We start from the raw sequence: 56,028 nt of genomic DNA on the forward strand, positions 1-56,028 counted from the left end.
GACTTCGTCGACGCCGTGGGCATGCTGCGGGTCATCGCCACCCTCACCCTGGTCCCGCAGCTCCCCGAACTGCTGGAGTACCTCCGGCCCGCGGTCGACCACTGGCGGACGACGCCCTTTGCCGCCGGCCCGGAGGACTGACCGCGTCGTCAGCGTCGGTACACCTGCACCCCGGCCACCTCGTAGGAGAGCTCGGAGACGTGCTCCTCCGGAGCCGGGTGGTAGTGCCCGGCGCACACCGAGAGGTTGACGATGAGGTACGCGCGCCAGCGCCACCCCACCCCGCGCCGGTCGGCGTGGGCGCGCTCCCCGTTCACCCACCACACCACCGACCGGGGACCGAACTCCACCGTCAGGTCGATCCAGCGGCCCGGTCCGATCGAGGGGGCGCGGTGGTAGTGGTGCCCCCCGCGCACCCTGTTCGACAACTCCAGCAGGTCCGGGTTGTCGGGGTGGTACTCGAAGACGTCGATCTCCTGGTCCCCGTCCCGCCAGGTCCAGATGGCCGGCCAGGCGCCCGCCCCGACCGGCAGTCGCACCCGGGCCGTCAGGACGTCCCCGGTCCGGAGCGCGAACCCCTCCGCACTGCCCTCGGTGGTCAGCAGGCCCGCGTTCCACAGGCCGTCGTGGCGGCGCGTCGCCCGGAAGGTGCCGGTGCGGGCGTACGAGGGGTCCGCCACCAGGTGGTCCAGCTTGTCGTCGCCCGGATTGATCGGGCCGCCCCCGGGATACGCCCAGGTGCGGCCCGCCACCCACTGGGCGGTGGAGGTGAAGTCGGCGGTGAAGACCGGGGTGCCGGTCGTCCGGGGCGCGCGGGCGGCGGGGGGCGGTCGCAGTCGGCCGTACAGCCGGGCGAAGGCGTCGATGAGCACGTCACTCCTCTCCGGAACGGGTGCTTCCGGGAGGTTCTGCCCGAGCTCCGGCCACCCATGCGCAGTGCGGTGACGTTTCGCCTGCAATTCATCACATGGAGTGACGATACGGTGAACGGAGTGGTGGACGGGGTGCGGGGGATCAGCTCACCGCGAGCAGGACCGCCAACAGCACGGCACCCGCCGCCGAGGGGGCCATCACCTCGTACGCCCAGCGCACCACCGGGCGCCCCTGCGCGGACGCGGCGCCCCCGCGCCGCTCCGCCAGCTCCCTCAGGTCCTCCACCACCTGGTCGGAGGGCGAACGGACCTGCGAGGCGGTGAGGCTGGTACGGCCCGAGGGATCGTCCATCGCCGCCCTGCTCTGCTGCCGGGCCGCCTTCTTGCGGGCCCGTAGCGACACCGGCACCGCCCAGAGCTGGTACTTCACCCCGGCGTCGTCGAAGACCTCGTTGGAGTAGCCCGCCCGCAGGTTTCCGACGCTCGCCCAGGGCAGGACGATCGTCCGGAACGGATTGCGGATGCGCAGCCGGTCCTCGTTCACGAAGACCGCGGGCCGCAGCGTGTACGCCACCACCAGCGGAGCCAGGAACAACAGGGCCGCGAGCGCCAGCCAGGGGGCGGTGCCCGCCCCGCGCACCACGGCGTCCACCCCGAGCCAGCCCCCCAGCACGAGCAGCAGCACACCGCTCGCGATGCCGGCGGAGGAACGGAAGACCCGGTCCTTGTAGGGCGGCTCCTCCTGGTTCCCCGCGGCGGACGACGCGGGAGTGGGGCGATCGGGACTCGTCATACGAACGATTCTGCCCCACCTGGCCGGAACCGGGCGTCGGCACCCGGGGCCGTCCGGCGCAGGGCGCCGTCCGCACGGGTCACCAGCCGGTGTGGACGAAGGGCTCCACCCGGGCCTCCAGCCAGAGCAGGCACCCCCAGGCCAGCACGGAGAGCGCGGCCAGCGCCGCCGTCAGGGCGGCGGCGAGGGAGGCCGCCGCGGGCCAGGGCTCCGCCCGGCGGTCCAGGGCCGCCCGGGCCAGCCACCAGACGGTGAGGGTGAGCGCCGGCACCCCGAACAGCATCAGCGGCAGCTCCCCGTACACCAGGCTGAGGTCCCGCTCGCCCTCGAAGGCGCCGTGGATCCCGGGTCCCGCACCGTGCAGCCACACGGCCAGCCCGACCGCGCCCGCCACCACCGCCACCAGACATCCGGCGACGGCACCGGACGGGTCGTCCGGAGGGTCCTCGACCTCGGCCCCGGCACCGTCGTAGGAGTAGTGGTCTTTCTGCCCGTTCTGCTCGTGCTCCCGCATGCTCCCGATGACGCCTGGGCCCCGCGAGGAGTTCCTGAACCGCCGAGCCTCCTCCGGCTCGGGCCGGCAAGCTCCGCGCTGACCTGCGGATGCGTGCTCCGCCCCGTCGTACGTCCCCGTGGGCGGCGGGACCGCCCACGGGAACGGGTTCAGATCCCGGCCGCCCGCGCCAGGTCGCGCTTGAGCTCCGCCAGCAGCGCGTCCGCTTCGGCGCGGGCCCGCGGCAGGTCCGCGGAGGAGGCCACCGGCACCACGGCCTCCAGGTAGCACTTCAGCTTCGGCTCGGTGCCGCTGGGGCGCACGATCACCCGGGCGCCGTCCAGGGCGTAGCGCAGTCCGTCGGTCGGGGGCAGCGCCCCGGTGCCGTGGGCCAGGTCCTCGGCCCGGAGCACCGCCCGGCCCGCCAAGGCCGTCGGCGGCTGGGCGCGCAGGGTGCGCATCGCGTCCGCGATCACCGTCAGGTCGGCCACCCGGACGGAGAGCTGGTCGGTGGCGTGCACCCCGTGCTCCACCGCGAGGTCGTCCAGCAGGTCGAGCAGGGTCCGGCCGCGCTCCTTCAGCTCCGAGGCCAACTCGGTGATCAGCAGCGCCGCGGTGATGCCGTCCTTGTCCCGCACGCCCTCCGGGTCGACGCAGTAGCCGAGCGCCTCCTCGTAGCCGTACCGCAGGCCGTCCACCCGGGCGATCCACTTGAAGCCGGTCAGCGTCTCCTCGTGGCCGAGGCCCGCCGCGGCGGCGATCCGCCCCAGCAGCGAGGACGAGACGATCGACTCGGCGAACACCCCGCGCACGCCCCGGCGCACCAGGTGCGCCGCGAGCAGGGCGCCCACCTCGTCGCCGCGCAGCATGCGCCAGCGCTCGCCCGCCGGGTCCTCGGGCACGGCCACCGCGCAGCGGTCCGCGTCCGGGTCGTTGGCGATCACCAGGTCCGGCCGGACGGCCCGGGCCGTCCGGAAGGCCAGGTCCATCGCGCCGGGTTCCTCCGGGTTGGGGAAGGCGACGGTGGGGAACTCCGGGTCCGGCTCGGCCTGTTCGACCACCAGCACCGGGGCGGGGAAGCCGGCCCGGGCGAACGCGGCCAGCGCCACGTCCTTGCCCACCCCGTGCATCGCCGTGTAGACGGTCCGGGCGGTGCGCGCCGAGTCGGGGGCGAGCACCGCGTCGGTCCGGGCCAGGTACGCCGCCACGACCTCGTCGCCCAGGGTCGTCCAGCCCTCCTCCGGGCGCGGCACCCCGGCGAGCGGGCCCACCGCCGCGATCCGTTCGGCGATGCCGGTGTCCGCCGGCGGCACGATCTGGGAGCCGTCGCCCAGGTAGACCTTGTAGCCGTTGTCCCGGGGCGGGTTGTGGCTCGCCGTCACCTCGACGCCGGCGACCGCCCCGAGGTGCCGGATCGCGTACGCCAGCACCGGGGTGGGCAGCGGGCGGGGCAGTACCGCGGCCCGCAGGCCGGCGCCGACCAGCACCGCGGCGGTGTCGCGCGCGAAGTCCGCGGACTTGTGGCGGGCGTCGTAGCCGATGACGACCAGACCGTCCGGGTGGCCCTCGTCCTTCAGGTACGCGGCCAGGCCCGCGGCGGCCCGGATCACCACGGCCCGGTTCATCCGCATCGGGCCCGCCCCCAGCTCGCCGCGGAGCCCCGCGGTGCCGAACTGGAGGGTGCCGGCGAAGCGGTCGGCCAACTCGGCGCCCGCCTCCGCCGCCCCGGGCCCCTCCAGCCGGGCCAGCAGGTCGGTCAGCTCCGCCCGGGTCTGCGGGTCCGGGTCCTCGGCCAGCCAGGTACGGGCACGGGTGGTCAGCTCGGCGTCCTGCACGGTTCTGCCTCTCGGGGGTGTGTCCGGGTGGGCGGTGCCCACGCTGTCAGATGCGGCCCAGCACCCGGGTGAGCAGGGCGCCCATCCGCGCGGCGGAGTCCCGGCCGGCCTGGAGCACCTCCTCGTGGTTGAGGGGCTCGCCGGTCATCCCGGCGGCGAGGTTGGTCACCAGCGAGATCCCGAGCACCTCGGCGCCCGCCTCGCGGGCGGCGATCGCCTCCAGCACGGTGGACATGCCGACCAGGTCGGCGCCGATGGTGCGGGCCATCCGGATCTCGGCGGGCGTCTCGTAGTGCGGACCGGTGACCTGGAGGTAGACGCCCTCCTCCAGCGTGGGGTCGATCTCCTTGCACAGGGCGCGCAGCCGCGGCGAGTAGAGGTCCGTGAGGTCCACGAAGTTCGCCCCGACGATCGGGGAGGTGGCCGTGAGGTTGATGTGGTCGCTGATCAGCACCGGCTGACCGGGACGCATGCCCTCGCGCAGACCGCCGCACCCGTTGGTCAGCACGATCGTCCCGCAGCCCGCGGCGGCCGCGGTGCGGACCGCATGCGCGACGGGGGCGACGCCGTGGCCCTCGTAGTAGTGCGTCCGGCCCAGGAACACCAGGGCGCGCTTCTCGCCGATACGGTACGAGCGGACCCGTCCGCCGTGGCCCGCGACCGCGGGCGGCGGGAAGCCGGGGAGGTCCGTCACCGGGAACTCGTGCTCGGGCTCGCCCAGGGCGTCGACCGCCGGGGCCCAGCCGGAACCCATGACGAGGGCCACGTCGTGGGTGTCCGAACCGGTCAGCTTGCGCAGGCGGGCGGCAGCGGTCTCCGCAGCGGAGTACGGGTCGCCCTGGATGTCGTCCGGAAGAAGAGATGCGTTCACGCCGCTGAGCGTAGCCCGGATTCGCCTACGCGCGTAGACCTGTGTCCCGCCACGTCCCGATCGTTGCCTTGTTGTTGCTGGCCCGCGGCACCCGGCGTCCCGCCCAGGGAGGAGCGCCCCGACGCACCCGCAGGGTCGGGGCCGGCCGGTGCGCCCCGAGCCCTCGGGGGCGCGGTGTCGCCCGCCGTCCCGCGGGGACGGGGCGGCCCGGTGCCCCTCGGTCGGGGGGTGCCGGGAACCGTGCGGGGACCCGCCGTCAGCAGGGTCGCTTGCGGAGCTCCATCACGTAGTCGTGGGGCGCCCCCGCCGACTCCGCGGCGTCCGCGAGCTCGCCGAGGTAGCGGGCGGACGGCAGTCCGCCCTCGTACCCGTTGAGCACGTACACCCAGGCGGGTTCCTCCGCGTCCAGGGTGTGCACCCGCACCCGCATCCGGCGGTAGATGTCGAGCCCGACGCCCTCCCACCGGTCCATGGAGTCCTCGTCCATGGGGGCGATGTCGTACAGGGCGACGAAGACCTGGGAGCGGGGGGCCTCGACGATGGTCGCGAGGGCGCCCTCCCACCCCATGTGCTCGCCCCCGAAGGTCAGCCGCCAGCCGTTGAGCCATCCGGTGGCGCGCAGCGGCGAGTGCGGTGCGCGGCGCGTCATGAGCCGCGCGTCGAGATTGCCGGCGTACGCGGCGTAGAGCGACATGAGGTCGAGGGTACGGCAGGTGCGCCCGCTGCCCCTCCCGTATCGGAGGGGCCCCTCTGAAGAGGGAGGGTGGGAAAAACGGGCCCCGGGGGGCGCATGTTTTGAAGCGTGCGGGACAATGGGGTACGTGACTCGGATCGTGATCATCGGTGGTGGACCCGGCGGCTATGAAGCGGCGCTGGTCGCCGCGCAGCTCGGCGCGGAGGTGACCGTCGTGGACTGCGACGGTCTGGGCGGGGCGTCGGTGCTGACCGACTGCGTGCCGTCGAAGACGTTGATCGCGACCGCCGAGGTGATGACCACCTTCGACTCGTCGTACGAGGAACTGGGGATCATCGTCGCCGACGACACCCCCCACGTGGACTCGCCGGCGCGCGTGGTCGGCGTGGACCTCGGCAAGGTCAACCGACGGGTGAAGCGGCTGGCGCTCGCGCAGTCGCACGACATCACCGCCTCCGTCACCCGGGCCGGTGCCCGGGTGCTGCGCGGCCGGGGCCGGCTGGAGGGCCAGCAGGCGCTGGACGGCAGCCGGACCGTCGTGGTGACCGCCGCCGACGGCACCGAGGAGCGGCTGACCGCGGACGCCGTGCTGATCGCGACCGGCGGGCACCCCCGGGAGCTGCCCGACGCCCAGCCGGACGGTGAGCGCATCCTCAACTGGACGCAGGTCTACGACCTCGCCGAGCTGCCCGCGGAGCTGATCGTGGTCGGTTCCGGCGTCACCGGCGCCGAGTTCGCCGGCGCCTACCAGGCGCTCGGCTCCCGGGTCACCCTGGTCTCCAGCCGGGACCGGGTGCTGCCCGGCGAGGACCCCGACGCCGCGGCCGTCCTGGAGGACGTGTTCCGCCGGCGCGGCATGAACGTGATGGCCCGCTCCCGCGCCGAGTCCGCCAAGCGGGTCGGCGACCGGGTCGAGGTCACCCTGTCGGACGGCCGGGTCATCAGCGGCACGCACTGCCTGATGGCGGTCGGCGCGATCCCCAACTCCAGCGGGATGGGCCTGGAGGAGGCGGGCGTCCGGGTCAAGGACTCCGGGCACATCTGGACGGACCGGGTGTCCCGCACCTCGGCGCCCGGCGTCTACGCGGCCGGCGACGTGACCGGCGTGTTCGCGCTGGCCTCCGTCGCGGCCATGCAGGGGCGCATCGCGATGTACCACTTCCTGGGCGACGCGGTGAACCCGTTGAACCTGAAGACCGTCTCCTCCAACGTCTTCACCGACCCTGAGATCGCCACCGTCGGCTTCACCCAGGCCGACGTGGACGCGGGCAAGATCGACGCCCGGGTGGTGAAGCTGCCGCTGCTGCGCAACGCCCGCGCCAAGATGCAGGGCATCCGGGACGGCTTCGTGAAGATCTTCTGCCGTCCGGGCACCGGGATCGTCGTCGGCGGCGTCGTGGTCTCGCCGCGCGCCTCGGAGCTGATCCACCCGATCTCGCTCGCCGTGGACAACAACCTGACGGTGGAGCAGATCGCCAACGCGTTCACCGTGTACCCCTCGCTGTCGGGTTCGCTCGCCGAGGTCGCGCGTCAGCTTCACACCCGCAAGTCCGAGGGCGAGGGCTGACGCCCGGACCGGACCCGGGGGCGACCCGGGTCCGGGGTGGTCGGTGAAGTGCGCCCCGTGCGCCGGGGGCGCTATACCACCGAGTGTCGTTCGCTGCGAACAACTTCCGCTCTTCAGTGCAAACCGCTGAAAGGAGATGGTCGTTGGGGTTACTGTCAGTTTCGTGTTCGCTGCAGAACGTCGTCAGTTGATTCTCGAAATGGTGCGCGCCAACGGAGCCGTGTCGCTCCGTGAGCTCGCCCGTGTCGTCCAGACCTCCGAAGTGACCGTCCGGCGGGACGTACGGGCACTGGAGGCAGAAGGACTCCTCGACCGTCGCCACGGAGGCGCGGTCCTCCCGGGCGGGTTCACCCGGGAGTCCGGCTTCCCTCAGAAGTCCCACCTCGCGACCGCGGAGAAGACGGCGATCGCCGATCTCGCGGCCGGTCTCGTCGAGGAGGGCGAGGCCATCGTGGTGGGCGCCGGGACCACCACCCAGGAGCTCGCCCGCCGGCTCGCCCGCGTCCCGGGCCTGACGGTGGTGACCAACTCGCTGCTGGTGGCCCAGGCGCTCGCGCACGCCAACCGGGTCGAAGTGGTCATGACCGGGGGCACCCTGCGCGGTTCCAACTACGCCCTGGTGGGCAGCGGCGCCGAGCAGTCGCTCCAGGGGCTGCGGGTCTCCCGGGCCTTCCTGTCCGGGAACGGGCTGACCGCCGAGCGGGGCCTGTCCACCTCCAACATGCTGTCGGCCAGCGTCGACCGGGCCCTGGTGCAGTCCGCCGCGGAGGTGGTGGTCCTCGCCGACCACACCAAGCTCGGCGCCGACACCATGTTCCAGACGGTGCCCACCGAGGTGGTCACCCGGCTGGTCACCGACGATCCCCCCGCGCACGCCGACCGGGCCGCCACCGAGCTCCAGGCGCTCGCCGACCGCGGGGTGCAGATCAGCGTGGCGGGCGGCCAGGGACAGGGCGCCGCCGACTCGGCCCCGCCGGGCCGCCAGCCCCGCCGGGACGTGGCCCTGCCGGGGCCCCGCCGGGGCCCGCAGCTGCGCAGCGCCGCGGGGCTCGGCGAGGGCGCGCCGGGCGAGCGGGGCGCCCCCGGGCGCGTCGCCGACCTGCGGCGCCGCTGACCCCGTGCGGCATCCGGACCGCGGCGGACGGTCCGTCAGGCCCGGATGCCGTGCAGGGTCAGGCTCAACAACCGGTCCGCGAGGTGCGGGTCGTCGGGGGTCTCCTCGGCGGCCAGCGCGATCGCGTTGGTCAGCTGCATCAGGTCGGACACCGACACGTCCGCACGGACCGCACCGGCCTGCTGGGCGCGCGCCAGCAGGTCCGCGCCCGCCTCCCGCATCGGGGTGCTGCACCGGGCCAGGGCCGAGCTGTCGTCGTTGCAGGCGGTCATCAGGGCGCGGGACAGCCCCCGGTACTCCCCGGCGTGGGTGATGATCGCGCGGAGCCAGGCGACCAGCGCCGTGCAGGGCTGCGGATCGTCCGACAGGGCTCGGGAACGGGCCAGCAGGTCGTCCCGGGCGTCCTCGAACACCGCGCTCATCAGGGCGTGCCGGTTGGGGAAGTGGCGGTACAGGGTGCCGATGCCGACCCCGGCCCGGCGCGCCACGTCCTCCAGCGAGGCCCCCGTGCCGTGCTCGGCGAAGGCGGTGCGGGCCGCGCCCAGCAGCCGCTCGTAGTTGCGACGGGCGTCCGAGCGCATGGCCCGCGGCTCGGGCCGCCCGGCCAGGGCGACCGGGCCGCTCGCCGTCGCCGCCGGGTCCACCGTGCCGTCCGGGTCGCCGTTCCCACCGCTCATCGCCGTTCCTCCTGCCTCCCCGCGGCCCTCCAGCATGCCACTTCGGCCCGGGTGGTCGCGGAGGGGGCGCGGAAGCGCACCACGCCGTGGCGGGCCGCCCCCGACCGGGGGCGGCCCGCCACGGCGATCGTCACCGGCTCGGCGTCAGTCCTTGATCTCGCAGATGACGGCGCCGGAGGTGAGGGCGGCGCCCACCTCGGCGGTGAGGCCCTTCACGGTGCCCGAGCGGTGGGCGTTGAGGGGCTGCTCCATCTTCATCGCTTCGAGGACGACGACCAGGTCGCCCTCCTTGACCTCCTGGCCCTCCTCGACGGCGACCTTCACGATGGTGCCCTGCATGGGCGAGGCCAGGGCGTCGCCGGAGGCGGCCGGCCCCGACTTCTTCACCGCGCGCCGCTTCGGCTTGGCGCCGGCGGCGAGCCCGGTGCGGGCCAGAGACATGCCCAGCGACACCGGCAGGGACACCTCCAGCCGCTTGCCGCCGACCTCGACCACCACGGTCTCCCGGCCGGACTCCGACTCCTCGGCGTCCGCCTCGGCACCGGTCGGGGCGAACGCGGGGATGTCGTTGACGAACTCGGACTCGATCCACCGGGTGTAGATCCGGAACGGGCTCGCGGTGAACGCCTCGTCGGCGACGACCTTGCGGTGGAACGGGATCGCCGTGGCCATCCCCTCCACCCGGAACTCCTCCAGCGCCCGCGCCGCCCGCTGCAACGCCTGCTCCCGGGTCGCGCCGGTGACGATCAGCTTGGCCAGCAGCGAGTCCCACGCCGGGCCGATCACGCTGCCGCTCTCCACCCCGGCGTCCAGGCGCACGCCCGGGCCGGTCGGCGGGGCGAACAGGGTGACGGTGCCGGGGGCGGGCAGGAAGCCCCGACCCGGGTCCTCGCCGTTGATCCGGAACTCGAAGGAGTGGCCCCGCACCGGCGGGTCGTCGTAGCCGAGCTCCTCGCCGTCCGCGATGCGGAACATCTCCCGCACCAGGTCGATGCCGGTGACCTCCTCGGTCACCGGGTGCTCCACCTGGAGACGGGTGTTCACCTCCAGGAACGAGATGGTGCCGTCCGTGCCGACCAGGAACTCCACGGTGCCCGCACCCACGTACCCGGCTTCCTTGAGGATCGCCTTCGACGCCGCGTAGAGCTGGGCGTTCTGCTCGTCGGAGAGGAACGGCGCCGGGGCCTCCTCCACCAGCTTCTGGTGGCGGCGCTGGAGGGAGCAGTCACGGGTGGACACCACGACGACGTTGCCGTGTTGGTCGGCCAGGCACTGGGTCTCCACGTGCCGCGGCTTGTCCAGGTAGCGCTCCACGAAGCACTCGCCGCGACCGAACGCGGCCACCGCCTCGCGCACCGCCGAGTCGTACAGCTCCGGCACCTCGTCCAGGGTCCGGGCGACCTTCAGCCCGCGCCCGCCGCCGCCGAAGGCGGCCTTGATCGCGATGGGGAGCCCGTGCTCCTGGGCGAACGCCACGACCTCCTCCGCGCCCGACACCGGGTCGGGCGTGCCGGCGACCAGCGGGGCGCCCGCACGCTGCGCGATGTGCCGGGCCGCGACCTTGTCGCCCAGGTCCCGGATCGCCTGCGGCGGCGGACCGATCCAGGTCAGCCCCGCGTCGATCACCGCCTGCGCGAACTCCGCGTTCTCCGACAGGAACCCGTACCCGGGGTGCACCGCGTCGGCGCCCGAGTCCGCGGCGGCCTTCAGCACCTTCGCGATGTCCAGGTAACTGGTGGCCGGGGTGTCCCCGCCGAGGGCGAACGCCTCGTCCGCCACCCGCACGTGCACCGCGTCGCGGTCGGGCTCCGCGTAGACCGCGACACTCGCGATCCCCGCGTCCCGGCACGCCCGGGCCACCCGAACCGCGATCTCGCCCCGATTGGCGATGAGCACCTTCCGCACGATCGCTCCCTCCTTGCAGTCTTCGCCGGCGGCCGGGTCCCGGCCCACCCGGTCCGGCACCCCCGCCCGGCACCCACGGCCCCGGGACGGTCACGGGTCACCGCGCCGATCACTTCGCATCTCTTCCCGGAACACGCCGAGTTTAGGGACAGCCGACACGGCACCACGACCCGTTCACCTTGGTGAGCTTCCCCACACGGAGGGTGAGAAGGGGTCGGGCGCGCGGTGAAAGCCCATGTCACGAACGCCGCGCGGAAATCCTCTTGGGAACCCTAGCCCGGTTGTGTGGCCGAGGTCTCTATGAGAGGGCACTGCGCGGGATCGCGAATCTTTGTGGAATCCCTACGAATGGCCCAACGGCGAGGAGGCGCGCCGAGGCATCCGCCCCCGTCCCCCCGGGACCCGTCACCGCGCCCGCGGCGCCCACAGGTCGGTGATGCCCACCCCGAGGTCGGCGAGGAGACGCCGCAGCAGGGGGAGCGAAATGCCGATGACGTTGCCGTGGTCGCCGTCGATGCCGTCGACGAACGGGGCCGACAGCCCGTCCAGGGTGAAGGCGCCGGCCACGTGCAGGGGCTCCCCGGAGGCGACGTAGGCGGCGATCTCGGCGTCCGTCGGCTCGCCGAAGCGGACCACCGTGGAGGCGGTCGCCGCGGCGTGCCGGCCGGTGCGGGTGTCGTACACGCAGTGGCCGGTCTGGAGGGTGCCGGCCCGACCCCGCATCGCCTTCCAGCGGGCGGTGGCCTCCTCCGCGTCGGCGGGCTTGCCGAGCGGCTGACCGTCCAGGTCGAGCACCGAGTCGCACCCCACCACCAGGGCCCCGCGGCGGACGACCTCCGGGCGGGCGGCCACCACCGACGCCTTGGCCACGGCCAGCGCCAGGGCCAGTTCGGCGGGGGTGGGGGCGGTCACGGCATCCTCGTCGACCCCGCTGACCAGCACCTCGGGGTCGAGTCCCGCCTGTCGCAGGAGTCCGAGACGGGCGGGGGACTGGGAGGCCAGGACGAGGTGGCGGGCTGCACTCATGCGCCCAGCGTAGAACCCGCCCCGCAGGTCAGCGCAGGCCGAGCCCCACCATCGCCAGCACCATGGCGAGGGCGAGGACCAGCCCGGCTCTGCGCAGCATGCCCTGCATGGCGCGCATCTCCTCGGGCGGTTCGTCACGGGGGTCGGACCACAGCATGCCCCGATGGTCGCCCACCGGGGCCGGTGCGCGCCTGAGTACGGGTACCTACGGGCCGTCCCGCTCAGCCCGGTCGGTAGGTACGGGTCCAGGCGTCCGGGCCCGGCGCGGGGCGCCGGGTCCGGAGCAGGCGGGCCGGACGGGACCAGCCGTCCGGCACGACCGGCCGTTCCCCGGACGCCGCCGCTGACGCGGCGGCCCGGGCCCGGACCACCGCCAGGGCGGCGGCCAGCTCCTCCGGGGTGGGATTGCCCTTCACTACCTTGATCACGACGACTCCTCGGGGCCGGGGCGGCGACGGTGCCTACAGGGGGATGTTCCCGTGCTTCTTCGGCGGCAGGTCCTCCCGCTTGGTGCGCAGGTGGCGCAGGGCCCGCACCAGGTGGCGGCGGGTGTGCGAGGGCGTCACGACCGCGTCGACGTAGCCGCGCTCGGCGGCCGTGTACGGGTTCAGCAGGGTGTCCTCGTACTCCTGGACGAGCTGCTGCCGGACCTCCTCGCGGTCCCCTTCGGGGGTCTGGGCGAGGGTCCTGCGGTGCAGGACGTTGACCGCGCCCTGGGCGCCCATCACCGCGATCTGCGCGGTCGGCCAGGCCAGGTTCAGGTCCGCCCCCAGGTGCTTGGAGCCCATCACGTCGTACGCCCCGCCGAACGCCTTGCGGGTGATGACCGTGACCAGGGGGACCGTCGCCTCCGCGTAGGCGTAGATCAGTTTGGCGCCCCGGCGGATGATCCCCTCGTGCTCCTGGCCGACGCCCGGCAGGAACCCGGGCACGTCCACGAAGGTGAGCACGGGGAGGTTGAAGGCGTCGCAGGTGCGGACGAAGCGGGCCGCCTTCTCGGAGGCGTCGATGTCCAGGCAGCCCGCGAACTGCATCGGCTGGTTGGCGACGACGCCCACCGGCCGGCCCTCGATCCGGCCGAAGCCGGTGAGGATGTTCGGCGCGAACAGGGCCTGCGTCTCCAGGAACTCCCCGTCGTCGAGCAGGTGCTCCACCACCCGGTGCATGTCGTAGGGCTGGTTGGCGCTGTCCGGGATCAGCGCGTCCAGTTCGAGGTCCTCGGCGGTGGGCTCCAGGTCCGCCTCCTCGGGGAAGGCGGGCGGCTCGCTCAGGTTGTTCGACGGCAGGTAGGACAGCAGCGACTTGACGTACTCGACGGCGTCCTTCTCGTCGCCGGCCAAGTGGTGGGCCACCCCGGAGACCGCGTTGTGGGTGCGGGCCCCGCCCAGCTCCTCGAAGCCCACGTCCTCGCCGGTCACCGTCTTGATGACGTCGGGCCCGGTGATGAACATGTGCGAGGTCTGGTCGACCATCACCGTGAAGTCGGTGATCGCCGGCGAGTACACGGCCCCGCCCGCACAGGGCCCGACGACCAGCGAGATCTGCGGGATCACCCCGGATGCGTGGGTGTTGCGGCGGAAGATCTCCCCGTACATCCCGAGCGCCATCACGCCCTCCTGGATGCGGGCGCCGCCCGAGTCGTTGATCCCGACGACCGGACAGCCCGTCTTCAGCGCGAAGTCCATCACCTTGACGATCTTCTGCCCGTAGACCTCGCCGAGCGCCCCGCCGAAGACCGTGAAGTCCTGCGAGAACACCGCGACCGGACGGCCGTCGACGGTGCCGTAGCCGGTGACCACGCCGTCGCCGTAGGGACGGTTGTCCGCCAGCCCGAACGCGGTGGAGCGGTGCCGGGCGAACTCGTCCAACTCCGTGAACGAACCCTCGTCCAACAGCAGCCCGATCCGTTCACGGGCCGTCAGCTTCCCCTTGGCGTGCTGCTTCTCGACCGCCCGCGCCGATCCCGCGTGGGTGGCCTCGTCGATCCTGCGGTGCAGATCGGCGATCTTGCCCGCGGTGGTGTGGACGTCGATCGGGGGCGTGGTGGGCGTGGTACGGGGCTCTTCCGGCGTGGACATCGGGTACGGCTCCCTGCGGAGGATGACGGCGGCCGGGCACACCGTCGTCGCGTGGGGCCGCGTCGGCGCGGAGGCCGCCGGATGGGTGACCGGGGCTACTTTTCTCGTAGCGTAGTGGGACGGATACCGTTCGGCAGTGCGGTGTTTGCCACACCTAGGGTGGGTTGCATGACACCCCCGGATGCCCCTGACAATCGCTGGTCCGACCTGGAACGCCCGCCGCTGAACGCGCCGGCGCTGCGCCGTGCCCTGGTGCGCCCCGGCTCGCTGTGGACCTCCCTGGAGGTGGTCCGCGAGACCGGGTCCACCAACTCCGACCTGGCCGCGCGGGCGGCCGGCCCCGACGCCCCGGGCGAGGGCGCCGTGCTGGTGGCCGAGGCGCAGCACGCGGCCCGCGGCCGGCTGGACCGCCGCTGGACCGCGCCCCCCCGCTCGGGCCTGTTCGTCTCCGTGTACCTGGTCCCCGGGCCCGGCGTGCCGCAGGAACGGTGGGGGTGGGTGCCGCTGCTCGCCGGGGTCGCCGTCGCGACCGGGCTGTCCCGGGCGGCCGGGGTGGACACCGCCCTCAAGTGGCCCAACGACCTGCTGGTGACCGTCGACGGCGAGGAACGCAAGGCGGGCGGCATCCTCGCCGAGCGCGCGGGCGAGGGCATCGTCCTCGGCATCGGCCTGAACGTCAGCCTGCGGGCCGGGGAACTGCCGGTGCCGACCGCCGGTTCGCTGGCCCTCGCGGGCGCCGTCACCACCGACCGGGACCCGCTGCTGCGGGCGCTGCTGCGCTCCCTGGAGCAGTGGTACGGGGACTGGCGCGCCGCGGGCGGCGACCCGGTGGCCTCCGGGGTGCAGGAGACCTACGCGGCCGGGTGCGCGACCCTGGGCCGCCGGGTGCGGGCCCTGCTGCCCGGCGAGCGGGAGGTGACCGGCGAGGCGGTCGCCCTGGACGGGGACGGCCGCTTGGTCATCGCCTCCGACGACGGCGGACGGCAGCCCGTCGGGGCCGGCGACATCGTCCACCTGCGTCCGGCGGAGGCCGGCTGAGGGAGGGCCGTGCTGCGGCGACGGAGGGGTTCCGGGCGCTTCGCGGGACCGGACCGTCCGGTCGGGAGTGAGCCACGGCACAGCTGTCGTACTGTGTCTGTCTGGGTGCTCCCTCAGCGCCCTGACCGCGCGGCAGATCGGGCGGCAGATCGGAAGGCAGCAGGTGTGACCGTCGACGACACGGGTGCCGGTGCGGGGCGGGGCGGCGCCCCCGACCCGGGCTCCGACGACTCCGGCCCGGTACCCGCGCCGGCCCGGTCGGGCGACTCCGGTCGCGGCCCCGGTTCCGGCACCGCGGAGAGCACCGACGGAGACGGCGACGACCCCCTCGCCCTCCGGCTGGAACAGCTGATCCTGGGCGCGGAACGCCGCTACACCCCCTTCCAGGCGGCCCGGAGCGCCGGCGTCTCGATGGAACTCGCGTCCCGCTTCTGGCGCGCCATGGGCTTCGCCGACATCGGCCAGGCCAAGGCGCTCACCGAGGCCGACGTGCTGGCCCTGCGGCGGCTGGCCGGTCTGGTCGAGGCGGGCCTGCTCAGCGAGCCGATGGCCATCCAGGTCGCCCGGTCCACCGGGCAGACCACCGCCCGGCTCGCCGAGTGGCAGATCGACTCCTTCCTGGAGGGCCTCACCGAGCCGCCCGAGCCGGGCATGACCCGGACCGAGGTCACCTACCCGCTGATGGAACTGCTGCTCCCGGAGCTGGAGGAGTTCCTGGTCTACGTGTGGCGGCGGCAGCTCGCCGCGGCCACCGGGCGGGTGGTGCAGGCCGCCGACGACGAGGAGATGGTGGACCGCCGCCTCGCCGTCGGCTTCGCCGACCTGGTGGGCTTCACCCGGCTCACCCGGCGGATGGAGGAGGAGGAACTCGGCGAACTCGTCGAGGCGTTCGAGACCACCGCGGCCGACCTGGTGGCCGCGCGCGGCGGTCGACTGATCAAGACCCTGGGCGACGAGGTCCTCTACGCGACGGACGACGCGGGCATCGCCGCCGACATCGCCCTGCGGCTCATCGAGACCATGGCCGACGACGAGACGATGCCCGAACTGCGCGTCGGCATCGCCTTCGGCACCGTCACCACCCGGATGGGCGACGTCTTCGGCACCACCGTCAACCTCGCCAGCCGGCTCACCTCGATAGCCCCGAGGGACGCCGTCCTGGTGGACGGGGCGTTCGCCGAGGAGCTGACCCGCACCGGGCTCGCGCCGGCGCAGGACGCGGCGGTGGACCCCGCGCCGCCGGAGTCGCCCGCGCCGCGCTTCGTGCTCCAGCCGATGTGGCAGCGGCCGGTGCGCGGCCTCGGCGTGGTCGAACCCTGGCTGCTCACCCGGCCCTGACCGCTCGCCCCGTTCCGCCGCGGCCCGCCTCCTGGAATGATCCGCTCGGGTAACGACCGTTAACGAGCAGGGAGGTGCGTCGTGGACGCAGGCACGGACGCCGACGAGGGGGCAGTGCGGTTCGGGGACGGGGTGGCGGTGCTCCGGCACGGCCCGGTCGCCGAACTGCGGCTGGACCGTCCGCAGGCGATGAACGCGGTCTCCACCGAACTGGCCAGGGGCCTGGCCGCCGCCTGCACCGCCCTGGGCTCCGACCCCGGGGTGCGCGCGGTGGTCGTCACCTCCAGCCACCCGCGGGCGTTCTGCGTGGGCGCCGACCTCAAGGAGCGCAACTCCTTCACCGACCGGGACCTGCGGCGCCAGCGCCCGGTCGGCCGCGCCGCGTACACCGCGGTGCTGGACCTCCCGGTGCCGGCCGTCGCCGCGGTGCACGGCTACGCCCTGGGCGGCGGGTTCGAGATCGCCCTGTCCTGCGACCTCATCGTGGCCGACCCCACGGCCGTCGTCGGGCTCCCGGAGGTCACCGTCGGGGTGATCCCGGGCGGCGGCGGCACCCAACTGCTGCCGCGCCGGGTGGGCGCCGCCCGGGCCGCCGAGCTGATCTTCACCGGACGCCGGGTGCCCGCCGTGGAGGCCCAGGCGCTGGGGCTGGTGGACCTCCTGGTCGAGGAGGGCGGGGACCGGACCGAGGCGCTGGCGCTCGCCGGGCGGATCGCCGCCAACTCACCGGTGGGGCTGCGCGCCGCCAAGCGCGCCCTGCGCCTCGGGCACGGCCTCGACCTGCGCGCCGGGCTCGAAGTGGAGGACGCGGCCTGGTCGACGGTGGCCTTCTCCGGGGACCGGGCGGAGGGCATCGCCGCCTTCAACGAGAAGCGCGCCCCGAACTGGCCCGGCGAGTAGGCGCGCGGGGAGCGGGTCCGGGGCGCGCCCCGGACCCGGGCGCGGCCGGGTGCCCCTGCGAACCCCCGGTGGATCCACCCAATGCCTCAAAACATGCCAAACGTCCCTAACCTGGTGTGATGGGTGGTGAAGAAGTGCGGCTACGAGGCGTGGTGGAGTTGGCCCAGGGCATGGCGGCGGCCCGTACCCCCCGGGACTCCTGGTGGGCGGCGGCGGACGGCGCCCGGCGGGCCCTCGTCGGGGACTTCGCCGCCCTCTCGGTCTGGGAACGGGACCACGGCCGCCTCAGAGTGCTCGTCAACGCCGGACGGCTGGCGCCGGGGGAGGAGGAGTTCCCCGCCCTGGAGGCGTACCCGGTGCACGAGTTCCCCGAGATCACCGAGTTCCTGCACGGGCGGTGGGCCGGCGGCGGGGAGCCGCACGCCTGGGTGGAGACCGCCGACGGCCCGGCCTTCCCCGCCGCCGGCAACTACCACCAGCGGGTCGCCGCGCTGCGCCGCCGGGGCCGGGGCTGCTGCGTGGTCGCCCCGCTGGTGCTGCACGGCCGGGCCTGGGGCGAGTTGTACGTGGCACGCCTCGCGGGCGGCCCGGACTTCGTCCAGGCGGACGCGGACTTCGCCACCGTGCTCGCGGCCGTGGTCGCGGCGGGCCTCGCCCAGACCGAGCGCCTGGAGGAGGCCCGCCGACTGGCGTTCACCGACTCCCTCACCGGGCTCGCCAACCGGCGGGCGGTGGACGCCGGACTCGACGACGCGATCGACCGGCACCGCGCCGAGGGCGTGGTGGTGAGCCTGGTGGTGTGCGACCTGAACGGGCTGAAGCGGGTCAACGACACCCAGGGGCACGCGGTCGGGGACCGACTGCTGGAACGCTTCGGCTCGGTGCTGTCGGTGTGCGGGGCGATGCTGCCGTCCGCCGACACGCTGGCCGCCCGGCTCGGCGGGGACGAGTTCTGCCTGCTGACGGTCGGCACGCCGGCGGACGAGGTGGTGCGGGTCGCCGACGAACTGTGCCGCCGGGCCGCCGGGCTCGGGGACGGGGTGGCCTGCGGGGTGGCCTCCACCGGTGACCCCATCGGCGAGGTGCGCTCCGCCCGCCGGCTGTTCCGGTTGGCCGACGCCGCCCAGTACCGGGCCAAGGCGGCCAGGTCGCCGGGGCCCGTGGTGGCCGGTCGGGCGGGTCCCGACGACCCGGTGCTCCGGCTCGCCGACGCCGCCGGCCCGCCCGCCGGCGAGCCCGCCCCGCCGGTCGGCGAGCGCCGCCGCTTCCGCCGGTGGCGGGAGCGGCAGGGATAGCCCGATCGTCGGGTGTGGCGCGGATCACGCGCGGCGGGCGATGAGCTCCGGGAGCGGGACGGGTCCACCCCTCGACAGCACCGACCCGCAGCAGCGCGGCGCCCGGTGACCCCAGAGGAAGGCAGGACCACCGTGACCGCAGCCGTGAAGGGCCCGGCGAGCTACTTCCCGTCCATCGAGAAGACCTACGGCCGTCCGGTCGCCGAGTGGCTGGAGCTGATCCGTTCCTCGCCGCTGACCAAGCACATGGAGCTGGTCGCCTGGTTGAAGGCCGAGCACGGGCTCGGCCACGGGCACGCCAATGCGCTGGTCGCCCACGTGCGCGCGACGGACGCCTCCTGACGCGAGGGTCCGGGGCCGGCGACGACCCGGGCCACCCCGCCGTGTGACGGCGGGTCAGGGCCCGGGGGCGGACGGGAGGCGGACGCCCGATCTGATGACAAGCTTCAATTCACTGCGTACGCTCCTGAATATGGATATGCACACTGTGGTGCTGGGCGCGTCCGGGACCACCGCGGCCGAAGTGCTCGCCGTGGCCCGCCACGACGCCCGCGTCCAACTCTCCGAGGAAGCGGAGAGCGCGCTCGCCGCCGCCCGCGCCGTCATCGACGCCCTGGCCGCCGGCACCGACCCGGTGTACGGGGTCTCCACCGGCTTCGGAGCCCTCGCCACCCGCCCCATCGGCCCCCACCTGCGCGCCCGGCTGCAACGCAACATCGTCCGCTCGCACGCCGCCGGCATCGGGCCCCGCGTCGAACGCGAGGTCGTGCGCGCCCTGATGTTCCTGCGGCTGAAGACCCTCTGCTCCGGGCGCACCGGGGTCCGCCCCGAGGTGGCCCACGCCCTGGCCGACCTGCTGAACGCGGGCATCACCCCCGTCGTCCACGAACACGGCTCGCTCGGCTGCTCCGGCGACCTCGCCCCGCTCAGCCACTGCGCCCTGGCGCTGATGGGGGAGGGCGACGCCGAGGGCCCCGACGGAACCGTCCGCCCCGCCGCCGACCTGCTCGCCGCGCACCGGCTGCACCCCGTCGAACTGCGCGAGAAGGAGGGGCTCGCCCTCCTCAACGGCACCGACGGCATGCTCGGCATGCTGCTGATGGCCCTCGCCGACCTCGACCGCCTCTACACCAGCGCCGACATCACCGCCGCGCTCAGCCTGGAGGCCCTGCTCGGCAGCGCCAGGGTACTGGCCCCGGAACTGCACGCCATCCGGCCGCACCCCGGCCAGGGCGCCGCCGCCGCCAACATGCGGGCCGTGCTGCGCGGTTCGGGACTCACCGGCCACCACCAGGACGAGGCCCCGCGGGTCCAGGACGCCTACTCCGTCCGCTGCGCCCCGCAGGTCGCCGGCGCCGGCCGGGACACCCTCGCCCACGCCCGACTGGTCGCGGAGCGCGAACTCGCCGCCGCCGTCGACAACCCGGTGGTCCTGCCGGACGGTCGGGTCGAGTCCAACGGCAACTTCCACGGAGCCCCGGTCGGCTACGTGCTCGACTTCCTCGCCATCGCCGTCGCCGACCTCGCCTCCATCGCGGAACGCCGCACCGACCGCCTCCTGGACCGCAGCCGTTCGCACGGCCTGCCGGCGTTCCTCGCCGAGGACCCGGGCGTCGACTCCGGACTCATGATCGCCCAGTACACCCAGGCCGCCCTGGTCGCCGAGTTGAAGCGGTTGGCCGTACCGGCGTCCGCCGACTCGATCCCCTCCTCCGCCATGCAGGAGGACCACGTCTCGCTCGGCTGGTCCGCCGCCCGTAAGTTGCGCACCGCCGTCGACCACCTCACCCGGGTGCTCGCCGTCGAGGCGTACGCGGCCACCCGCGCCCTGGAACTGCGCGCCGGCATGGTCCCGGCCGAGGCGTCCCGCGCAGTGATCGCGGCGGCCCGGGCCGCCGGGATCGAAGGGCCCGGCCCGGACCGGTTCCTCGCCCCCGACCTGGCCGCTGCCGACGCCTTCGTCCGCGGGGGCGCCCTGGTGCGCGCCGCCGAATCGGTGACCGGGCCGCTCGCCTGAGGGTCCGTCAGGAAGGGTCGGGGCCGAAGGCCGCGGCAGCCCGCCGCAGGGCCGCCCCGGCCCCGCCCACCACCGGGTCGCCGTGCCCGAAGACCGCGGTCGGCACGTCCAGCGCGGCCATCCGGTGCAGCGAGGCGATCGCCCGGACCCGGTCGGTGTTGAAGACGCCCAGCGCCGGCCCGCCCACGTTGTGCACGGTGTCCCCGGTGAACAGCACCCCGGGTCCCGGCAGGTGCAGCGCGACGGAGCCGTCCGTGTGCCCGGGCACGGACACCACCCGCGCCCCGCCCCCGAAGTCGAGCACCTCGCCGTCGTCGACCTCGCGGTCCACCCGGCACGGCGGCGCCGGGGGCAGGGCCGGCACCGCCGCCCGGATCGGCACCTCGAAGTCCTCCAGCACGAACGGCGCCCCCACCGCCTCGCCCCGGATCACCGGGGCGTCCGACGGATGGGCGAGGACCTCCGCCCCGTACCGTTCGGCCAACTCGGCCGCCGAACCGGTGTGGTCCTCGTGCCAGTGCGTCAGCACGATCCGGCGCAGCACGCCGACCCCGTCCAACACCTGCGCGATCGCGGCCCCGTGCCCCACCGGCCCGGTGTCCACCAGGGTCAGGTCACGGCCGTCCCGCCACAGGTAAGCGGCTCCCACCGGAAACCGCAGCATGCGCAAGCCGGGCACCACCTCGATGACGTCCATGAGCCCAGCGTGCGCGACCGCGGACACCGGCGCACAGCGCGTTCGCTGAGGGCACAGCCCTCCGTGCGCCCCTCAGCCCTCGGTGCGCCCCCGCCGCATCGAGTAGGCCACGAAACCCGCGCCCACGCACAGGAAGGCGGCGCCCCCGTAGACGTAGGGGGTGGTGTCGAAGCTGCCGGTGTCGGCCAGACGGGCGCCGGAGTCGGAGGTCCGCACCGACTGCTCGCTGACCGTCGTCACCACCGCGGACGCCGGCTCCGAGCCCTCGGCTCTGATCGCCGCAGGGGCGATCGTCCGGGGCGCGCCGAGAGAATCGGCGCTGGTCGCGTTGGCGGAAGGGATGAACCACAGGGCGCCGAGGAGGGTTCCGGCGGCGGTTGCGGTCAGCAACGAGCGGCGGGCGGCGGACACGGAAAATCGATCCCCTTGTGACACGGGCGAATTGGCCGGATGGACCGATGCTAGTGAACGCCGCGGGTCGCAGGAAAGTCGCGGGGTGCGCCGGCCGTACGCTCCCGAGCATGACCATCTCTGAAACATCCCGTCACACCCGATATGTGCGCCTGCGCACCGATCTGCTGCTGGAGGTGCGCGACGGGGACGCGCTGACCGGCGGCGCGCTGCGGCAGATCGCCCGGGACGAGCACGTCGACCCCGCGGAGCGGGCCCAGTCCGAACTCGCCGTGAAGCAGGACACAGCCGAGGCGCTCGCCTACCTCATCGACCCGTACGACCTGGTCAAGGACGTGCCTGGGGTCGACCTCGCCCGCGCATCCTGGAGCAGCGAGGCGTTCGCCGAGGGCGCCGGAGGCCGCCGTGGCGACGATCCGTACGACGAACTCGACCCCGAGGGAAGCGACTGGTTCGAGGACGACGATGATGAGGAGGGTGAGGACGCGGGCGGCGCCCTCCGCTGACCCGTCCCGATCCGTCCGTCCGTGAGGGCGCGGCGGATCCGGGTCCGGCCGTGCGGCCGGACGGCCGGGGCTCCGGACGGCGTGCCGCCGCCGGGGCCTCGCCGCCTTTCCGGGGCGCCGCCCCGGGGCGCGCGATCCCGTCGCGTGCCACGCGTCGGAGGTCGGAGGGGGCACCCCCGGACCGCCGGTGACGTTGGACGTGGTGTGTCCCACACCTGTGCCGCGCAAGGAACCGCGGAACGCGATCAGGGCGTTCTACCGGCACAGGGCTGCCGTGTGTGCGGGGAAATCGGTGACGACGGAGAGGCGTGTGATGAGGGACAGTAGGCGGCGTCGGGGACTCAAGGCTGCTTCCGCGCTGCTGGGCGGGGTGCTGGTGCTCTCTGCGTGCAGCGACGGGGGATCGGACGCGGGCGAGGACCCGGGAGCGGGGGGCAAGCCGCAGGCCCAGGTGGACAAGGCCGCGGCCGAGAAGACCTCCGAAGCGAAGATCGCCATCACGCCGAAGGACGGCTCCGACAACGCCAGCATCAACAACGCCGCGAAGGTCTCGGTGACCGACGGCACCCTCACCAAGGTCACCATGACCACCACGGACGGCAAGGCCGTGGCCGGCCAGATATCCGCGGACAAGAAGAGCTGGAAGCCGGACGCCCAACTCGAACGGGCCACCGCCTACAAGGTCGCCGTCACCGCCGCGGACGGGGACGGCCGCCCCGCCCACGAGAACGCCTCGTTCACCACCGTGTCGCCGACCAACAGCTTCATCGGCAACTTCACCCCGGAGGACGGCTCCACGGTCGGCGTCGGCATGCCCGTCTCGCTGAACTTCGACAAGGAGATCACCGACCGCAAGGCCGTCCAACAGGCCGTCACCGTCAGCAGCAGCAGCGGTGAGGAGGTCGTCGGCCACTGGTTCAACTCCAAGCGCCTCGACTTCCGCCCCGAGAAGTACTGGACGGAGAACTCGACGGTCACCCTGAAGCTCGCCCTCGACGGGGTGGAGGGCTCGGACGGCGTCTACGGCGTCCAGCAGAAGACCGTCACCTTCAAGGTCGGCCGCAACCAGGTCTCCGTCGTCGACGCCAAGACCAAGCAGATGAAGGTCACCCAGGACGGCAAGGTCGTCCGGACCATCCCGATCTCCGCCGGCGCGCCCACCACCAAGACCTACGAGGGTCAGATGGTGATCTCCGAGAAGTTCAAGGAGACCCGGATGAACGGAGCCACGGTCGGCTTCACCGACGACGACGGCAAGGGCGAGTACGACATCGCGGACGTGCCGCACGCCATGCGCCTGTCCACCTCCGGCACCTTCATCCACGGCAACTACTGGGGCGCCAAGTCCATCTTCGGCAGCGTCAACACCAGCCACGGCTGCATAGGTCTCGCCGACACCAAGGGCGCCGGCGACTCCGGCACCCCCGGCGCCTGGTTCTTCACCAACTCGCTCCTCGGTGACGTCGTGGTCGTCAAGAACACCGGCGACAAGACCATCCAGCCCGACAACGGCCTCAACGGCTGGAACATGGACTGGGCCCAGTGGAAGGCCGGTTCGGCGGTCTGACCCACCGCCGCCCCCAGCGGCAGGGCCGCCGCGTCCTCGACCGGACGCGGCGGCCCTGTTCTCCGTTCCGGCCCCGGCCCGGCCGATGACCCCCGAGGTCATCGACCCCGGGCGCGGCCCGCACCAGGATCGGAGGACCGAACCGCCGAACGAGGAGAGACGGGGCCATGACCACGTACGCCATCTGCCACCTCCAGCCCCGCGCGACCGGCCCCACCCCGCAGGAGGTCGCCGACTACATCGAGCGCATCCAGGCCACCATGGACCCCTTCGGCGGTCACTTCCTCGTCCACGGGGTGGAGCCCGAGGTGGTCGAGGGCCCCTGGCCCGGCGCCCTGGTGATGATCGGCTTCCCCGACCGCGCAGCAGCCCGCGCCTGGTACGCCTCCCCCGCCTACCAGCAGATCCTCCCGCTGCGCCTCGCCCACTTCACCTGCCGCACCGTCCTGGTGGACGGAGTCCCGCCCGGCTACGACGCGACCGCCACCGCCCGCGCGATCCGGTCGGGGGCGAGCGGGGACGGAGCCTGAACGGGCTTCCACAGGGCCCGGCCGCACTCTGCGGGGCCCGCCGGATCCTCCGTCGCCGCAGGCGTGTCTGCACCAGCATGCCGTGCTCACCGCCGCCGACCGGCTTCGGCTGCACCGCCCGTCACACGGACAGTTGACCGTCGAGTATGTGAAGCACCGGTCGGCTGCTGGGATCGAGGGGCGGGCTCGACGACGCTGTTCACCGCGATCACAGCAGGCACAGACCAGTAGGCTGGGGCGATCAGCCACGGCCACGAGCCCGTACGATTCTGGAGATCACATGTTGACTCGGCTGGAGGTCAGCGGATTCAAGAATCTCATAGACCTTTCGGTGGATCTCGGGCCGTTCACGTGCATCGCCGGCGTGAATGGTACGGGAAAATCCAATGTCTTCGACGCGATCCAGTTCCTGAGTCTCCTGGCTGATCAATCTATGATGGATGCCGCCCAGCAGGTCCGTGGGGTCCACGGGGAGCGCCTGGGAGACCCGAGGGACCTCTTCTGGAACGGGCATGCCAACGGCGTGCACACCATGCGGTTCGCGGCGGAGATGATCGTGCCGGCGAGCGTGGAGGACGATTTCGGCCGACAGGCGAATCCCACGACCACGTTTCTGCGATACGAGTTGGAACTCGGCTACGAACCTCCCGTGGGGATTGAGCGTATTGGCCGCCTCGCCCTGCGATCCGAGAGCCTCCGGCATATCAAACAGGGGGACGCTCACGCGCACCTTCGGTTTCCGCACAGTGTGAAGAACTTTCGCTCGCACGTGGTCACTGGCAGACGATCGGGACAGGCCTTCATCTCCACTGCGGAGGGGCACGATGGCGACCCGATCGTCAGCATCCATCAGGACGGTGGCAGTCGAGGGCAGCCAAAGCCAGCGGCGGCGTCGCGCGCCCCGGCAACGGTGGTCTCCACGGTCACGAGCAGCGACGATCCGACCATTCTCGCCGCTCGCCGGGAAATGCAGACCTGGCGTCGGTTGGCCTTGGAACCTTCTGCCCTGCGCACGGCCGACTCGTACACTTCTCCCAGGAACCTCATGCCGGACGGCTTGCACCTGCCCGCAACGTTGTTCCGCATCGCTTTCGGGTCGGGCGAGGACGGGCACGCCGACCAGGTGTATGCCCGAGTGGCTGGACGTCTGGCCGATCTGAGCGGAGTCAACGTGCGGAGGCTGGAGGTGCTTCAGGACGACGTCCGCCAGCTCTTCACCGTGCAACTTGAGGAGGCTGACGGCATGGTGCTGCCGGCCCGCAGCCTGTCGGAGGGCACTCTGCGGTTCCTCGCCCTGTGCGTACTTCTTGAGGACCCAGAGGTTCAAGGGCTGTTGTGCATGGAGGAGCCGGAGAACGGGATCCATCCGGCGAACCTTGAGGCAATGGTGCAACTCGTACGTGACCTCGCTGTTGACGCGTCGAGCAGGCCCGACAGCGACAACCCCTTCCGGCAGATCCTGGTCAACACCCACTCGCCTGGCGTGGTGCAGCTTGTGCCCAAGGAGGACCTGCTGTTTGCGGACTCGGTCGTGGTGCGCGCGCACGGCGGGGCGATGACGCGGAGTCTGCGGCTCCGGCCCCTGAAAGAGACCTGGCGAGCCAAACACGGCGACAGCGCCGAGGTGGTCACCGTAGCCGACATTCTTCCCTATCTGACCGCTCCGGTCGGAGCTCAGCTGTCCCTGCCCTGGGGGATGGCGTGAGCATGCGACTTCTGTACGTCAGTGAAGGAAGTAGTGACCAGGGGTTGCGCCCGCACATCGAGTGCATCGCGGCCGAGGCAGGTCGTCGCATTGTGCTCACCACACCACAATTCGCACGGCTGTCTGGCCGTGTTGGACACTCCGTGGTGGACAAGCTGCGAGCCGCGCGTGATCTCGATGGCTCCTACGACGTGGTCCTTGTGCACCGCGACGCGGACAATCAGGGAGCTGACCTTCGACATTCCGAGATCTCGTCAGCTGTCGCTGCGGTATGGCAGGATATGCCGTATGTTCCGGTAATTCCGATTAAATCCCTCGAAGCGTGGTTGCTCGTCGACGAACAGCTGATCCGTCTGATCGCCGGGAATCCGTGCGGAAAGGTGGATCTGAAGCTCCCCAAGGGAAGGGCCGTCGAGCGCGTCGCCGACCCCAAGCAACTTTTGAAAGAAACGCTCGCGATAGCGAGTGGGCTCAAGGGGCGGAAGCTCGAGATCTTTCAGAAACGGTTCGCGCAGAACCGGCATCGGCTGTTGGAGCTGATGGATCCTGCGGGACCGGTGAGCGAGGTTCCCTCATGGAATGCGTTCGTGAACAGTTTGCGAGCTGTGTTTCAGACGCCGGAGAGTTCGAGAGACTCCTGACTTCGTCTGGGCACGGGGTGACGGAACGGACGACCGCATGCCCACCCTCGTGCCCCCTTACCCCTCCGCCGGAGCCACCCCCACCGGGCAGGACACGCCGGTCCCGCCGATGCCGCAGTAGCCGTTCGGGTTCTTGTCCAGGTACTGCTGGTGCGGCCCCTCGGCGGGGTAGAAGGTGCGGCCTTCGGCCGGGAGGACCTCGGTGGTGATCGTGCCGAGGCCGGCGGCGGTCAGGACCTGCTGGTAGGCGTCGCGCGAGCGCTCCGCCGCGGCGGCCTGGGCCGGGTCGTGGACGTAGACGGCGGAGCGGTACTGGGTGCCGACGTCGTTGCCCTGGCGGAAGCCCTGGGTGGGGTCGTGGGACTCCCAGAACAGCTTGAGCAGCGACTCGTAGGAGACCCGCTCCGGGTCGTACACCACCCGGACCGCCTCGGTGTGGCCGGTCAGGCCCGAGCAGACCTCCTCGTACGTGGGGTGCTCGGTGTAGCCGCCCTGGTAGCCGACGAGGGTCGTCCAGACGCCCTCCGTCCGCCAGAACGTGCGCTCCGCGCCCCAGAAGCAGCCCAGGCCGAAGTCGGCGACCCGCAGTCCCTCCGGGTAGGGGCCGAGCAAGGGGGTGTCGAGGACGCTGTGCCGCTCGGGCACGCCGAAGGCGGGCTCGGGGCGCCCCCTCAGGGCCTGCTCCGGCGTCGGCAGCTGCGGGGTGCGGCGGTGCAGGAACATGCTCTCCCTGTCTCCTTCGGAGTCTTCGGCGCAGGACGTCACGGGCCCGGCGGACACGGCCGCGCGCTGCGGCCCGGTGTGCCGCGCACGCGACACGTCTCCCGGAACAACGAACGACCGCGTCCCCGCATTCCCCGTCGCGCGCCCGGCCCGGGCGCACGACGGACGGGTCAGCGGGGGAGCGTGGCGGGGCTGCCGCCGTTCGCCTCGTAGCCGGCGACCGCCAGCGCCCGGTAGACGGCGTAGTCGGCCGCCGGGTCGGCCGACATGGTCCAGGGCAGGGCGCCCACGTGCCCGTCCACCCGCACCAGCTGGGCCATGGCCTCGCCCCAGCGCTCCGCCTGCACCAGGAAGAACACCAGCAGGTGCCGGACGTGCGCCGTCATCGGGTCGTCCGGGCGGGCGGAGTGGACGGCGTAGAGGGCGCCCTCGACGGCGTCGCGGACCACTGCGGTGTTGTGGAAGTCGCTGACCAGGGTGATCTCGGACATGTGCTCGTAGACCGCGAAGAGCGGCAGCGCCGACAGCAGCGAGCCCTGCGGGGCGCGGGCCGCCGCGGCCTCGGCGAAGGAGTACGCCAGCTCCCGCGAACCGTGCCACTTCTCGCACCAGTAGTGCAGCGCGGCGAGGTGCGCCCCCATGTGCGCCGGAGCGCGGTCCAGGATCTTCAGCCACAGCTGCTCGAACTCGGTGCGCGGGTAGCCCAGGCCACGGGCGATCGCCAGCTCCACGACGTACGGGATCGGGTCCCCGGGGGCCAGCAGGGCGGCCTGCCCGCACGCGGCCCGAGCCTCCTCCAGGATGATCCGGAACTCGTCCGTCCCGGGCGTCGAGGTGCGGAACGCCTGCTGCACCAGGAACTCCGCCTGCACCGCGGCGCCGCCCGCGTCCTTCGGCGCCTCGGTGCGCCAGGAGCGCAGCCACTGGGCGCCCGCACCGGCGCCGCCGGTGCCGCCCGGCTGCTGCTGGAGCTCCAGGGAGGCGGCGCCGGCGAACGCCTGGACCCGCTGCCAGCGCCGCTCGCCCTCCGCCCCGGTGCCCGCCAGGAGCTGGGAGGCGGCCCGCCAGTTCTGGGTGCCGCGCACCACGTCCAGCACGTCCACCAGGTCCGGGTCCGGGCCGGGCATCCGGACGTCGAGTTGTTCCTGCAACAGGAAGTCGTACGCGGCCGGGTCCGCGGCGTCGGGCGCGTCCGGGCTCACCAGCCGTATGCCGTCCCGTCTGCCGCGCAGGTACGGCCGCAACACCGTCGCCAGCACCGTCCCCAGCAGGACCAGCGCCATCAGGAACCAGAGAATCTCCATGCGGACAAGCGAACCAGACCGCCCGGAGAATTGGCGAACCCGTCACACAACGGACCTGCCCGGGCATCCCCGCCCGGTCCCCGTCGCACTACGCTCGGTGCCATGAACGACTCGCACCCGACGCACTCCTTCGAAACCGTCGCGATCCACGCGGGCAACACCGCCGACCCGCTGACCGGCGCCGTGGTCCCCCCGATCCACCAGGTGTCCACGTTCAAACAGGACGGGGTGGGCGGTCTGCGGGGCGGCTACGAGTACAGCCGCAGCGCCAATCCGACCCGCACCGCGCTGGAGGAGAACCTCGCGGCCCTGGAGGGCGGGGTCCGCGGCCTCGCGTTCGCCTCCGGGCTCGCCGCCGAGGACTGCCTGCTGCGCACCCTGCTGGCCCCGGGCGACCACGTGGTGATCCCGGACGACGCGTACGGCGGCACCTTCCGGCTCTTCGCGAAGGTCGCGGCGCGCTGGGGCGTGGAGTTCTCGGTCGCGCACACCTCCGACCCGCAGGCGGTGCGGGCCGCGCTGACCCCGAGGACCCGGGCGATCTGGGTGGAGACCCCCTCCAACCCGCTGCTCGGCATCACCGACGTGCCGGCCCTCGCCGAGGTGGCCCGGGAGGCGGGGGTGCGGCTCGTGGTCGACAACACCTTCGCCACGCCCTACCTCCAGCAGCCGCTGGCGCTGGGCGCCGACGTGGTCGTGCACTCGCTGACCAAGTACATGGGCGGCCACTCCGACGTGGTCGGCGGCGCCCTGGTCACCGGGGACGCCACGCTGGCCGAGGAGTTGGCCTACCACCAGAACGCCATGGGCGCGATCGCCGGGCCCTTCGACTCGTGGCTGGTGCTGCGGGGCATCAAGACCCTCGCCGTGCGCATGGACCGGCACAGCGACAACGCCGGCCGGATCGCGGAGGCGCTGACCCGGCACCCGCGGGTCACCGAGGTGCTGTACCCGGGGCTGCCCGGGCACCCGGGCCACGAGGTCGCCGCCAAGCAGATGAAGCGGTTCGGCGGCATGGTGTCGTTCCGGGTGGCGGGCGGCGAGGAGGCGGCCGTCGCGGTCTGCGACCGGGCGAAGCTGTTCACCCTGGGCGAGTCGCTGGGCGGGGTGGAGTCGCTGATCGAGCACCCGGGCCGGATGACGCACGCCTCGGCGGCCGGTTCGGCGCTGGAGGTGCCCGCGGACCTGGTGCGGCTGTCGGTCGGCATCGAGAACGTGGACGACCTGCTCGCCGACCTCCAGCAGGCGCTGGGCTGACGGGCTCCCGCCGCCCGCCCCACCGGTGGGCGGCGGCCCGTTCCCCCCGTCGGGGGCGAAGGTGCGGGCGTGACGGGCGGGTCGGCGCTCCCCTAGGGGGAGGGCGGACGGTGCCCGGGTTCCGTCCTCGGACCTCCGGGTCCAGTCGGCGTCGGCTCCGGAGGCGTGTGGCGGGAACCCGGGGCGTACGGACGGTGGTTGCCGTCCGCGGTCCTCGTCCGCGGGGTGGTTCAGGACCCGTCGGCGGCGGTCTCGACGGTCGGTGCCGGTGCGGACATCCGCGCGGAGAGCGCGGTGTTGAAACGGGTGAGCAGCGTGCAGAAGTGCTCACGGTCGGCGGGTTCCCAGTCCTCGGTCAACTGGGCCATCAACTCCCGGCGGGAGGACCGCACCTCGCCGAGCCGGGCCTGCCCCCGCGGGGACAGTTGGAGGACCACCGCGCGGCCGTCCTCCGGGTGCGAGGTGCGTTTGACGAGTCCGGTGTCGACGAGGGGGGCGACCTGACGCGTCACGGTCGAGGAGTCGATGCCCATGCTGGCGGCAAGGGCCTTGACCCCCATCGGTCCCTCCTTGTCGAGGCGGTTGAGCAGCAGGTACGCGGCGCGGTCCATGGAGTTGCGCACCTGCCCGACGCCGCCGAGTCGGGTCTGCTCCGCGCGGCGGGCGAAGAGTGCCACTTCGTGCTGGAGGGCGTCGAGAAGACCGGTGTCGCCGGAGGTCATCATGTCCATCGACATTTCTGGTGTTGTGGGCATGGCCGAAGGCTCACTTCATGCGTGCGGGAAGAATTGGGGGACAGAGTACGCGCCCCCACGGGCCTCCGTACGGGCGCTGGACAAACCCGCCGCGCCCCGCGTCGCGCCCGGTGTGAGCTGCGAGACTTGGCCCATGAACTACCCCACGACTGACTCGTTTCTCCCGGTGGAACCGCCCGTCACGCTGGACGATGTGCGCGGTGCGCGGAAGATGCTGCACGGGGTGGTGCGGATGACCCCGATAGAGGGCAGCCGTCATCTGTCGTCGCTGGTGGGGACGCCGGTCCACCTCAAGTGCGAGAACCTCCAGCGCACCGGTTCGTTCAAGCTCCGCGGCGCCTACGTGCGGATCGCCGGGCTGTTGCCGGAGGAACGCGCGGCGGGCGTGGTCACCGCGAGCGCGGGGAACCACGCCCAGGGCGTCGCGCACGCGTCCACGCTGCTCGGGGTCCGCTCGACCGTGTTCATGCCGGTGGGCGCACCGCTCCCTAAGATCGCCGCGACCCGCGAGTACGGCGCGGAGGTGAGGCTGGACGGTCAGGTCGTCGACGAGACGCTGGCCGCTGCGGAGGAGTACGCCCGGCGCACGGGTGCGGTGTTCATCCACCCCTTCGACCACCGCGATGTGGTCGCCGGTCAGGGCACGGTCGGCCTGGAGGTGCTCGAACAGTGCCCCGAGGTGGGGACCGTCGTCGTGGGCATGGGCGGCGGCGGCCTCGCGGCGGGCGTCGCGGTGGCGGTGAAGGCGCTGCGGCCGGACGTGCGGATCGTCGGGGTGCAGGCCGCGGGCGCGGCTGCCTACGGGCCCTCCTTGGCGGCGGGCCGGCCGGTGTCGGTCGCGCCGCTGGCCACCATGGCCGACGGGATCAAGGTGGGGCGGCCGGGGGAGGTGCCGTTCCGGATCGTCGCGGAGCTGGTGGACGAGGTGCGGACGGTGTCCGAGGACGAGCTGTCCAGTGCGCTGCTGCTGTGCCTGGAGCGGGCGAAGATGGTGGTGGAGCCGGCGGGCGCGTCGCCGGTGGCGGCCCTGTTGGCGGACCCGGCCGCCTTCGAGGGCCCGGTGGTGGCGGTGCTGTCCGGGGGCAATGTGGACCCGGTGCTGTTGCAGCGCATCCTGCGGCACGGGATGGCCGCCGCGGGCCGGTACCTCGCGGTCCGGCTGCGGCTGACCGACCGCCCGGGGGCCTTGGCCACGCTGCTGGGCGTGCTCTCCGTGGTGGACGCGAACGTGCTGGACGTCAGCCACGTGCGCACCGACCCGCGGCTCGGGCTCACCGAGGCGGAGGTCGAGCTGCACCTGGAGACCAAGGGCGGCGAGCACTGCGAGGAGGTGCGCGCGGCGCTGCGCGCGGCGGGTTACACGATCATCGGCTGAGCGGGGTGCGTGCGGGGGCGGGCCCGGGGTCGGGTCCGCCCCCGCCGACGTGCGCGGGCCCGCGCCGGAGTGCGCCGGCGGTGCACGGAAATCCGCTTGAGGAAACGCGATACGTCGCGTTATGGTGCGTGCCTTCGACCGCGTGCGTGCCGGCTCGCAGGGTAGGGGGCGAGCCGCCGCGCCACACCTCCTTTTCCGAGCTCGGCGAGAAGAGCGGGCGCAAGTGGAGGAACACGGGCAACTCGAACAAATTATGCTTTTGGTTTCACGAGGCCGCCCATCGACGAACGACGTCGTCCGCGAGGGGCGACCGGAACACTGGGAGTGACCACATGCCAAGCGCCATCTACGCCGAGGGTCTGGTGAAGACCTTCGGCGACGTCAGGGCGCTGGACGGTGTCGACCTGGACGTCCCCGAAGGCACCGTCCTCGGCCTGCTCGGCCCGAACGGCGCGGGGAAGACCACCACCGTCCGCTGCCTGACGACACTGCTCCGCCCCGACAGCGGCCGTGCGGTCGTCGCGGGCGTCGACGTCCTCAAGCACCCCAACGACGTCCGCCGGTCGATAGGACTCTCCGGCCAGTTCGCCGCCGTCGACGAACTCCTCACCGGCCGCGAGAACCTCCAGATGGTCGGCCAGCTCTACCAGCTCGGCGCCAAGGCCGCCAAGGCCCGCGCCGGCGAACTGCTCGACCGCTTCGGCCTCGCGGACGCCGCCGACCGCACCGCGAAGACCTACTCCGGAGGCATGCGCCGCCGGCTCGACCTCGCCGCCGCGCTCGTCGTCTCGCCGCCCGTGATGTTCATGGACGAACCCACGACCGGACTCGACCCCCGCAACCGCCAGGCCCTGTGGGAGGTCATCCAGGAACTCGTGACGGGCGGGACGACGCTCCTGCTCACCACCCAGTACCTGGAGGAGGCCGACCACCTCGCGCACGACATCGCCGTCGTCGACCACGGCCGGGTCATCGCCCGCGGCACCTCCGACCAGCTCAAGGCCCGCACCGGCGGCGAGCGGGTGGAGGTCGTCATCCATGAGCGCGACCGCATTGCCGACGCCACCGCGGTGCTCGCCGCCCTCGGCCACGGCGAGGTCACCAGCGACCAGCACACCCGCAAGCTCACCGTGCCCGTGTCGGGCGGCGCCAAGCTGCTGGCCGAGGTGATCCGGGAACTCGACGTCCGCGGCGTGGAGATCGACGACATCGGACTGCGCCGCCCCACCCTCGACGACGTGTTCCTCTCGCTGACCGGCCACCGCGCCGAGGCGGCCGGGAACGGCGAGGACGACACCGCCCCCGGCGGGACCGAGAAGGCGGAGCGGACCGGGAAGACCACCGCCCGGCACGACGAGGAGGCACAGCAGTGAGCGCCGCGACCGAGCCGGTCAGGACCGCCGCACCGAAGGGGCCCGGCGGCATCACCCAGTCCGTCCGGGACTCCCTGGTCATCGCCCGCCGCAACCTGATCCGGATGACCCGCATCCCGGAGATGGTCATCTTCGGCCTGCTACAACCGATCATGTTCGTGGTGCTGTTCTCGTACGTGTTCGGCGGCTCCATGAACATCGGCGGCTCCACGGACCCCGGCGACTACCGCGAGTTCCTGATGGCCGGCATCTTCGCCCAGGCCGTCACCTTCGCCACCGCCGGCTCGGGCGCCGGCATCGCCGACGACATGCACAAGGGCCTCGTCGACCGCTTCCGGTCCCTGCCGATGGCCCACGGCGCGGTCCTCACCGGGCGCACCCTCGCCGACCTGGTGCAGACCGCCCTGACGCTGTTCGTCCTGGCGATCGTCGCCCTGCTCATCGGCTGGCGCACCCACACCAGCGTCCCCGAGGTCCTCGCCGGCTTCGGCCTGCTGCTCCTGCTCGGGTACGCGTTCACCTGGATCGGCGCCACCATCGGCCTGTCCGTCCGCAGCCCGGAGGCGGCCACCTCCGGCGGGCTCATCTGGCTCTTCCCGGTCACCTTCGTCTCCACGGCGTTCGTGGACAGCTCCCAGATGACCCCGTGGCTCCAGCACATCGCCGACTGGAACCCGTTCAGCGCGACCGTGCAGGCGTGCCGCGAACTCTTCGGCAACCCCGGCGTGGTCGACTCCACGGCCTGGCCCATGCAGCACCCCGCCTGGGCCTCGCTGCTCTGGTCCCTGCTGATCATCGTGGTCTTCCGCACCCTGGCCGTCCGCAAGTACCGCAACGCCGCGGGCTGAGCACCCTCCGCGGCTCCGTGCCCGCCGCCCGGCTCACCGCCGGGCGGCGGGCACGGTCACGTCCGACGGCCCCACGAGCCGGCACCCCTCCAGCCGCACGATGAGCTGCGCGGCGCGGGTCCAGCGGATGAGGGGATCGTCGTAGGTGACTCCGCCGTCCCGGTCCACCTGGGGGAAAGGGACTCCCGGGCGGTACACCACCCCGTGCACGCCCACCGGGACACACGCTTGTACACGCAACAGAAGGTGCCCCCGGCGCAGGTACGGGCACAGACGCACCGCCTGGGCGGCGCAAGGGGCACAGACCGGCGGGTGCGTGGTGGTCATGTCCTCGATGTCGTCCTCCCCGACGAGCCACAGGACACCGTGCTCGTTCCGGTCGGCCGCGCCTCCGCACACCTGGCACAGCAACCGGCGCATGGCCCGCCGCTGGCGCAGCAGGTGGACCCGTCCGAAGTCGGGCCGCCCCTTCCCCGGGCTCACGCCCTCGCGCGACCACAGGACGCCGTCCGCGTCCCGGTCGAACGGTGTCTCGTCCGCATAGCCGATGCCTGCACCCTGCGTGATGACGGGTGGCCGCACGGTCCGTTCGGAACTCCAGGCGGTGATGTAGGGGACGAGGGGAAGCGGGCGGGCTTGGGCTCCCGGCATGGGTGTCTCCTTGCAGCAGACGCGTGCTAGCTCGCGTTAACTATTCGTGTGCTAGCTTATGTCTGTCAAGTAATGGGTCGGGTACGCTCGGTAGCGAGCTAGTACGCGAACTCGGGAGGCGTCATGGCACCGCGGGTCCAGCGAGAGCTGCCGCCGTTCATACAGATCGCGAACCACTTCCGGCAGAAGATCGTCGACGGGGAACTGGCGCAGGACGCCAAGCTGCCTTCGATCGCGGACATCTCCGGGGAATGGGGTGTCGCCACGGCGACGGCGGCGAAGGCCATCAAGCAGTTGCAGGCCGAGGGCTATGTGAGGTCTTCGACCCAGGGCACCTTCGTCGATCTCGGGCGCAGGCAGACCACCGGCCCCGACCGGCTGCGCCTGCTGCGCGCCGGGGCCACCGGTCTGCGTCCCGGCGAACGGGTGGAACTCCTCGGCGCCGGACTCGAACCCGCGCCGGACGAGGTCGCCGCCGCGTTGGGCGTCGAGCCCGGTGCGCCGGTCGTCAAACGGTGGCGAAGGTACGTCGACGACGAGGGCGTGGTGGCCGTGTCCATCTCCTGGCTACCCGGCGAGCTGGCACGCAGCGCCCCGGAACTCCTCGCTCCGGAGCCGCTGCCGACCATGACCTTCGGGCTGGTCGAGGAGCGCACCGGACGGCGCGCCGTCCGACGACGGGACGCCCTCGCGGTGCGTCCGGTGCCGACGGAACCGGCCGAGGCGCTGGGGGCTCCGGCCGGGACGCCCGTGCTGACCTGGACGAACCACTACTGGGACCAGCACGGCGAGGTGACCGAGTACGCGACGGACTTCCTCGGCAGCGGTCGCGCGCTCACGGCGGAAGTCGACATGCCGTGACGTCCGGAACGGAGCTGCGCCGCCGTGGCATCGCCCGGTTGGCGCGGGAGGGCTGGACGGGCGGTCGGTCCGTGTGGGAGACGGACGCCGGGGGCTGGGAGGTGGCCGTCGACGGCGTCACGGTCACCGAGGAGCCCGCGCCCGGCGACACCGCCCGGGTGCTGGACCTCCCCGCCGGGGCGCCGGTCTGCGTGCGGTCCCGCCGCTACCTCCTGGACGGCAAGCCCGTACTGCTCGCCACCTCCCGGCTGCCGGCGGAGCTGGTGCGCGGCACTGCCGTCACCCGCCCGGACAGCGGGCCCGGCGGGATCTACGCCCGCCTCGCCGAACTGGGCGTGGAACCCACCCGGTTCCGCGAGGAGGTGCGCTCCCGGATGCCCACCAGGGAGGAGTCCGAGCGGCTGGCCCTCGGTGCCGGAACGCCCGTGATCCTGATCCGGCGCACCGCGTACACCGCCGGGGGGCGGGCCGTCGAGGTCAACGACATGGTCCTGGACTCCGCCGCGTACGTGTTGGAGTACGACTTCGGGGCGTGAGCGGGAGCCGGACGGAGCAGAACGGGCCCCGGGGACGCGCCCCGGGGCCCGCTTCCGTACCGACGGTCAGCCGGAGTACGGCTTCGCGGCGAGGATCTTGACGGAGGCGAACTTGCCGTTGGGCAGCTCGTAGGTGGCCTCGTCGCCGACCTTCTTGCCGTTCACACCAGTACCCAGCGGGGACTGCGGGGAGTAGGTCTCGATGTCGGAGGACGGGTACTCGCGGGAGGCCATCAGGAACGTGAGCGTGTCGTCCTCGTCACCGTCGAAGGCGATCGTCACGACCATGCCCGGCTCCACGACGCCGTCGTCCGGCGGGATCTCGCCGACCTTGGCGTTCTCCAGCAGCTGGGTGAGCTGGCGGATGCGGAGCTCCTGCTTGCCCTGCTCCTCCTTGGCCGCGTGGTACCCGCCGTTCTCGCGCAGGTCCCCCTCCTCGCGCGCCGCCTCGATCTTCTTGGCGATCTCGATGCGGGCGGGACCAGACAGGCGGGTCAGCTCCTCCTGGAGCCGGTCGTACGCCTCCTGGGTAAGCCAGGTGACGCTCTCACTGGTCTGGGTCACTGGTGCTCCTCGTCGGTACTGGAATACAAAGCAACGCCCTACCGGGACGGGATGTGCTCCCCGGTGGGCGAAACCACGAGCCTAACAACGTGCGCGCCGAAGGGGGAGGACATAATGCATCAGACTTACGTCAGCGCAGGCCAGTGGCTTGTGATTCTCGTGCGGCCCTTCATAAAGCATGCGCACCCGCGACGGTCGACAAACCCGCGGTCAGCACTTGATCACGCAGCGTTCACACGTGGTCGGGGAGGGTCACCCGTCCGACTGGCAGCCCACGAGTTCGGCGGCCGTCGCCCGGGCGGTGGTCCGCAGGGTGATCACCTCGTCGACCCGGCTCTCCGCCTGGTCGAAGCGGAAGTCGGCCCGGCCCACCTCGGCGCCGTCCTCGGACTGGGAGCGGACCGTGCAGTACCCGCGGACCTCGGCGTCCTTGCGGACCTCCAGGTGCACCTGCACGGCACTGTCGGAGACGACCTTGAACTTGATCATCTCGGCGCTCACCTCCTGGCCGGAGATGTAGCCGTAGCCGATCCAGGTGACCAGGCCCAGCATCCCGACCCCCAGCACCGATCCGATGAGCTTGAGCCGGCGGTCGACGCGCTCCTCCGCGGAGCGGCCGTACCGGCCCTCCGGAAGCTGCTCACGGACCGCGCTCATGATCGCCCTCCTGCGGGGATGACGGGGGTGACGGGACCGGGTCCCGGAATTTTTCGTCCCCCGATTCGGTCACTATAGAAGCCGCCCATCGCGCCCCCTCATCCGGGCGCCGTATTCGACGAGGATCGAGTCTTGACTGAGCAGCTGCGACTCATGGCCGTGCACGCCCACCCGGACGACGAGTCGTCCAAGGGCGCGGCCACCATGGCGAAGTACGTGTCGGAGGGGGTGGACGTGCTCGTCGTGACGTGCACGGGCGGCGAACGCGGCTCCGTCCTCAACCCGAAGCTCCAGGGCGACCCGTACATCGAGGAGAACATCCACGAGGTGCGCAAGAAGGAGATGGACGAGGCCCGGGAGATCCTCGGCATCCGGCAGGAGTGGCTCGGCTTCGTCGACTCGGGGCTGCCGGAGGGCGACCCGCTGCCGCCGCTGCCGGAGGGCTGCTTCGCGCTGGAGGACGAGACGGAGGCGGCCGGGCGGCTGGTCCGCAGCATCCGGGCCTTCCGTCCCCAGGTGATCACCACCTACGACGAGAACGGCGGCTACCCGCACCCCGACCACATCATGACCCACAAGATCACCATGATCGCCTTCGAGGGCGCGAACGACGCGGAGGCGTTCCCGGAGGACGAGTTCGGCCCCGTCCACCAGCCGGGCAAGCTCTACTACAACCAGGGCTTCAACCGCCCCCGCACCGAGGCGCTGCACGAGGCCCTGCTGGAGCGCGGGCTGGAGTCCCCCTACGGGGACTGGCTGAAGCGGTGGGACGAGTTCGAGCGGGTCGAGCGCACCCTGACCACGCACGTGCCCTGCGCCGACTTCTTCGAGATCCGGGACAAGGCGCTGATCGCGCACGCCACCCAGATCGACCCGGACGGCGGCTGGTTCCGGGTCCCGATGGACCTCCAGAAGGAGGTCTGGCCGACCGAGGAGTACGAGCTGGCGAAGTCGCTCGTCGACACCTCCCTCCCCGAGGACGACCTCTTCGCGGGCATCCGCGACAATGCCTGACATGAGTGTGAGCGCAAGCGCGGGCCAGCTGGTCTCGGGCCTCGTCCCGTTGGCGGCCGAGGTCGACAAGAACAAGGTCACCCCCGGAGTGCTGGGGTTCATCGTCTTCGCGGTGATGGCACTCGCCGTCTGGGGGCTGATGAAGTCCATGAACAAGCACATGGGCCGGGTCGACTTCAAGGAGGCCCCGGTCTCCCAGGGCGCCGAGGAACCGGGCCCGACCGCACCGAAGTCCTGACCGGGAGCGGGGCCGGGGGCGCCGAGCGCGCCCCCGGCCCCGCCCCACGGGGTCAGACCCCGGACAGCCCCTGCTCGGCGGCCGCCTTGCGCGGCGACGGCGCGACACCGCGGGCCGAGGGCGGCAGCACCGCCGGCAAGGCCTCCTGGCCGAGGAGGGTGCGCCGGACCACCCGCTCCGCGGCCCGGCCGTCGTCCCACGGGCAGAACCGCTCCCGGAAGGCGGCCCGCAGCGCGGTGGCGCGTTCGTCGTCCCACCGGCCGTCACGGAACGTCGCGATCAGCTCCTCCTCGGTGGTCGCCACGGCGCCGGGGGTGTCGCCCGGCTCGCCCGACAGCAGGTCGAAGGTGACCCCCCGGGAGCGTACGTACACCTCCCAGTCGTCGGCGAAGGTGACGATCGGCCGGTCCAGCACCGCGTAGTCGAACATGATCGACGAGTAGTCGGTGATCAACGCGTCCGAGGCGAGGCACAGCTCCTCGACGCTCGGGTGACGGGAGACGTCGATCAGCGCCCCACGGTCCGCGAGCTCCGTCAGCCCCGGGTCCCGGCCGTAGAAGTAGTGGGTGCGCACCAGCAGCACCACGTCCGGGCCCAGCTCCCGGGCCACCCGCGCCAGGTCGAGCCGCGGCACGTACCCCACCTGGTAGTCGCGGGCGGTCGGCGCGTACAGCACGGCGGTGCGGCCGGGCGCGATGCCGAGGCGCTCCCGGGCGGCCAGCACCCGGCGGGCGTCCGCCGTCACGTACACGTCGTTGCGGGGGTAGCCGGCGTCGACCGACGCGAAGGCGCACGGGTAGACCCGGTCCCACTGCTCGCTGGAGTGCCCGTTGGACGAGACGCTGAAGTCCCAGCGGTCCGCGCGCGCCAGCAGCTTCTCCATGTTCATGCCCTTGGCGGCGGCCGGGTAGCGCTGCTGGTCGATGCCCATGCGCTTGAGCGGGGTCCCGTGGTGGGTCTGCACGTGCACCTGGCCGGGGCGCTTGACGACGTGGTCCGCGAAGTTGACGTTGTTGACGAAGTACTTGGCGCGGGCCATCACCTCCCAGTAGCGGGGGGAGTGGGGGACCACGTGGTCGATGCCGGGCGGCAGGTTCCGCACGTCGGCGGCGCGCACCACCCACACCCCGCGCAGGTGCGGGGCGAGTTCCCTGGCCTTCTCGTACACCGCGAGGGGGTTGCAGGCCGGGGTGCGGTTCCAGTACGCCGAGTACACCACCAGGTCCTCTTCGATCGGGCGGCTCAGCTGCAACCGGTAGTACCCGGCGTACGCCTGCCTGCCGAGGCTCCGCTTGGCCCGGCGCAACCGGTCCGCCCCGCGCAAGCGGGTGCCGTTGACCAGCTTCAGGGCCTGGAAGGCGGCGTAGGAACCGCGTTCGACCGCCTGGAACTTGGCGCCCTTGATCCCGCTCGGCGGGACGAAGCCCGGCGGCAGGTGGCGCCGGTAGAGCACGGTCGCCCGGTAGAAGAACTCCGACCGGTCCTCGGCGCGCACCCGGCTCTCCCGGGCGAAGGTGTGCAGGAAGTGGCTCACCATCCGCTCGAACAGCAGCGGGCGCAGCCCGTCCAGGTCGGGGCGGGTGTCGAGGAAGTCGAAGAGCCGTTGGTACTGCTCGAATATCGTGAAGTGCTCGCGCCCCGGCGTCTGCATCGAGTTCCCGCCGCGACGCTGGCGGTACTCGACGCAGACGTGGTCGAGGCAGACTGCGCGTTCGGCGGTGAGCATCGTGGTGTAGACGACGAGGGCGTCCTCGTACAGGCCGTCGGTGAAGGCGAAGTCGTGGGCGAGGAAGAAGTCCCGCCGGTACACCCGGTTCCACACCACCGCGAACATCGACAGGAACTCGGGGCGTTCCGCGGGCCGGAACACCTCCGTCCCGGTCCGGGCGAGCAGTTCTCCGGTGGCGCTGGCCTTGGTCTCGCCCCACCAGTAGGTACGGGTGTGGTCGGCGATCAGGACGTCGGGGTCCTCGGTCAGGGCCAGCCGGTCGTGCACGGCACGCAGGGTGCCGGCGGTGATCGTGTCGTCGCTGTCCAGGAAGAACAGGTAGTCGCCGCTGGCCCGCGCCACACCGGTGTTGCGGGCCCTGCCTATCCCGCCGTTGGTGTCGTGCCGCACCACCACCACGCGCGGGTCGCGGGCGGCGAACTCGGCGAGGACGTCCGCACTGCGGTCCGGTGAGCAGTCGTCGACGGCGATGACCTCGAAGTCGGTGAAGTCCTGGGCGAGGAGGGAGTCCAGACACTCCCGCAGGTATCCCTGCACCTTGAAGACCGGGACGATGACACTGAACCGCGGTGCGGGGGTGCGCTCTTGGGGGGACATGGCCTGCCGACTCCTCGGGGACGAACGGATGGGGAGCGTGTCGGTCCCACGGAGGACGCCGAAGAGGCCCCCTGCGGCTCCCGTGGGGGGAGGCCATCCCATCACGTCGGCGGGGGACTTGGGGGATGCCGAAGGTCCCGGGGGTCGGTGCGCCACGGGCGCGCCGACCCCCGGTCCGCGTCCCTCAGGCGCCGTCCGCGGGCGCCAGACCGCCGCCCGTCCCCCGGACCGCGCCCTCCGCCAGGAGTTCGTCGACGTCCCCGGTCAGCGCGTCCCTGATCGCGGAGCCCAGCCGCGCCCACCCGAAGAAGCGGGCCACCTCCCGCAGCAGGCCGTCCCGATCGACGCCGGGGCTCTCCTCGACCATCCGTCGGATGACGAATCTCCGCTCGACCGCCGGGACCTGCGCGACCTCGCGGGCCAGCGAAGCGGTCGGTGTGCGGGCGCAGGCCAGCTCACGGTCGGGGACGTCGTACGCGTCGCCGAGCCGGACGATCCGGCCCGTGGCGGCAAGCTTCCCCAGCGCCCCGCGGACCCGGTCCTGGATCACCGCTCCCGGCCGCGCCGGTGACCGGCGGACGCACGTCGCCTTCGGGGGCGCTCCGTCGCCGGCGGGTCCCCCGTCGCACGCCCCGGAACCGGGAGGCGCAATGACGCCGTGCGCGTGCCGGCGTCCAAGGCGCACGGAGGGCGACCGCGGCCGGGCGCTCCGTGACTCCGCGCCGCTCGGCGAGGCCCACCGCACGTCGTCCCTCCTCCGTCCGGAGCCCCTTCCACAGACCAGTAGTCGTTCCGCGCCCCGTCGAAGTTCCCGAGTCGTGCGCCCGGCGCACGGCGGCCGGGACCGGCCGTTGACCAGGCCGGGAGCGGGCGACCCAAGCCCTTGCCCGGTACGGACCAATGTGATCCTCTGGTGCCAGCACCCGCCTCAACTCCCCACGGCCGAGGCGGTGTTGTCGAGAACCTCCCGACGTCCCTACACGTACGAGAGTGAGTCACCATGCCTGTCACCCGACGCCGTCTCGCCGCGGCCTCCGTGGTCGCCTCCGTCGCGACGCTCGTTCCCCTGACCCCCTCGCCGGCGAGCGCGCACGGATCCGTCTTCGGCCCGGTCAGCCGGGTCAGCGCCTGTTACGCCGAAGGCCCGGAGACCACCCGCTCCCAGGTCTGCAAGGACCTCGTCGCCGACTCGGGCTCCCAGCCGCTGTACGACTGGAACGAGGTGAACATCGCCAACGCCAACGGCAAGCACCAGCAGATCATCCCGGACGGCAAGCTCTGCTCGGCCAACCGCACCAAGTACCGCGCCCTGGACTGGGCCCGCACCGACTGGCCCGCCACCGCGGTGGCCCCGGGCGCCTACGACTTCAACGTGCGGATCACCGCCGCCCACCTGGGCACGATGACGATGTACATCACCAAGCAGGGCTTCGACCCCACGAAGCCGCTGAAGTGGTCGGACCTGGACCCGACCCCGGTGGGCACCTACTCCACCCCGCGCGCCAGCGACAACGGCTACTACCGGTTCACCGGCGCGCTCCCCGCCCGCACCGGCCGCCACATCGTCTACAAGGTCTGGCAGCGCCACGACAGCCCCGAGGCGTTCTACGGCTGCTCGGACGTCGTCTTCGGCGGGTCGGCCGGGGCCGCCGCCAAGGCGCCGACCGAAGCGAGGATCGAGGCGGGCGCCTCCCGCTCCACCGTCAGCCACGCGGGCCACGGCGGCGACGAGCAGGCGCCCGCGCCCGTCTCCGCCGAAGCGAGGTCCGCCGACTCCCCGTCGGCCGGCGCCGCGGTCTGGGCGGCCGCCGCCGGCGTCTTCGCCGCGGGCGCCCTGTTCTTCGGCCGCGGTCGCCGCAGGACGAACTGAACCCGCCGGCCGGCGGGGTGCGGCGGACCGCTCCGTCCGTACCCCGTCGGCCCGCTGCGGGAGCGGGACGCTCACCGACCGGCCCGGGCCTGGGCCGTCAAACCGGGAGGGAAGCCCTCAGATGCCCTGCCAGACGGCGTTCGCCCGGTCCCCGGAGTGTGTGCCGGACAACCCGAGGGCGACCCACGCGAGCGCCTCGTAGACGGCGAGGGAGCCGCTGGTGGGCGCGTCGCCCTTCGTCAGGGTCTTCTGGAGCCGGTACAGATGGGTGAACGCCTGCTTGACGTCCCTGCGCACCAGTAGGGTCCGCACCTGCGCGGCCGCCTTCACGAGGGCGGGGTCGGCGTCCCCCTCCGGGGCGCCCGCCGTCCCCACGAGGGCGGCGTGCGCGGCCAGGAAGCGCCGGGCCGTGTCGAGTTGCTGGGGCTTGACGGACAGGGTCTCCTGGGCCGCGGCGGCCGTCAGCACGGTCACCTCCAGGACGTCCGCCTCGACGCCGTCGGTCTGTCCCGTGACCGTGCCGGTGAGCAGGACGTCGGGAGCGCGCTCCGGCGCGGGCCCCAGGTCCGGCTCGGCGAGCAGCAACCTCAGCGCCAGCAGGTCGGACTCGATCGCTGACGACGGGGCCACGACGACCAACTCGGATCGGCGTACCGCCGGGTCGAGCGCGGCGAGCACTCCGGCGGGCGTCACCCGTACGGGGGTGCTGTCGTCCCGACCTGGTGTCCCGATCGTGTTCCGCTCTTGGTTCCAGTGGACCTTGTCCGGACCGTCCGCATCGAAGGCCGCCACGGGGAAGGAGCCGGCTCCGACGTCCGTGTGCATCCGGGCCAGCCCGCGTTCCGAGAGGATCCGGAAGTACTCCGACTGGGCCGCCGCGTGGTCGAGCCCGTCGGTGCGCCCGGTGCGGACGGCGTGCCCCGTCTTCACGAGCGGGGGCGTCAGCCAGTTCCCCGGGCCGTCCTCGTGCCCGGACGGTGCCAGCGCGAAGCGCACGGGCAGCCCCACCTCCCGGCCGAACGCGAGGTCGGCGGCGTCGTGGCCCGGGTTGACGAGGACAGCTCCGGTGCCGAACTCCGGTTTGACCCAGGCCGCGGTCCAGATCGGGAGCAGGTCTCCGGTGAGGGGATGACGGCAGTACCGCCCGGTGAAGGCCGCTCCGCGCCCGGCGGCCAGGCCGGAACTGAGCGGATGGCCAGGGTGCACCGCGACCGCGCACGCCGCGGGGCTCGGTGACCAGTCGGTGGTGAACACCTCCAGCGCGACCTCCGTCGTCGCCGGGTCCTCGGGCGGGAAGGAGAACAGGACACCGGACGTCCGGCGGAGCGCCTTGCTCTGACGCGAGGCCACGGACTGGGGCCACGCACCGTCCTGGGCCGTTCCGACCCGCTCCCGGGCCGCGCCCGTGGGCACGTACCGGATCTCACCAGCAGCGGGCGGCTCGCCCCCTCCGGTCACCGCCGCCGAGGCGGCGAGTTCCGTCAACGCCCCCGTCGCGTCGTCGTTGCCGTGGCGGACCACGGACCGACGGCCCTCGGCGAAGGCCAGGCGGCTGACGAACGCGGCGTGGCTACGGCAACGCAGCGCGGCGGACGGCGGTTGGTGGTCGGAAAGGGACAGTACGACGTGGTCCACACGTCTCTCCAGAGTGGTCGGTCGTGCGTGCTGACAGCCGCACGATGGAGGAACGGACACCCGCGACGGAGACGAACCCCTCGTGCGCGGAACCCTGTTTGCGGAGCGTCAACGAGCCGGACTGCGTGTCCAGTTGACGTCGTCAGTCTAGACAGGAAGCCGCCTCCGAACGGGCGTGAGGCGAGCCGCCACGCCCTCGTGTCACGCGGTCGCGGCCGCAGGGTCAGTCCTGGCGCCGGAGGATGTAGCCGGCCGCATCGCCGACGGTCCGGAGGCGCTTGACCTCGTCGTCCGGGATCGTGACGTCGAAGCGCTCCTCGGCGGCGACGACGACCTCGACCATGGACAGCGAGTCGACGTCCAGGTCGTCGGTGAACGACCTCTCCCACCTGACCTCCTCGATCGGGACGCCGGCGATCTCGTTCACGATCTCGGCGAGACCGGCGGTGATTTCCTCGTGCGTGGCGGCCATGCTGATCCTCCATCGATGTCGATGCCGTCGGATGACACGGTGTTCACGGGCGGCGCGGTGGCGCGTGCGCCGCAGGACTACAGGTCACGCAGCAGACCGCCGTCGCACCGCACGGCCGTCCCCGTGACGTAGGAGGCCGGTGCGCCGCACAGGAACGCGGCCACCGCGGCGAACTCCTCCGTGGTGCCGTACCTGCCGACGGGGATGGCAGCGGCCGACGCGCGCGCCACCTCCGCGGGGGTGCGGCCGGAGCGTCGGGCGTTCGCGGCGTCGACGGCCGCGGTCCGGTCGGTGTCGATCCGTCCCGGCAGGAGGAGGTTGACGGTCACTCCGTCCGCGGCGACCTCGGCGGCAAGCGTCTTGAGGTATCCGGCCAGTGCCGCCCGGCCGAGGTTCGACAGCGCCAGGTTCGGCAGGGGCGCCGCGATCCCGCTGGAACCCACCGCCAGAATCCGTCCCCAGCCGCGCTCCCGCATCGCGGGCAGCGCCCGTGACACCAGGCGCACGTGCGGGCGCAGGGTGGCGTCGAGCGCGGCGTCCACGGAGGTGACGTCGACGGCGGTCGCCTGTCCGGGCTCGGGCCCGGGACCGTTGAGCACCAGGACGTCGGGGGGGCCGAAGGCCGCGACCGTGGCGTCGTACAGGGCGTCGGGTCCGTCCTCGGCGAGGAGGTCCACCTCGATGCCGAGGCTGCTGGGAAGTGCGGCGGCGATCTCCTTCGCCCTGTCGCCCCGTCGACCGCAGACCACCGTGGCGGCCCCCTCGGCCGCCAGGGCGCGCGCGATCGCCTCCCCGATGCCTGCGGTCGACGAACAGACGAGGGCGGTGCGTCCGACGAGGCCCAGGTCCATCAGCCGTCCTCACGATCACTGCTGTGCGGGCCCCTCGGTTGTCCGTCGGCACACGGGCACGGCCCTGTTCCGGGTGGGTCGGCGAAGTCCGGCGAACGGTGTTCCCGGTCGGACGATTCCATGACGACTCCTTTCGTTGGTGTTCCTCTGCGTCGCACGGCGGATCCCACGAACTCGCGGCGGCCGGCCGTGCACCGGTCCCGTGAAGGATTTCGCGCTGGGCAACGGCCGTCCCCGAACGTTCCCGGAAACGGGGGTCACGGAGAGGCGCGCCGGACCAGACGGTCCCCGAACACCGCGAAGAGCGCGCCACCCAGCATGATCAACGTCCCGAGGAACTGCATGGCGGTGAACGTCTCCCCGAGGAAGACGGTGGAGAAGAAGAAGCCGAAGAGCGGCACCGTGAACATCATGGTGGTCGCGGTGGACGGACTCACCCTGCGCAGCCCCTGGTAGTAGAACAGGTAGGCGATCGCGGTCGGACCGACGGCCAGGAAGACGGCGTTCGCCCAGGCGACACCGGACACCGCGGACCAGGACACCTCGCCCACCTCGGGGAGGGCCAGCAGGACGAGTCCCAGCCCGCCCACCCCCGTTCCCCAGGCCGTCGCCCGCAACGGGTCCACCCCCGTGAGCAGCGACTTCGACAGGACGCTGTAGGACGCCCAGCAGGCGGCCCCGGCCATGAAGACGAGGTCCCCGGCCAACCGGTCGGCGTCCGTCGTGCCCCCTCCGACGCCGGGGAGGAAGAGCAGGGCGCCCGTGAGCCCGACCGTCAGCCCGGTGACCCGGGTCCAGGACGCCTTCTCCCGGCCCAGGACGATCAACGCCGTCGTGGTGAGGATCGGGCTCAGCACGGGGACGATGACGCTCCCGTCGAGCGAGGGGGCCAGGGAGAGTCCCCAGAAGAAGAAGACGTTGTAGGCGAGGACACCCAGCAGGCCCAGCAGACCGGCACGGACGGCAGCCTCGCGTCCGATCGGACGCGAGCGGCTCCGCAGCACCACGGCCAGGACGATCAGCAGGAGGCCCCCGCCGCCGAACCGCAGTGCAGCGGCGACCTCGTGCGGCATCTCGCCGACGACCACCTTCGAACTGGCGAAGGCGCTACCGAACATGACCATGGTCACGAGGAGGTACAGGTACGGCGTGACGGCGGATTCCCCCGTCGGGCGGGACGGCCCCGCCGTCATCGGTGCCCCACCGCCGTGCGCGGCCGGGGCCCCGGCCGACCGGCCCTCCGCGCCTCCGACGGCGCGCAGGACGCGTGACGGTGCGGGAGGAACGCGGGCACGCGCGGGACGTCGTCCGTGTTCGGGAAGTCCCGCCCGGGCACCACTCGCGAACGGTTCGATGGCGGCATTCTCCTCTTGAGGGACCGACGCCCATTCGGAACGTCGGGTAATGCGTTCTCGCCGGTCCGCTCGGCGTGTTCTCCGAGGTCGCTTCCCATGGCACCTGACCCTACCCGCGGTGACGGCACGGAGACCGACGGGTGAGTCGGGACCGGCCACGGCCAAATCCCGCGGCCGTCCGGGTCGATCGGTTCGCCGCTGGAAAACGACCCGGCGCGGACAGCGGCCGGGACGACCCGAGAGGGTCGGTCCGGCGCCGGGTCGAACGGGCGGCAGGCACCCGGGTGCGCCCGCTAACGACCCGCGACCCTGTCCAAGACCTCTTCGCCCTCGGGGCTGCGCTTGGCACTGATGATCTTCTTGTGCGGGTCGCTGTCCATGACCAGCGGGAGGACCCCCGACTGGGTCGCCTTCTCCGCGAACGGCGACCACAGGGGCCCGTCGTGGAGGGCCCGCAGGTCGGTGACGCTCAACCCGCTGATCCGTTCCAGGCGGGCGGCCAGGGCGCCGCCCTCCTCCTTCCCCGCCAGCAGCGCACGGATGCGCTCCTCGTCCGCCAGCAGGTCGGGCTGCTCGCCCGCGAGGTAGTCGTGGAGGTTCACCGCGCCGCCCGCGAAGGGCGAGTAGACCATGCAGACCAACTGGGTGGTGTCGACCCCGAAGGCGTCCTCGCCGTACCGGGTCGCCGCGCTCCGCATGGACTCGACGCCGGCGTCGCTCTCGTATCGGATCCTCATCTCCTCGACGAGGTGCTCCGGGAAGTGCTTCCGCCGCATCAGGTCCAGTGCGAAGTCCACGTACTGGGCGATGCCCTCGCGGTAGGTCCGCCCGTAGGCGTACTCGGTCCGCAAGCCGCGGAGGTGGGCCATGAGCGCGGGGTTCGCGCAGTCGGACTCGGTGAAGTTGAACGCGATCTCGTCGAAGACGAACCCGAGGAAGTCCGTCAGCAGCCGCCAGTGGGCCCCCGAGGCGTAACTCGTGTAGTCGTAGATCGAGAAGAACTCCAGAGCGGTCGGCACCTCCGAGGTGACGCCGCGCTCCTTGATCTTGTCGGCGTTGACCGTTCCGTGGATCTCCGTGAAGTACGCCTGGGCCAGCCCGTCCAAGGTCTCCAGGGTGCCCTGGAAGCCCTTGTTCCCGGCGGCGGGCTTCTGACCCGCGCCCCGTGCCAACCGGCGGATCCACAGCGCGTAGTCCCGCTGCTCCTGGGGGGAGTCGCCGGTGATGATGAGGTCCACGCCGCCGTCGTGGCCGGCCGCGACGCCGAAGGAGTTGGCCACGTTGAGGTTGCAGGCGTTGCAGAAGGTGGCCCGTCCGTCGCCGTAGGTCCGATGGCCGGACATGAGCATGTCGCTCCGGTTGAAGGCGATGAGCCGGTGCGGCATGCTCCGGTCCCGGTCGAAGGGCACCGCCCGGTCGCCCTCCAGGAGCAGCAGTTCGACGTCCGGGTCGTCGTAGAGGCCCAGGGCCCGGTAGCTGCGGTCGATGTTCAGCATCACCTGGTACGGCATGCCCCCGTGCCGCATGGTCACCACGCGCAGCTTGAAGGTCGCGCCGTGCCGCTCGGCCAGGGCCAGGTGGACGGCCCGCACGAACGCGACCGCGTAGGCGCTGTCCTTGCCGCCGCCGTACGCGACCATGACCGTGTTCCGCTCGATCTCCTCCGGCCGCGGCAGGGCGCCGTAGAGCGTGGTGGCGCACTCCTCCACCGCCGGAACGTCGTGCTCCGGCAGGGCTTCCCTCAGGTTCTTCAGCAACTCGGTGCGCATCAGCATCCTTCCTGGACCGTTCCTCTGAAGGAATCCGGCATTGACGTCAGACCTCGGAGAACGTGGCCCGCCGCCGTGCACGGGAACATGGGGCAGCCTCGATCGCGTCGTTGAAACGCGGAGGCCCAGCGATCAGGTGCCCCTTTCGTGAGGGACCCTATCTGCTTCACATCGGCCAGCCGGTGAGCAGTGAAGTGCCGCTCTCCCCACCACGGGCATGTGATCTTCGATCTGATCGGGCATTGCTACCCAGAAACGAGCTCCTAAACGCACCCGAGGCGTGATTGCGTCACCATGTGACCGAGCGGGCAAGGCGGTTGCACAAAAGAGCGGCGTGCGATTCGTCAGTGCTCCACGCCGACGGCCGAGATCATCCCGGAAGTGTCCGAATTCCATGTCAACGCGAGAGTGAGTAATTCGTCAACCTGGATGCCAGCTTGGCTGGAAAGTGCTCTTTCTGGAGTCATTAATCACCATTTGGGTGCCCTCTCTCGCCAGCGTTGTCCACATGTCGAGACGGGGTCTTTCGTTGTCTCGGTATGCGGCTCTAGTGTCCAGGGCTTGTGCCGAATGCTGAAGGTGATTTCCTTCATTGCTGCGGGACGGGCGTCCTTGTGCCCTGTAGTCCTGGCCCAAGATCATGTGCGGGCGGCTCCGGGAGGCGGCAAGGCCCCCTTCCTGCCCGTGGGGTCCTGAGCGCGGAGCCGTGGAATGTTTGCTGCCCTTTGTTGAAGAAAGCCTCGTGTTATAGGTAGCCCCCTCGCGTATCCCGGGCTGATTGCCTGCCTTCGCCTGAACGGGATTCGCACGACCCGTTTGGGGTCCGCAAAAGTCGAGAAACCGCCCCTTGGTTTCGTTTTTGCTTCTGATACCGTCAAAAACTCTCCTGACGGTCACGCATCCCCACCCTTCCGAGCTCCGGAGGATAGACGTGAACGCATTACAGGCTCCGCCGATTCAGGCGCAGAAGGCAGAGATCCTCGACGCCACGTTGCGTGACGGCTCCTACGCCGTCGACTTCCAGCTGGACGAGAAGTTCGTGAGCGAGCTGCTCGCCCGGCTGAACGAAACCCCCATCCAGAAGGTCGAGGTCGGACACGGTCTCGGGTACGAGGCGGAGCGTTCCGGAATCAGGGCCTCCAACATCGACCTCACGCGCTGGTGCTCCCTGGCGCAGTCCGAGCTGACGAGGACTCCGTGGGGCATGTTCGCCCAGCCCGAGTTCAGTCGGCTCTCCACCCTCTCCGGGCTCTGCGACGAGGGCATGTCCTTCGTCCGCATCGGCATGGAGCCCGAACGGGTGACCGACCACCTGGACTACATCGAGCGAGCCACCGAGATCTGCGGTGAGGTCTACCTCAATCTGATGAAGACCAGCAGCACTCCCGCCGAGGAACTGCCCGCGCTGCTCAAGGACGTCACTCCGGCCATCGCCGGCCTGTACGTCGTGGACTCGTGCGGTTCCATGCTGCCCAGCGACGTCCAGCGCTACGTGACCGTGGTGAAGGAGCACTTCCCCGTCATCGGTTTCCACGGCCACGACAACCTGGGCATGGCGAACGCCAACAGCATCGCCGCCTACGACGCCGGGGCCGTGATCGCCGACGGCTGCCTCGACGGCATCGGGCGCGGCGCCGGCAACGCCGAGACCGAGTCGCTCGCGGGGATCCTCAGCACCCTCGGTGAGGACAGGTTCGACTACAAGACCCTGGCCAAGCTGGCGCACTTCTGCCGCACCAGCCTGGAGCCGCTTCCCGAGGACCGGAACATGCAGGTGCTCGGCGGAGTGATCGGGATGCACTCCGGGTTCTTCCCCCTCATCGAGCGACTGTGCGACAAGTTGGCCGTCGACCCGGCCTCCTTGATGCAGACCGCAGTCGACCTGGCCCCGCGCAGCGCGGGCAAGACCGACATACAGGCCGCCGCCGAGCAGATAGCCCTCCGGGCCCAGGCCGTGTAGGCACCCGCACCCCCCCGCCAACCGAAAGGAAACTCAGTGCGACTGGCACGGTTCGAAACGGACAACGGCCGCCATCAGACCTTCGTGAGCCACCGTGACGGCTGGGTTCCGCTCTCCGGCCTGTCGGGCTTCGCGACCCCCGGGACGCTGGTCGAACTCCTCGACGCGTCCCGGCGCGGGGAACTCGCCGCGGCGCTCGACGCCCCGGGCACCGAGGCGCCGACGGACGTCCGCCTGGAGGCGGCCGCGACCGTCCTGGACAGCGGTGACATCTGGGGCGCGGGCCTCAACTACCGAGGCCACTCGCAGGACCTCAACACCCAGCAGCCCTCCTCCGGACCCGGTTCGTACCTGCGTCCCCGCAGCTGCCTCATCGGCAACGGCGAAGTGATCGAACTGCCCGGCCAGTCCCGACGGGTCACCGCCGAGGCCGAACTCGGACTGGTCATCGGCACCGCGTGCAAGAACGTGCGTCGCCACGCATGGCGCTCGGTCGTTGCCGGCGTCACGGCCGTCCTCGACATGACGGCCGAGGACGTCATCAGGGAGAACCCCCGCCACATCCCCTGGGCCAAGGGCTTCGACACGTTCTGCAGCGTGGGCCCGCAGCTGGTGTCCCTCGACGAGTTCGACGACGCGGCCCTCCGGTCCACCCGGGTCTCAACGGTCCGCAACGGCGAGGTCATCGCCTCCGCCCCGGTCTCCGACATGAAGTACGACCTCGGCTTCCTGGTCGAGTACTTCACCGCGGGCCGCACCCTCGCGCCCGGAACCGTGATCTGCACCGGCACCCCGGGGGCGGCCGTGATCAGCCCCGGTGACTCCGTGAGCTCCCACGTCGAGGGCGTCGGCGTCCTGTCCCACACCGTGAAGTGACGCCAGCAGGGAACTCCACCGATGCGCCCCAGCGTGAAGGAGTGAAGACGTGACCGCACAACAGAGATCAGTGGTGGACGAGATCGGAAGCGTGATCCGGAAGCACCCCGGATCACCTGCCATCGAGACCGTGGACGGCGTGCTCAGCTACCAGGAGTTCGGCGAGCAGGTCGACGTCTTCGTCGCGCGGCTCGAATCCTCCACCGTCCTGGCCGAGTTCATCGGGATCGAGGCGACCCGGACCTCCCACTCCATCGTGGCCATGGTCGGAGCGCTCCGGGCCGGACGACCGTTCGTGTTCCTCGACCCCCGCGACAGCGCGGCGTCCAACAGGGCCAAGGTCTCCTCCCTCGGCGTCAACGTGATCGCCCAGGCAGCCGCCCGCTCCGGCCCGCCCCGGCTCGTCCCGACACCGGCCGAGTGGCGTGACGGCACGGAGGAACGTCCCGCCCAGGCGCCCGAGGTGCTCGCCCCGTACCGGGGTTCCGTCGGCTACGCCATCCACACCTCGGGGTCGACGGGGCAGCCCAAGTGCGTGCTCGTGCGCGCCCTCCCGTTGGCCCGCGTGATCGCGGACCACGTACGCGTCCTGGAACTCGGCCCCACCAGTCGCACGCTCCAGTTCGCCCGCCTGACCTTCGACGGCTGCATCACGGAGATCCTGTGGACCCTGACCTCGGGCGCGTGCCTGGTGGTCGTCGGTGAGGACCGGCTCGCCCCGGGTGCGGTGCTCCGGAGCACCCTGGAGGAGTTCCGCGTCACCCATCTGAAGACCACCCCGTTCGCGCTCACCGCGACCGAGCCGACGCGTGCGATGAACCTCGCGCACGTCGTCAACGGCGGCGGGGCCTGCCGTCAGGCGGTGGTCCGGAAGTGGTCCTCGGCGGCCGCCTTCCACAACGCCTACGGGACCACCGAGACCACCGTCTGCAACTTCCTCAGCGAGCCGCTCGACCCCGAGGACTGCGCCGACTCCGTGCCGCTGGGCGGGGTGGTCGGCGACTGCGAGTTCGAGGTCATCCCCCTGTCGGGCGGTGACGAGGACGACCCGGTCGGCCCGGCGGGCATCCGCGGGGAACTGGTGATCACCGGTGAGAGCGTCGCGATCGGCTACCTGACCGGCCAGGACCTGCGGCGCTTCCTCGACGGCGACACGAACCGGGTCTACCGGACCGGAGACATCGTCGAGCACCGCGACGGCCGCGTGTACTTCGTCGAACGTCTGGATCGTCAGCTCAAGGTCCGCGGGTACCGTCTCGACCCCGGGGAGGTCGAGAGCGCCGCCTGCCGCCTGCCCGGGGTCGAGGAGGCGGTGGTGACCGCGGAGTCCCACGGGTCGTCGACGGACTCCGGCGAGGACGCGCTGGTCTGCTATTACCAGGGCACGGTCACGCCCCGCGAGATCCGCGCCCACCTGGAATCCGTCCTCGACCCCTACAAGGTGCCGTCGGTCGTCCACCGTGTCACCGCCCTCCCGTACACCCGCAACGGCAAGGTCGACCGCGACGCCCTGCGGGCGGGCCGGCGCGTCACGCCCGCCCCGACCGCGTCGGCCACGCCGGAGGAACACGTCATCGGGCTGGTCCGGCAGCTCACGGGCATGGACGACGCAACCCTGGAGGACAACTTCTTCGCCATCGGGGGCGACTCGGCCTCCACGGTTGCCCTGGTCAGCAAGTTGAGAGAACTCGGCTGGATGGACGCCGGCGTCCGGGACGTGCTGCGGGCGCCGAACGTGAAGGCCCTTGTCGGACAACTACGTGACCGGAGCGTGTGACCACGATGTGTGGTGTGTGCGGGACCTTCTCCCCGAACGGCGGGGGCGATCGCCGGATCGTCGCCGCCATGCACGCCGGGCTCACCCACCGCGGGCCCGACGAGACCTACTCGCTGAACACCGAGACCCTCTCCGTCAAGCTCGGCCGTCTCGGATTCACCGGCCTGGCACACGGCTGGCAGCCGGCGGAGGACCGCAGCGGCCGCTACGCGGCGATGACCAACGGCGAAGTGTTCAACTCTCGCGAGCTGTGGGACAAGTCCGGTTCCCGGCGGCGGGGTAACGAGGTCGACGTCGCCGTCATCCCGGAGCTGGTCGCGCGGTTCGGGATCGACGGACTCCGGATGGTGGACGGCCAGTTCGCCACCGCGATCTTCGACCGGTCCGAGAACGCCCTGTACCTGGCGAGGGACCGGTTCGGCGTGTGTCCGATGTTCTACACGCGGACGGGCTCCGACACGCACTTCTGTTCGGAGATCAAACCCCTGGTACGGTCCGTCGACCGGTCCTGGAGCGTGGACCTCGGCGCGATCGACCAGTACTTCTCGCTGGGCAACATCGTCGCTCCCCGCACGCTCGTGAGGGAGGTCCGTGCCGTTCCCCCCGGCTGTGCCGTCAGGTTCGACGCGAACGGCCCCGAGAAGGTCCTGCGGTACTGGCGCTACGGCGAGTTCGAGTCCACCGCGGAACCGGTCCCTGCGGAGGAGCTCCGCGAGGGGCTCAGGCGTTCGATCCGCGACCGGCTGCACGCCGACGTGGAGATCGGCGCCTATCTGAGCGGCGGGTTCGACTCCAGCGCCATCGTGATGGAGGCTTCCGACCTCGTCGACCAGCCGCTCCACACCTTCTCCGTGGTCTTCGACGATCCGGGTCTGGACGAAGGGCGCTTCCAGCGAGAGGTGTCCCAGCTCGTGGGGAGCAAGCACGAGCAGATCCGGTGCCTTCGGTCGGACGTCGCCGCACGGTTCGAGGAGATGGTCCGGCACTGCTGCTACCCCCAGCGCGAGACCTACAACGTGGCTGCCATGATGCTGGCCGACAGCGTGCGTGCCGCGGGGATCAAGGGCGTCGTGTCCGGGGAGGGCGCGGACGAGCTGTTCTTCGGCTACGACTCCTACGCCTTCGACAGCGTGCCCCGTTCGACCCGAGGGTCCCGTCCCGAGAACGAACGGGCCTGGGGGAGGGCGGACTTCGGCTGGGAGGTCGACTGGCCCAGGGTGCACGAACGCCGACGGACCTACCTCGCCCCCGCTCTCCTGGAGGGCGTCTCCGGCGACGAGTTCTGGCGAACGCGGCTGATCCCCTTCACGGACGCCGAAGCGAAGTCGCTCTCGGCGATGCAACTGCGCTCCATCGCCGACGTGTACGTGCAGATGTCGGGCCACCTGCTCGGTGACCACGGGGACTCGATGCTGATGGGCAGCTCCGTCGAAGGCCGCTATCCGTTCCTCGGCAACTCGGTCGTCTCCCTCGCCCAGAGGGTTGCGGATGAGGCGAAGGTCGTCGACTTCGAGGGGAAGGCGTGCCTGAAGTCGGCCTACGACGGGATCGTGCCGCAGTCCGTCCTCCGCCGGGGCAAGCACGGCTTCACCGCGTACGATCTGCGCTCGGTCACGGGCGAACGGACCTGGCAGGACTGGCACGGGCTAGTGGAGGCCAGCGGTGTCCTCGCCCCCGGCTGCCTCGACGCACCCACCGGTCGAGGGGGCGTCGACAAGTGGGACTTCCGCCTCAGCGCCATCAGTGTGGCCATGGTCATGGATGAGTTGGGGCTCTCGCCCTGACGTGCCGACCGTGCCCGGCTCCCGGCCGGGACCGCTTCCGGGTCGCCCCTCCTCCGCCCACGCACCGTCCCACGCACTGTCACGCACCGTCCACGAGGGGAGTCGCCAGTGAGCGCCGAGACGACCGAGTTCTTCGTCTTTCCCGGTGCCGGTTCGTTCGGCACCGAACTCCGGCCGCTGACCCGAAGGCTGTCGCAGTCGGCCCGGACCGTCCGGTACCCGGGGCGCTTCGGTGACGCCCCGCAATCGTTCCAGGGGACCGTCCGGTCCTGCGTCGCCCAGGTACGGGAGGTACCGGGTCCCCCCGTCCTGGTCGGACACAGCTTCGGCGCCTACGTCGCCTACGCCGCGGCAGCAGAACTGGAGGCCGCCGGAGTGCCCGTCCGGGCCCTGGTCGTCGTCGGTGCCACCGCGCCACCGCTGCTGACGCTGCCCGAGTCGGTCACCCGGAGCCCCTCGGAGACCGCGGCCTACCTGAGCGAGGTCGACCCCGCCGCCCTGCCGGACGAGTCGAACGAATGGCGCAACGTCGTCGTCGAGACGACCCTGCACGACCTGAGACTGCTCCGGGAGTTCATGACCGCGGCCCACCCGGAGGTGCAGTGCCCACTCCTTGCCGCACGTGGC

55 protein-coding genes (2 of these 55 only partly in view) are annotated in these 56,028 nt (G+C 72.0%); 28 read left to right on the forward strand and 27 right to left on the reverse strand.

Translation table 11 applies throughout. From position 1 onward, the window contains the following. Positions 1–141: the end of a phosphotransferase family protein gene (locus ACSMX9_RS19130; RefSeq protein WP_445395468.1), read on the forward strand. 810 nt of this gene lie to the left of the window's left edge; only the last 141 of its 951 coding nucleotides appear in the window; its start codon lies off the left edge, out of view; its stop codon occupies positions 139–141. An 8-nt stretch (positions 142–149) separates the two neighbouring features. Here ACSMX9_RS19130 and ACSMX9_RS19135 read toward each other — a convergent pair whose 3' ends face one another. The 6 genes from ACSMX9_RS19135 to ACSMX9_RS19160 all read right to left on the reverse strand — a co-directional run bounded on the left by ACSMX9_RS19135 (position 150) and on the right by ACSMX9_RS19160 (position 5,558). Next, on the reverse strand, positions 150–848 hold the full coding sequence (locus ACSMX9_RS19135) for a beta-glucanase (protein WP_445403031.1): 699 nt from the start codon (positions 846–848) through the stop codon (positions 150–152). 166 nt (positions 849–1,014) lie between these two features. After that, on the reverse strand, positions 1,015–1,665 hold the full coding sequence (locus ACSMX9_RS19140) for a PH domain-containing protein (protein ID WP_445395470.1): 651 nt from the start codon (positions 1,663–1,665) through the stop codon (positions 1,015–1,017). A 79-nt stretch (positions 1,666–1,744) separates the two neighbouring features. Next, positions 1,745–2,179 (reverse strand): hypothetical protein, encoded by a 435-nt coding sequence (locus ACSMX9_RS19145; RefSeq protein WP_351240205.1) that lies wholly within the window; start codon positions 2,177–2,179, stop codon positions 1,745–1,747. Between the two features lie 149 nt (positions 2,180–2,328). Continuing rightward, positions 2,329–3,993 (reverse strand): phospho-sugar mutase, encoded by a 1,665-nt coding sequence (locus ACSMX9_RS19150; protein ID WP_445395472.1) that lies wholly within the window; start codon positions 3,991–3,993, stop codon positions 2,329–2,331. Between the two features lie 46 nt (positions 3,994–4,039). Then, complete coding sequence (locus ACSMX9_RS19155) at positions 4,040–4,864, reverse strand: purine-nucleoside phosphorylase (RefSeq protein ID WP_445395474.1); 825 nt, start codon at positions 4,862–4,864, stop codon at positions 4,040–4,042. A 256-nt stretch (positions 4,865–5,120) separates the two neighbouring features. Beyond that, positions 5,121–5,558 carry a gamma-glutamylcyclotransferase gene (locus tag ACSMX9_RS19160; RefSeq protein WP_351240199.1) on the reverse strand — a complete coding sequence of 146 codons (438 nt, stop codon included), beginning with the start codon at positions 5,556–5,558 and terminating at the stop codon, positions 5,121–5,123. 118 nt (positions 5,559–5,676) lie between these two features. On the opposite strand from ACSMX9_RS19160, the gene ACSMX9_RS19165 reads away from it, so the two are divergent. Both ACSMX9_RS19165 and ACSMX9_RS19170 read left to right on the forward strand, forming a co-directional pair. After that, positions 5,677–7,125 carry an NAD(P)H-quinone dehydrogenase gene (locus ACSMX9_RS19165; protein ID WP_445395476.1) on the forward strand — a complete coding sequence of 483 codons (1,449 nt, stop codon included), beginning with the start codon at positions 5,677–5,679 and terminating at the stop codon, positions 7,123–7,125. Between the two features lie 163 nt (positions 7,126–7,288). Further along, complete coding sequence (locus tag ACSMX9_RS19170; protein WP_445395478.1) at positions 7,289–8,239, forward strand: DeoR/GlpR family DNA-binding transcription regulator; 951 nt, start codon at positions 7,289–7,291, stop codon at positions 8,237–8,239. Positions 8,240–8,274: 35 nt separating this feature from the next. On the opposite strand, the gene ACSMX9_RS19175 is transcribed toward ACSMX9_RS19170, so the two are convergent. From ACSMX9_RS19175 to ACSMX9_RS19200, 6 genes are all read right to left on the reverse strand, one after another. Then, complete coding sequence (locus ACSMX9_RS19175; RefSeq protein ID WP_445403032.1) at positions 8,275–8,820, reverse strand: TetR/AcrR family transcriptional regulator; 546 nt, start codon at positions 8,818–8,820, stop codon at positions 8,275–8,277. 240 nt (positions 8,821–9,060) lie between these two features. Then, complete coding sequence (locus tag ACSMX9_RS19180) at positions 9,061–10,821, reverse strand: acetyl/propionyl/methylcrotonyl-CoA carboxylase subunit alpha (RefSeq protein ID WP_445395480.1); 1,761 nt, start codon at positions 10,819–10,821, stop codon at positions 9,061–9,063. A 405-nt stretch (positions 10,822–11,226) separates the two neighbouring features. Next, positions 11,227–11,847: a Maf family protein gene (locus ACSMX9_RS19185; protein ID WP_445395482.1), complete on the reverse strand. Its 621-nt coding sequence runs from the start codon at positions 11,845–11,847 to the stop codon at positions 11,227–11,229. 28 nt (positions 11,848–11,875) lie between these two features. Continuing rightward, positions 11,876–12,004 (reverse strand): morphogenic membrane protein MmpB, encoded by a 129-nt coding sequence (gene mmpB, locus ACSMX9_RS19190; RefSeq protein WP_445395484.1) that lies wholly within the window; start codon positions 12,002–12,004, stop codon positions 11,876–11,878. A gap of 64 nt (positions 12,005–12,068) precedes the next feature. Further along, positions 12,069–12,275, reverse strand: a complete 207-nt coding sequence (locus tag ACSMX9_RS19195) for an acyl-CoA carboxylase epsilon subunit (protein ID WP_445395486.1) — start codon at positions 12,273–12,275, stop codon at positions 12,069–12,071. 33 nt (positions 12,276–12,308) lie between these two features. After that, complete coding sequence (locus tag ACSMX9_RS19200) at positions 12,309–13,925, reverse strand: acyl-CoA carboxylase subunit beta (RefSeq protein ID WP_445395488.1); 1,617 nt, start codon at positions 13,923–13,925, stop codon at positions 12,309–12,311. Between the two features lie 168 nt (positions 13,926–14,093). Between ACSMX9_RS19200 and ACSMX9_RS19205 the strand changes: the two genes are divergently transcribed. The 6 genes from ACSMX9_RS19205 to hutH all read left to right on the forward strand — a co-directional run bounded on the left by ACSMX9_RS19205 (position 14,094) and on the right by hutH (position 20,513). Further along, entirely contained in the window at positions 14,094–14,963 is an 870-nt protein-coding gene (locus ACSMX9_RS19205; RefSeq protein ID WP_445395490.1) for a biotin--[acetyl-CoA-carboxylase] ligase, read from the forward strand. A 165-nt stretch (positions 14,964–15,128) separates the two neighbouring features. Continuing rightward, the gene (locus ACSMX9_RS19210; RefSeq protein ID WP_445395492.1) at positions 15,129–16,301 is read left to right on the forward strand and encodes an adenylate/guanylate cyclase domain-containing protein; all 1,173 of its coding nucleotides are present in this window, start codon (positions 15,129–15,131) and stop codon (positions 16,299–16,301) included. Positions 16,302–16,382: 81 nt separating this feature from the next. Continuing rightward, on the forward strand, positions 16,383–17,201 hold the full coding sequence (locus ACSMX9_RS19215) for an enoyl-CoA hydratase/isomerase family protein (protein ID WP_445395494.1): 819 nt from the start codon (positions 16,383–16,385) through the stop codon (positions 17,199–17,201). Positions 17,202–17,320: 119 nt separating this feature from the next. Further along, positions 17,321–18,496: a diguanylate cyclase domain-containing protein gene (locus tag ACSMX9_RS19220; RefSeq protein ID WP_445395496.1), complete on the forward strand. Its 1,176-nt coding sequence runs from the start codon at positions 17,321–17,323 to the stop codon at positions 18,494–18,496. 132 nt (positions 18,497–18,628) lie between these two features. After that, positions 18,629–18,838, forward strand: a complete 210-nt coding sequence (locus tag ACSMX9_RS19225; protein ID WP_445395498.1) for a DUF4287 domain-containing protein — start codon at positions 18,629–18,631, stop codon at positions 18,836–18,838. A gap of 136 nt (positions 18,839–18,974) precedes the next feature. Next, positions 18,975–20,513, forward strand: a complete 1,539-nt coding sequence (hutH, locus tag ACSMX9_RS19230; RefSeq protein ID WP_445403033.1) for a histidine ammonia-lyase — start codon at positions 18,975–18,977, stop codon at positions 20,511–20,513. A gap of 7 nt (positions 20,514–20,520) precedes the next feature. Here hutH and ACSMX9_RS19235 read toward each other — a convergent pair whose 3' ends face one another. Both ACSMX9_RS19235 and ACSMX9_RS19240 read right to left on the reverse strand, forming a co-directional pair. Further along, positions 20,521–21,210 carry an MBL fold metallo-hydrolase gene (locus ACSMX9_RS19235; RefSeq protein WP_445395500.1) on the reverse strand — a complete coding sequence of 230 codons (690 nt, stop codon included), beginning with the start codon at positions 21,208–21,210 and terminating at the stop codon, positions 20,521–20,523. 72 nt (positions 21,211–21,282) lie between these two features. Then, a complete protein-coding gene (locus ACSMX9_RS19240) occupies positions 21,283–21,621 on the reverse strand; it encodes a hypothetical protein (RefSeq protein ID WP_445395502.1) in 339 nt (112 codons plus the stop codon). Positions 21,622–21,731: 110 nt separating this feature from the next. Between ACSMX9_RS19240 and ACSMX9_RS19245 the strand changes: the two genes are divergently transcribed. The 5 genes from ACSMX9_RS19245 (at position 21,732) to ACSMX9_RS19265 (ending at position 26,570) form a co-directional block, all read left to right on the forward strand. Continuing rightward, positions 21,732–22,127: a hypothetical protein gene (locus tag ACSMX9_RS19245; protein ID WP_351240167.1), complete on the forward strand. Its 396-nt coding sequence runs from the start codon at positions 21,732–21,734 to the stop codon at positions 22,125–22,127. Between the two features lie 313 nt (positions 22,128–22,440). Continuing rightward, positions 22,441–23,694 (forward strand): L,D-transpeptidase, encoded by a 1,254-nt coding sequence (locus ACSMX9_RS19250; RefSeq protein ID WP_445395504.1) that lies wholly within the window; start codon positions 22,441–22,443, stop codon positions 23,692–23,694. Positions 23,695–23,861: 167 nt separating this feature from the next. Then, positions 23,862–24,224, forward strand: coding sequence for a DUF1330 domain-containing protein (locus tag ACSMX9_RS19255; protein WP_445395506.1), 363 nt, complete (start codon positions 23,862–23,864; stop codon positions 24,222–24,224). A gap of 280 nt (positions 24,225–24,504) precedes the next feature. Beyond that, positions 24,505–25,929, forward strand: coding sequence for an AAA family ATPase (locus ACSMX9_RS19260; RefSeq protein WP_366116519.1), 1,425 nt, complete (start codon positions 24,505–24,507; stop codon positions 25,927–25,929). A 2-nt stretch (positions 25,930–25,931) separates the two neighbouring features. Continuing rightward, positions 25,932–26,570 (forward strand): hypothetical protein, encoded by a 639-nt coding sequence (locus ACSMX9_RS19265; RefSeq protein ID WP_445395508.1) that lies wholly within the window; start codon positions 25,932–25,934, stop codon positions 26,568–26,570. Between the two features lie 57 nt (positions 26,571–26,627). Here the strand turns inward: ACSMX9_RS19265 and msrA are convergent, their stop codons facing one another. Both msrA and ACSMX9_RS19275 read right to left on the reverse strand, forming a co-directional pair. Beyond that, positions 26,628–27,293 (reverse strand): peptide-methionine (S)-S-oxide reductase MsrA, encoded by a 666-nt coding sequence (gene msrA / locus ACSMX9_RS19270; protein ID WP_445395510.1) that lies wholly within the window; start codon positions 27,291–27,293, stop codon positions 26,628–26,630. A 170-nt stretch (positions 27,294–27,463) separates the two neighbouring features. Beyond that, a complete protein-coding gene (locus ACSMX9_RS19275) occupies positions 27,464–28,597 on the reverse strand; it encodes a hypothetical protein (protein ID WP_445395512.1) in 1,134 nt (377 codons plus the stop codon). A 102-nt stretch (positions 28,598–28,699) separates the two neighbouring features. Between ACSMX9_RS19275 and ACSMX9_RS19280 the strand changes: the two genes are divergently transcribed. Continuing rightward, a complete protein-coding gene (locus tag ACSMX9_RS19280; RefSeq protein WP_351240141.1) occupies positions 28,700–29,854 on the forward strand; it encodes a cystathionine gamma-synthase in 1,155 nt (384 codons plus the stop codon). Between the two features lie 230 nt (positions 29,855–30,084). Here ACSMX9_RS19280 and ACSMX9_RS19285 read toward each other — a convergent pair whose 3' ends face one another. Beyond that, positions 30,085–30,591, reverse strand: coding sequence for a MarR family winged helix-turn-helix transcriptional regulator (locus ACSMX9_RS19285; protein ID WP_351240325.1), 507 nt, complete (start codon positions 30,589–30,591; stop codon positions 30,085–30,087). Positions 30,592–30,742: 151 nt separating this feature from the next. Between ACSMX9_RS19285 and ilvA the strand changes: the two genes are divergently transcribed. The 3 genes from ilvA (at position 30,743) to ACSMX9_RS19300 (ending at position 34,205) form a co-directional block, all read left to right on the forward strand. Then, the gene (ilvA, locus tag ACSMX9_RS19290; RefSeq protein ID WP_445395514.1) at positions 30,743–31,984 is read left to right on the forward strand and encodes a threonine ammonia-lyase; all 1,242 of its coding nucleotides are present in this window, start codon (positions 30,743–30,745) and stop codon (positions 31,982–31,984) included. A 332-nt stretch (positions 31,985–32,316) separates the two neighbouring features. Further along, complete coding sequence (locus tag ACSMX9_RS19295; RefSeq protein ID WP_366117381.1) at positions 32,317–33,357, forward strand: ATP-binding cassette domain-containing protein; 1,041 nt, start codon at positions 32,317–32,319, stop codon at positions 33,355–33,357. Continuing rightward, positions 33,354–34,205: an ABC transporter permease gene (locus tag ACSMX9_RS19300; protein WP_445395516.1), complete on the forward strand. Its 852-nt coding sequence runs from the start codon at positions 33,354–33,356 to the stop codon at positions 34,203–34,205. The genes ACSMX9_RS19295 and ACSMX9_RS19300 overlap by 4 nt, the downstream gene beginning before the upstream one ends. A gap of 33 nt (positions 34,206–34,238) precedes the next feature. Here the strand turns inward: ACSMX9_RS19300 and ACSMX9_RS19305 are convergent, their stop codons facing one another. Then, positions 34,239–34,856, reverse strand: a complete 618-nt coding sequence (locus ACSMX9_RS19305) for a hypothetical protein (RefSeq protein WP_445395518.1) — start codon at positions 34,854–34,856, stop codon at positions 34,239–34,241. Positions 34,857–34,979: 123 nt separating this feature from the next. Here ACSMX9_RS19305 and ACSMX9_RS19310 point away from each other — a divergent pair, with 123 nt between their 5' ends. After that, positions 34,980–35,717 (forward strand): GntR family transcriptional regulator, encoded by a 738-nt coding sequence (locus ACSMX9_RS19310; protein WP_445395520.1) that lies wholly within the window; start codon positions 34,980–34,982, stop codon positions 35,715–35,717. Next, positions 35,714–36,253, forward strand: coding sequence for a GntR family transcriptional regulator (locus ACSMX9_RS19315; protein ID WP_445395522.1), 540 nt, complete (start codon positions 35,714–35,716; stop codon positions 36,251–36,253). Before ACSMX9_RS19310 ends, ACSMX9_RS19315 begins: the two co-directional genes overlap by 4 nt. Positions 36,254–36,319: 66 nt before the next feature. Here the strand turns inward: ACSMX9_RS19315 and greA are convergent, their stop codons facing one another. Next, positions 36,320–36,817: a transcription elongation factor GreA gene (gene greA / locus ACSMX9_RS19320; protein WP_351240127.1), complete on the reverse strand. Its 498-nt coding sequence runs from the start codon at positions 36,815–36,817 to the stop codon at positions 36,320–36,322. 252 nt (positions 36,818–37,069) lie between these two features. Beyond that, positions 37,070–37,474: a DUF4307 domain-containing protein gene (locus tag ACSMX9_RS19325; protein WP_351240125.1), complete on the reverse strand. Its 405-nt coding sequence runs from the start codon at positions 37,472–37,474 to the stop codon at positions 37,070–37,072. 132 nt (positions 37,475–37,606) lie between these two features. Between ACSMX9_RS19325 and mca the strand changes: the two genes are divergently transcribed. After that, positions 37,607–38,488: a mycothiol conjugate amidase Mca gene (gene mca, locus ACSMX9_RS19330; protein WP_351240123.1), complete on the forward strand. Its 882-nt coding sequence runs from the start codon at positions 37,607–37,609 to the stop codon at positions 38,486–38,488. Further along, positions 38,481–38,726 carry a hypothetical protein gene (locus ACSMX9_RS19335; protein ID WP_445395524.1) on the forward strand — a complete coding sequence of 82 codons (246 nt, stop codon included), beginning with the start codon at positions 38,481–38,483 and terminating at the stop codon, positions 38,724–38,726. The genes mca and ACSMX9_RS19335 overlap by 8 nt, the downstream gene beginning before the upstream one ends. Before the next feature lie 52 nt (positions 38,727–38,778). Here the strand turns inward: ACSMX9_RS19335 and ACSMX9_RS19340 are convergent, their stop codons facing one another. Together ACSMX9_RS19340 and ACSMX9_RS19345 are read right to left on the reverse strand one after the other, a co-directional pair. Continuing rightward, positions 38,779–41,052, reverse strand: a complete 2,274-nt coding sequence (locus ACSMX9_RS19340) for a bifunctional glycosyltransferase/CDP-glycerol:glycerophosphate glycerophosphotransferase (protein ID WP_445395526.1) — start codon at positions 41,050–41,052, stop codon at positions 38,779–38,781. Between the two features lie 184 nt (positions 41,053–41,236). Continuing rightward, the gene (locus ACSMX9_RS19345; protein WP_445395528.1) at positions 41,237–41,602 is read right to left on the reverse strand and encodes a hypothetical protein; all 366 of its coding nucleotides are present in this window, start codon (positions 41,600–41,602) and stop codon (positions 41,237–41,239) included. Positions 41,603–42,052: 450 nt separating this feature from the next. Between ACSMX9_RS19345 and ACSMX9_RS19350 the strand changes: the two genes are divergently transcribed. Beyond that, positions 42,053–42,922: a lytic polysaccharide monooxygenase auxiliary activity family 9 protein gene (locus tag ACSMX9_RS19350; RefSeq protein ID WP_445395530.1), complete on the forward strand. Its 870-nt coding sequence runs from the start codon at positions 42,053–42,055 to the stop codon at positions 42,920–42,922. A gap of 117 nt (positions 42,923–43,039) precedes the next feature. On the opposite strand, the gene ACSMX9_RS19355 is transcribed toward ACSMX9_RS19350, so the two are convergent. The 5 genes from ACSMX9_RS19355 to ACSMX9_RS19375 form a co-directional block, all read right to left on the reverse strand. Then, complete coding sequence (locus ACSMX9_RS19355) at positions 43,040–44,557, reverse strand: hypothetical protein (RefSeq protein ID WP_445395531.1); 1,518 nt, start codon at positions 44,555–44,557, stop codon at positions 43,040–43,042. A 223-nt stretch (positions 44,558–44,780) separates the two neighbouring features. Next, positions 44,781–45,029, reverse strand: a complete 249-nt coding sequence (locus tag ACSMX9_RS19360) for an acyl carrier protein (RefSeq protein WP_445395533.1) — start codon at positions 45,027–45,029, stop codon at positions 44,781–44,783. A 77-nt stretch (positions 45,030–45,106) separates the two neighbouring features. Next, a complete protein-coding gene (locus ACSMX9_RS19365) occupies positions 45,107–45,880 on the reverse strand; it encodes an SDR family oxidoreductase (RefSeq protein WP_445395534.1) in 774 nt (257 codons plus the stop codon). Positions 45,881–46,137: 257 nt separating this feature from the next. Further along, positions 46,138–47,073, reverse strand: a complete 936-nt coding sequence (locus ACSMX9_RS19370; protein ID WP_445395536.1) for a DMT family transporter — start codon at positions 47,071–47,073, stop codon at positions 46,138–46,140. Between the two features lie 455 nt (positions 47,074–47,528). Beyond that, positions 47,529–49,010, reverse strand: a complete 1,482-nt coding sequence (locus ACSMX9_RS19375; protein ID WP_445395537.1) for a PqqD family protein — start codon at positions 49,008–49,010, stop codon at positions 47,529–47,531. A 925-nt stretch (positions 49,011–49,935) separates the two neighbouring features. Here ACSMX9_RS19375 and ACSMX9_RS19380 point away from each other — a divergent pair. The 5 genes from ACSMX9_RS19380 to ACSMX9_RS19400 form a co-directional block, all read left to right on the forward strand. Further along, positions 49,936–50,964, forward strand: coding sequence for a hypothetical protein (locus ACSMX9_RS19380; RefSeq protein WP_445395539.1), 1,029 nt, complete (start codon positions 49,936–49,938; stop codon positions 50,962–50,964). A gap of 36 nt (positions 50,965–51,000) precedes the next feature. Beyond that, positions 51,001–51,840, forward strand: coding sequence for a fumarylacetoacetate hydrolase family protein (locus ACSMX9_RS19385; protein ID WP_445395541.1), 840 nt, complete (start codon positions 51,001–51,003; stop codon positions 51,838–51,840). A 49-nt stretch (positions 51,841–51,889) separates the two neighbouring features. Further along, positions 51,890–53,617, forward strand: a complete 1,728-nt coding sequence (locus ACSMX9_RS19390; RefSeq protein WP_445395543.1) for a non-ribosomal peptide synthetase — start codon at positions 51,890–51,892, stop codon at positions 53,615–53,617. Between the two features lie 5 nt (positions 53,618–53,622). Next, on the forward strand, positions 53,623–55,401 hold the full coding sequence (asnB, locus tag ACSMX9_RS19395) for an asparagine synthase (glutamine-hydrolyzing) (protein WP_445403034.1): 1,779 nt from the start codon (positions 53,623–53,625) through the stop codon (positions 55,399–55,401). A 108-nt stretch (positions 55,402–55,509) separates the two neighbouring features. Next, a protein-coding gene (locus tag ACSMX9_RS19400; protein ID WP_445395545.1) for a thioesterase II family protein crosses the window boundary here: on the forward strand, positions 55,510–56,028 show its 5' portion. The gene runs 156 nt beyond the window's last position; 519 of the gene's 675 nt are visible here — the first part of the coding sequence; its start codon is at positions 55,510–55,512; the stop codon falls past the right edge of the window.

It is taken from the genome of Streptomyces sp. LE64 (assembly GCF_052606915.1).

Excerpts from the sequence above, each read along its gene's own strand:
- ACSMX9_RS19175 (WP_445403032.1), bottom strand. The coding sequence starts at position 8,820 with ATGCGCTCGGACGCCCGTCGCAACTACGAGCGGCTGCTGGGCGCGGCC.
- ACSMX9_RS19310 (WP_445395520.1), top strand. The coding sequence starts at position 34,980 with ATGGCACCGCGGGTCCAGCGAGAGCTGCCGCCGTTCATACAGATCGCG.
- ACSMX9_RS19350 (WP_445395530.1), top strand. The coding sequence starts at position 42,053 with ATGCCTGTCACCCGACGCCGTCTCGCCGCGGCCTCCGTGGTCGCCTCC.
- ACSMX9_RS19340 (WP_445395526.1), bottom strand. The coding sequence starts at position 41,052 with ATGTCCCCCCAAGAGCGCACCCCCGCACCGCGGTTCAGTGTCATCGTC.
- ACSMX9_RS19265 (WP_445395508.1), top strand. The coding sequence starts at position 25,932 with ATGCGACTTCTGTACGTCAGTGAAGGAAGTAGTGACCAGGGGTTGCGC.
- ACSMX9_RS19250 (WP_445395504.1), top strand. The coding sequence starts at position 22,441 with ATGAGGGACAGTAGGCGGCGTCGGGGACTCAAGGCTGCTTCCGCGCTG.
- ACSMX9_RS19165 (WP_445395476.1), top strand. The coding sequence starts at position 5,677 with ATGGGGTACGTGACTCGGATCGTGATCATCGGTGGTGGACCCGGCGGC.
- ACSMX9_RS19295 (WP_366117381.1), top strand. The coding sequence starts at position 32,317 with ATGCCAAGCGCCATCTACGCCGAGGGTCTGGTGAAGACCTTCGGCGAC.
- ACSMX9_RS19335 (WP_445395524.1), top strand. The coding sequence starts at position 38,481 with ATGCCTGACATGAGTGTGAGCGCAAGCGCGGGCCAGCTGGTCTCGGGC.
- ACSMX9_RS19365 (WP_445395534.1), bottom strand. The coding sequence starts at position 45,880 with ATGGACCTGGGCCTCGTCGGACGCACCGCCCTCGTCTGTTCGTCGACC.
- ACSMX9_RS19305 (WP_445395518.1), bottom strand. The coding sequence starts at position 34,856 with ATGCCGGGAGCCCAAGCCCGCCCGCTTCCCCTCGTCCCCTACATCACC.
- ACSMX9_RS19325 (WP_351240125.1), bottom strand. The coding sequence starts at position 37,474 with ATGAGCGCGGTCCGTGAGCAGCTTCCGGAGGGCCGGTACGGCCGCTCC.
- ACSMX9_RS19255 (WP_445395506.1), top strand. The coding sequence starts at position 23,862 with ATGACCACGTACGCCATCTGCCACCTCCAGCCCCGCGCGACCGGCCCC.
- mmpB (WP_445395484.1), bottom strand. The coding sequence starts at position 12,004 with ATGCTGTGGTCCGACCCCCGTGACGAACCGCCCGAGGAGATGCGCGCC.
- ACSMX9_RS19360 (WP_445395533.1), bottom strand. The coding sequence starts at position 45,029 with ATGGCCGCCACGCACGAGGAAATCACCGCCGGTCTCGCCGAGATCGTG.
- ACSMX9_RS19235 (WP_445395500.1), bottom strand. The coding sequence starts at position 21,210 with ATGGACGTCATCGAGGTGGTGCCCGGCTTGCGCATGCTGCGGTTTCCG.
- hutH (WP_445403033.1), top strand. The coding sequence starts at position 18,975 with ATGCACACTGTGGTGCTGGGCGCGTCCGGGACCACCGCGGCCGAAGTG.
- ACSMX9_RS19275 (WP_445395512.1), bottom strand. The coding sequence starts at position 28,597 with ATGGAGATTCTCTGGTTCCTGATGGCGCTGGTCCTGCTGGGGACGGTG.
- ACSMX9_RS19140 (WP_445395470.1), bottom strand. The coding sequence starts at position 1,665 with ATGACGAGTCCCGATCGCCCCACTCCCGCGTCGTCCGCCGCGGGGAAC.
- ACSMX9_RS19245 (WP_351240167.1), top strand. The coding sequence starts at position 21,732 with ATGACCATCTCTGAAACATCCCGTCACACCCGATATGTGCGCCTGCGC.
- msrA (WP_445395510.1), bottom strand. The coding sequence starts at position 27,293 with ATGTTCCTGCACCGCCGCACCCCGCAGCTGCCGACGCCGGAGCAGGCC.
- ACSMX9_RS19145 (WP_351240205.1), bottom strand. The coding sequence starts at position 2,179 with ATGCGGGAGCACGAGCAGAACGGGCAGAAAGACCACTACTCCTACGAC.
- ilvA (WP_445395514.1), top strand. The coding sequence starts at position 30,743 with ATGAACTACCCCACGACTGACTCGTTTCTCCCGGTGGAACCGCCCGTC.
- ACSMX9_RS19260 (WP_366116519.1), top strand. The coding sequence starts at position 24,505 with ATGTTGACTCGGCTGGAGGTCAGCGGATTCAAGAATCTCATAGACCTT.
- ACSMX9_RS19370 (WP_445395536.1), bottom strand. The coding sequence starts at position 47,073 with ATGACGGCGGGGCCGTCCCGCCCGACGGGGGAATCCGCCGTCACGCCG.
- ACSMX9_RS19220 (WP_445395496.1), top strand. The coding sequence starts at position 17,321 with ATGGGTGGTGAAGAAGTGCGGCTACGAGGCGTGGTGGAGTTGGCCCAG.
- ACSMX9_RS19160 (WP_351240199.1), bottom strand. The coding sequence starts at position 5,558 with ATGTCGCTCTACGCCGCGTACGCCGGCAATCTCGACGCGCGGCTCATG.
- ACSMX9_RS19185 (WP_445395482.1), bottom strand. The coding sequence starts at position 11,847 with ATGAGTGCAGCCCGCCACCTCGTCCTGGCCTCCCAGTCCCCCGCCCGT.
- ACSMX9_RS19285 (WP_351240325.1), bottom strand. The coding sequence starts at position 30,591 with ATGTCGATGGACATGATGACCTCCGGCGACACCGGTCTTCTCGACGCC.
- asnB (WP_445403034.1), top strand. The coding sequence starts at position 53,623 with ATGTGTGGTGTGTGCGGGACCTTCTCCCCGAACGGCGGGGGCGATCGC.
- ACSMX9_RS19375 (WP_445395537.1), bottom strand. The coding sequence starts at position 49,010 with ATGCTGATGCGCACCGAGTTGCTGAAGAACCTGAGGGAAGCCCTGCCG.
- ACSMX9_RS19205 (WP_445395490.1), top strand. The coding sequence starts at position 14,094 with ATGACACCCCCGGATGCCCCTGACAATCGCTGGTCCGACCTGGAACGC.
- ACSMX9_RS19200 (WP_445395488.1), bottom strand. The coding sequence starts at position 13,925 with ATGTCCACGCCGGAAGAGCCCCGTACCACGCCCACCACGCCCCCGATC.
- ACSMX9_RS19280 (WP_351240141.1), top strand. The coding sequence starts at position 28,700 with ATGAACGACTCGCACCCGACGCACTCCTTCGAAACCGTCGCGATCCAC.